The organism is Pseudarthrobacter sp. MOO14 (genome assembly GCF_058267675.1).
In genome coordinates this window covers 114203-171873 of record NZ_CM177849.1, presented here as the reverse complement: position 1 = coordinate 171873, position 57671 = coordinate 114203, and the positions used below count along the sequence as shown (strand labels likewise).

49 protein-coding genes and 1 pseudogene (2 of these 50 running past the window's edge) are annotated in these 57671 nt (G+C 66.8%); 14 read left to right on the top strand and 36 right to left on the bottom strand.

The window, feature by feature from the left end; genetic code table 11:
* The 5 genes in view from tal to pgl are tightly spaced (at most 37 nt apart) and all read left to right on the top strand, a layout consistent with a single transcriptional unit that may run on beyond the window.
* On the top strand, positions 1-606 hold the 3' portion of the coding sequence (tal, locus tag AC4EEV_RS00750; protein WP_491329932.1) for a transaldolase. 510 nt of this gene lie to the left of the window's left edge; 606 of the gene's 1116 nt are visible here — the last part of the coding sequence; its start codon lies beyond the left edge, outside the window; it ends in the stop codon at positions 604-606.
* A 5-nt stretch (positions 607-611) separates the two neighbouring features.
* On the top strand, positions 612-2243 hold the full coding sequence (locus AC4EEV_RS00745; RefSeq protein ID WP_018761265.1) for a phosphoglucose isomerase-related protein: 1632 nt from the start codon (positions 612-614) through the stop codon (positions 2241-2243).
* Positions 2244-2258: 15 nt separating this feature from the next.
* Positions 2259-3818, top strand: coding sequence for a glucose-6-phosphate dehydrogenase (gene zwf / locus AC4EEV_RS00740; protein ID WP_026264452.1), 1560 nt, complete (start codon positions 2259-2261; stop codon positions 3816-3818).
* Entirely contained in the window at positions 3815-4756 is a 942-nt protein-coding gene (locus tag AC4EEV_RS00735) for a glucose-6-phosphate dehydrogenase assembly protein OpcA (RefSeq protein ID WP_491329931.1), read from the top strand. The genes zwf and AC4EEV_RS00735 overlap by 4 nt, the downstream gene beginning before the upstream one ends.
* 37 nt (positions 4757-4793) lie before the next feature.
* The gene (gene pgl, locus AC4EEV_RS00730; RefSeq protein WP_240617700.1) at positions 4794-5564 is read left to right on the top strand and encodes a 6-phosphogluconolactonase; all 771 of its coding nucleotides are present in this window, start codon (positions 4794-4796) and stop codon (positions 5562-5564) included.
* Here the strand turns inward: pgl and AC4EEV_RS00725 are convergent.
* The 17 genes and pseudogenes from AC4EEV_RS00725 to AC4EEV_RS00645 all read right to left on the bottom strand — a co-directional run bounded on the left by AC4EEV_RS00725 (position 5517) and on the right by AC4EEV_RS00645 (position 24864).
* Positions 5517-5913, bottom strand: a pseudogene (locus AC4EEV_RS00725) (RNA polymerase-binding protein RbpA). The gene pgl and the pseudogene AC4EEV_RS00725 sit on opposite strands and share 48 nt — an antisense overlap.
* Positions 5914-6049: 136 nt before the next feature.
* Positions 6050-6307, bottom strand: a complete 258-nt coding sequence (secG, locus tag AC4EEV_RS00720; RefSeq protein WP_018761260.1) for a preprotein translocase subunit SecG — start codon at positions 6305-6307, stop codon at positions 6050-6052.
* Positions 6308-6355: 48 nt separating this feature from the next.
* Positions 6356-7171: a triose-phosphate isomerase gene (tpiA, locus tag AC4EEV_RS00715; protein WP_491329930.1), complete on the bottom strand. Its 816-nt coding sequence runs from the start codon at positions 7169-7171 to the stop codon at positions 6356-6358.
* Between the two features lie 102 nt (positions 7172-7273).
* A complete protein-coding gene (locus tag AC4EEV_RS00710) occupies positions 7274-8500 on the bottom strand; it encodes a phosphoglycerate kinase (RefSeq protein ID WP_491329929.1) in 1227 nt (408 codons plus the stop codon).
* Positions 8501-8510: 10 nt separating this feature from the next.
* Positions 8511-9521, bottom strand: coding sequence for a type I glyceraldehyde-3-phosphate dehydrogenase (gap, locus tag AC4EEV_RS00705; protein ID WP_018761257.1), 1011 nt, complete (start codon positions 9519-9521; stop codon positions 8511-8513).
* Between the two features lie 259 nt (positions 9522-9780).
* Entirely contained in the window at positions 9781-10407 is a 627-nt protein-coding gene (locus AC4EEV_RS00700; protein ID WP_026264449.1) for a superoxide dismutase, read from the bottom strand.
* Between the two features lie 99 nt (positions 10408-10506).
* The gene (gene whiA / locus AC4EEV_RS00695; protein ID WP_015937022.1) at positions 10507-11487 is read right to left on the bottom strand and encodes a DNA-binding protein WhiA; all 981 of its coding nucleotides are present in this window, start codon (positions 11485-11487) and stop codon (positions 10507-10509) included.
* Between the two features lie 9 nt (positions 11488-11496).
* A complete protein-coding gene (locus AC4EEV_RS00690) occupies positions 11497-12513 on the bottom strand; it encodes a gluconeogenesis factor YvcK family protein (protein ID WP_018761255.1) in 1017 nt (338 codons plus the stop codon).
* Entirely contained in the window at positions 12513-13436 is a 924-nt protein-coding gene (gene rapZ, locus AC4EEV_RS00685) for an RNase adapter RapZ (RefSeq protein WP_018761254.1), read from the bottom strand. The genes AC4EEV_RS00690 and rapZ overlap by 1 nt, the downstream gene beginning before the upstream one ends.
* A gap of 67 nt (positions 13437-13503) precedes the next feature.
* Entirely contained in the window at positions 13504-15504 is a 2001-nt protein-coding gene (gene uvrC / locus AC4EEV_RS00680) for an excinuclease ABC subunit UvrC (RefSeq protein WP_491329928.1), read from the bottom strand.
* Between the two features lie 44 nt (positions 15505-15548).
* Positions 15549-16217, bottom strand: a complete 669-nt coding sequence (locus AC4EEV_RS00675) for a lysophospholipid acyltransferase family protein (RefSeq protein WP_491329927.1) — start codon at positions 16215-16217, stop codon at positions 15549-15551.
* Positions 16204-16920, bottom strand: coding sequence for an HAD hydrolase-like protein (locus AC4EEV_RS00670; RefSeq protein WP_491329926.1), 717 nt, complete (start codon positions 16918-16920; stop codon positions 16204-16206). The genes AC4EEV_RS00675 and AC4EEV_RS00670 overlap by 14 nt, the downstream gene beginning before the upstream one ends.
* 82 nt (positions 16921-17002) lie before the next feature.
* Positions 17003-19927 carry an excinuclease ABC subunit UvrA gene (gene uvrA, locus AC4EEV_RS00665; protein WP_491329925.1) on the bottom strand — a complete coding sequence of 975 codons (2925 nt, stop codon included), beginning with the start codon at positions 19925-19927 and terminating at the stop codon, positions 17003-17005.
* Between the two features lie 47 nt (positions 19928-19974).
* Complete coding sequence (locus AC4EEV_RS00660; protein ID WP_018761249.1) at positions 19975-20355, bottom strand: GntR family transcriptional regulator; 381 nt, start codon at positions 20353-20355, stop codon at positions 19975-19977.
* On the bottom strand, positions 20352-22163 hold the full coding sequence (locus AC4EEV_RS00655; protein ID WP_491329924.1) for an ABC transporter ATP-binding protein: 1812 nt from the start codon (positions 22161-22163) through the stop codon (positions 20352-20354). Before AC4EEV_RS00655 ends, AC4EEV_RS00660 begins: the two co-directional genes overlap by 4 nt.
* Positions 22160-23947 (bottom strand): ABC transporter ATP-binding protein, encoded by a 1788-nt coding sequence (locus AC4EEV_RS00650; protein ID WP_491329923.1) that lies wholly within the window; start codon positions 23945-23947, stop codon positions 22160-22162. Before AC4EEV_RS00650 ends, AC4EEV_RS00655 begins: the two co-directional genes overlap by 4 nt.
* A gap of 137 nt (positions 23948-24084) precedes the next feature.
* Positions 24085-24864 carry a trans-aconitate 2-methyltransferase gene (locus AC4EEV_RS00645; protein WP_109044705.1) on the bottom strand — a complete coding sequence of 260 codons (780 nt, stop codon included), beginning with the start codon at positions 24862-24864 and terminating at the stop codon, positions 24085-24087.
* Between the two features lie 96 nt (positions 24865-24960).
* On the opposite strand from AC4EEV_RS00645, the gene AC4EEV_RS00640 reads away from it, so the two are divergent.
* From AC4EEV_RS00640 to AC4EEV_RS00630, 3 genes are all read left to right on the top strand, one after another.
* Complete coding sequence (locus AC4EEV_RS00640) at positions 24961-27504, top strand: DEAD/DEAH box helicase (protein WP_285318145.1); 2544 nt, start codon at positions 24961-24963, stop codon at positions 27502-27504.
* A 26-nt stretch (positions 27505-27530) separates the two neighbouring features.
* A complete protein-coding gene (locus AC4EEV_RS00635) occupies positions 27531-28046 on the top strand; it encodes a GNAT family N-acetyltransferase (RefSeq protein WP_285318147.1) in 516 nt (171 codons plus the stop codon).
* A gap of 61 nt (positions 28047-28107) precedes the next feature.
* Entirely contained in the window at positions 28108-29391 is a 1284-nt protein-coding gene (locus AC4EEV_RS00630; protein ID WP_491330922.1) for an alpha/beta fold hydrolase, read from the top strand.
* Here the strand turns inward: AC4EEV_RS00630 and AC4EEV_RS00625 are convergent.
* A complete protein-coding gene (locus AC4EEV_RS00625; protein WP_491329922.1) occupies positions 29377-30720 on the bottom strand; it encodes an MFS transporter in 1344 nt (447 codons plus the stop codon). The genes AC4EEV_RS00630 and AC4EEV_RS00625 overlap by 15 nt on opposite strands.
* A 97-nt stretch (positions 30721-30817) precedes the next feature.
* Complete coding sequence (locus AC4EEV_RS00620; RefSeq protein WP_109044638.1) at positions 30818-31846, bottom strand: TerC family protein; 1029 nt, start codon at positions 31844-31846, stop codon at positions 30818-30820.
* Between the two features lie 294 nt (positions 31847-32140).
* Here AC4EEV_RS00620 and AC4EEV_RS00615 point away from each other — a divergent pair, with 294 nt between their 5' ends.
* Positions 32141-33460 carry an ABC transporter substrate-binding protein gene (locus tag AC4EEV_RS00615; RefSeq protein ID WP_491329921.1) on the top strand — a complete coding sequence of 440 codons (1320 nt, stop codon included), beginning with the start codon at positions 32141-32143 and terminating at the stop codon, positions 33458-33460.
* Positions 33461-33589: 129 nt separating this feature from the next.
* Here AC4EEV_RS00615 and uvrB read toward each other — a convergent pair whose 3' ends face one another.
* A complete protein-coding gene (gene uvrB / locus AC4EEV_RS00610; RefSeq protein ID WP_491329920.1) occupies positions 33590-35689 on the bottom strand; it encodes an excinuclease ABC subunit UvrB in 2100 nt (699 codons plus the stop codon).
* An 80-nt stretch (positions 35690-35769) separates the two neighbouring features.
* On the bottom strand, positions 35770-36984 hold the full coding sequence (coaE, locus tag AC4EEV_RS00605) for a dephospho-CoA kinase (protein ID WP_491329919.1): 1215 nt from the start codon (positions 36982-36984) through the stop codon (positions 35770-35772).
* 104 nt (positions 36985-37088) lie between these two features.
* Here coaE and AC4EEV_RS00600 point away from each other — a divergent pair, with 104 nt between their 5' ends.
* Together AC4EEV_RS00600 and AC4EEV_RS00595 are read left to right on the top strand one after the other, a co-directional pair.
* Positions 37089-37778, top strand: coding sequence for an IMPACT family protein (locus tag AC4EEV_RS00600; protein ID WP_026264436.1), 690 nt, complete (start codon positions 37089-37091; stop codon positions 37776-37778).
* A complete protein-coding gene (locus AC4EEV_RS00595; protein ID WP_491329918.1) occupies positions 37762-38262 on the top strand; it encodes a GNAT family N-acetyltransferase in 501 nt (166 codons plus the stop codon). The genes AC4EEV_RS00600 and AC4EEV_RS00595 overlap by 17 nt, the downstream gene beginning before the upstream one ends.
* 120 nt (positions 38263-38382) lie before the next feature.
* Here the strand turns inward: AC4EEV_RS00595 and rpsA are convergent, their stop codons facing one another.
* The 3 genes from rpsA to polA form a co-directional block, all read right to left on the bottom strand.
* A complete protein-coding gene (gene rpsA, locus AC4EEV_RS00590) occupies positions 38383-39858 on the bottom strand; it encodes a 30S ribosomal protein S1 (RefSeq protein ID WP_018761235.1) in 1476 nt (491 codons plus the stop codon).
* A gap of 232 nt (positions 39859-40090) precedes the next feature.
* A complete protein-coding gene (locus AC4EEV_RS00585; RefSeq protein WP_018761234.1) occupies positions 40091-41389 on the bottom strand; it encodes a GNAT family N-acetyltransferase in 1299 nt (432 codons plus the stop codon).
* A 76-nt stretch (positions 41390-41465) separates the two neighbouring features.
* The gene (polA, locus tag AC4EEV_RS00580; RefSeq protein ID WP_491330921.1) at positions 41466-44108 is read right to left on the bottom strand and encodes a DNA polymerase I; all 2643 of its coding nucleotides are present in this window, start codon (positions 44106-44108) and stop codon (positions 41466-41468) included.
* 217 nt (positions 44109-44325) lie between these two features.
* Here polA and AC4EEV_RS00575 point away from each other — a divergent pair, with 217 nt between their 5' ends.
* The gene (locus AC4EEV_RS00575; RefSeq protein ID WP_018761232.1) at positions 44326-44790 is read left to right on the top strand and encodes a hotdog fold thioesterase; all 465 of its coding nucleotides are present in this window, start codon (positions 44326-44328) and stop codon (positions 44788-44790) included.
* A 1-nt stretch (position 44791) separates the two neighbouring features.
* Here AC4EEV_RS00575 and AC4EEV_RS00570 read toward each other — a convergent pair whose 3' ends face one another.
* From AC4EEV_RS00570 to AC4EEV_RS00550, 5 genes are all read right to left on the bottom strand, one after another.
* The gene (locus tag AC4EEV_RS00570; protein WP_018761231.1) at positions 44792-45358 is read right to left on the bottom strand and encodes a dihydrofolate reductase family protein; all 567 of its coding nucleotides are present in this window, start codon (positions 45356-45358) and stop codon (positions 44792-44794) included.
* A gap of 61 nt (positions 45359-45419) precedes the next feature.
* Positions 45420-45641, bottom strand: a complete 222-nt coding sequence (locus tag AC4EEV_RS00565) for a hypothetical protein (protein ID WP_018761230.1) — start codon at positions 45639-45641, stop codon at positions 45420-45422.
* Positions 45638-46903, bottom strand: coding sequence for an inorganic phosphate transporter (locus tag AC4EEV_RS00560; RefSeq protein WP_018761229.1), 1266 nt, complete (start codon positions 46901-46903; stop codon positions 45638-45640). Before AC4EEV_RS00560 ends, AC4EEV_RS00565 begins: the two co-directional genes overlap by 4 nt.
* Positions 46904-47159: 256 nt before the next feature.
* Positions 47160-47834, bottom strand: a complete 675-nt coding sequence (locus AC4EEV_RS00555; protein ID WP_018761228.1) for a hypothetical protein — start codon at positions 47832-47834, stop codon at positions 47160-47162.
* Positions 47835-47967: 133 nt separating this feature from the next.
* Positions 47968-48399, bottom strand: coding sequence for a VOC family protein (locus AC4EEV_RS00550; RefSeq protein ID WP_018761227.1), 432 nt, complete (start codon positions 48397-48399; stop codon positions 47968-47970).
* A gap of 174 nt (positions 48400-48573) precedes the next feature.
* Between AC4EEV_RS00550 and AC4EEV_RS00545 the strand changes: the two genes are divergently transcribed.
* Positions 48574-49194 (top strand): L-threonylcarbamoyladenylate synthase, encoded by a 621-nt coding sequence (locus tag AC4EEV_RS00545; RefSeq protein WP_133831507.1) that lies wholly within the window; start codon positions 48574-48576, stop codon positions 49192-49194.
* Positions 49195-49301: 107 nt separating this feature from the next.
* Here AC4EEV_RS00545 and ligD read toward each other — a convergent pair whose 3' ends face one another.
* Positions 49302-50339, bottom strand: a complete 1038-nt coding sequence (gene ligD, locus AC4EEV_RS00540; protein WP_026264433.1) for a non-homologous end-joining DNA ligase — start codon at positions 50337-50339, stop codon at positions 49302-49304.
* 68 nt (positions 50340-50407) lie between these two features.
* On the opposite strand from ligD, the gene AC4EEV_RS00535 reads away from it, so the two are divergent.
* Positions 50408-51085, top strand: a complete 678-nt coding sequence (locus AC4EEV_RS00535; protein WP_491329917.1) for an alpha/beta hydrolase family protein — start codon at positions 50408-50410, stop codon at positions 51083-51085.
* Between the two features lie 77 nt (positions 51086-51162).
* Here the strand turns inward: AC4EEV_RS00535 and hrpB are convergent, their stop codons facing one another.
* The 6 genes from hrpB to ribA form a co-directional block, all read right to left on the bottom strand.
* Complete coding sequence (gene hrpB, locus AC4EEV_RS00530) at positions 51163-53766, bottom strand: ATP-dependent helicase HrpB (RefSeq protein WP_491329916.1); 2604 nt, start codon at positions 53764-53766, stop codon at positions 51163-51165.
* Positions 53767-53809: 43 nt separating this feature from the next.
* Complete coding sequence (locus AC4EEV_RS00525; RefSeq protein ID WP_491329915.1) at positions 53810-54352, bottom strand: hypothetical protein; 543 nt, start codon at positions 54350-54352, stop codon at positions 53810-53812.
* 28 nt (positions 54353-54380) lie between these two features.
* Positions 54381-54683 carry a hypothetical protein gene (locus AC4EEV_RS00520; protein WP_018761221.1) on the bottom strand — a complete coding sequence of 101 codons (303 nt, stop codon included), beginning with the start codon at positions 54681-54683 and terminating at the stop codon, positions 54381-54383.
* Positions 54684-54813: 130 nt separating this feature from the next.
* The gene (locus AC4EEV_RS00515; protein ID WP_109044648.1) at positions 54814-55329 is read right to left on the bottom strand and encodes a flavin reductase family protein; all 516 of its coding nucleotides are present in this window, start codon (positions 55327-55329) and stop codon (positions 54814-54816) included.
* Between the two features lie 210 nt (positions 55330-55539).
* Positions 55540-56478 carry a 5'-3' exonuclease gene (locus AC4EEV_RS00510; RefSeq protein ID WP_208294391.1) on the bottom strand — a complete coding sequence of 313 codons (939 nt, stop codon included), beginning with the start codon at positions 56476-56478 and terminating at the stop codon, positions 55540-55542.
* 60 nt (positions 56479-56538) lie between these two features.
* A protein-coding gene (gene ribA / locus AC4EEV_RS00505; protein WP_491329914.1) for a GTP cyclohydrolase II RibA crosses the window boundary here: on the bottom strand, positions 56539-57671 show its 3' portion. The gene runs 724 nt beyond the window's last position; 1133 of the gene's 1857 nt are visible here — the last part of the coding sequence; its start codon lies off the right edge, out of view; it ends in the stop codon at positions 56539-56541.

Below are 57671 nucleotides of genomic sequence, written 5' to 3'. Positions count from 1 at the left end.
CGTTACCGCGCGGTCATCAACGCCTTCCAGTCCGGCCTGGAGCAGGCCAAGGAGAACGGCCACGACCTCGCGAAGATCCACTCCGTGGCCTCGTTCTTTGTCTCCCGGGTGGACACCGAGATCGACAAGCGCCTGGACAAGATCGGCACCGACGAAGCCAAGGCACTGAAGGGGAAGGCCGGCGTTGCCAACGCCCGCCTTGCCTACCAGGTCTACGAGGAACTCTTCTCGACTGAGCGGTGGGCACTGCTCGCCGGGTCCGGGGCACTCCCCCAGCGTCCGCTGTGGGCCTCCACCGGCGTGAAGGACCCGGCGTACCCCGACACCCTCTACGTCACCGAACTTGTCGCTCCCGGCGTCGTCAACACCATGCCGGAGAAGACCCTGGACGCCACCTTCGACCACGGCGTGGTCACCGGTGATACGGTCACCGGCACGTACGCCGAGGCGAACGCCACCCTCGACGCCCTGGAAAAGCTCGGCATCTCCTACAACGATGTCGTCGCCCTGCTCGAAACCGAAGGCCTGGACAAGTTCGTGGCCAGCTGGAAAGAACTGCTGGCCGACGTCGAAGGTGCCCTCGCCTCTGCACGGAAGGCCTCCTAACACCAATGAGCACACTCAGCTTCGACGCCACCGGCGCTGCCCAGCAAGCCCTGGACCAGCACCTTCCCGCCCTGGTAAATGACCGGATCGCCACCCGGATCTTCGCGAAGGACCACACCCTGTGGGGTCCTGATGCGGAGTCGGAGTCGGCCATCCGCCTCGGCTGGGTGGAGGCGGCCACCGTTTCACAATCCTTGGTCAAGGACATCCTGGAACTCCGCGACGCCCTGCGCGCCGAAGGCGTCACCCGGATCGTGCTTTGCGGCATGGGCGGATCCTCGCTGGCCCCCGAGGTTATCGCAGGCACGGCCGGCGTCGAGCTGACGGTGCTGGACAGCACGGACCCCGACCAGGTCCGTGCTGCCCTTGAAGACCGGCTGGCCGAGACCGCAATCGTGGTCTCGTCCAAGTCCGGTTCCACCCTGGAAACCGACTCACAGCGCCGCATCTTCGAGCAGGCCTTCACCGAGGCCGGGCTGGACGCCAAGAGCCGGATCATCATCGTGACCGATCCCGGTTCCCCGCTGGACAAGTCGTCCCGCGAAACCGGCTACCGCGCGGTGTTCAACGCCGATCCGAACGTCGGCGGACGCTACTCGGCGCTGACGGCGTTCGGACTGGTGCCCTCAGGCCTGGCCGGGGTTGATATCCAGGCCTTCCTGGATGAGGCCGAGGAAGCCGCCGAGGTCCTCAATGACGACGCCCCCGAAAACATCGGCCTCGCCCTGGGCGCCGCCCTCGGCGGTACCAGCCCGCTGCGGAACAAGATCGTCATTGCCGAGGACGGCTCCGGCATCGTTGGCTTCGCCGACTGGGCCGAGCAGCTCATCGCTGAATCGACGGGCAAGCTGGGGACGGGCATCCTGCCTGTCGTGGCGGGTCCCAACGCGCCCGAGGTGACCTCCGGCGCGCCGGACGTCCTGGTGGTGCGGCTGGTAGCCGCGGATGCCGACGTCGAACTCGGAGACAACCAGGTGGCCATCGCAGGAGGCCTCGCCACCCAGATGATGGTGTGGGAGTTCGCCACCGCCGTTGCGGGCCGGCTGCTGGGCATCAACCCCTTCGACCAGCCTGACGTGGAAGCCGCCAAGGTGGCTGCCCGGGGGCTGCTGGATGCCCAGCCGGAGCCGACCCCTGCCGCTTTCGTGGACGGTGCCATCGAGGTCCGGGGCGGCGACTGGCTCGGCGGCGCCACCACCGCCGCCGAAGCCGTCAAAGCACTCCTTGGCACGCTCGCTGCCGACAGCTACCTGAGCGTCCAGGCGTACTTCGACCGCCTGGCCTTTTCAGGCCTTGAAGGAATCCGTGACGAGCTCGCCGCGGCTTCCGGCCGGCCGGTGACGTTCGGCTGGGGCCCGCGCTTCCTGCACTCCACCGGGCAGTTCCACAAGGGCGGCCCCGCGATCGGCGTCTTCCTGCAGGTCACCGCTGCGGCGGCCGAGGACCTCGCGATCCCGGACCGGCCGTTCAGCTTCGGCGAGCTCATTGCCGCCCAGGCTGCAGGCGACGCCCAGGTCCTGGGCCAGCACGGCCGGCCCGTGCTGCGCCTCCACCTCACCGACCGTGCCGCCGGTGTGGCGCAGCTGCAGGACCTTGTCGCAGCGCTGTCCACCCGCGCATCCGCAACCGAGAGCTAAGGCGCAGAAGCAACCATGCCAGAAACTGAATACGGCAGGAAGGGCGCGGGCCGCGGGCGTAATCCGTTGCGCGACCCGCGTGACCGCCGTTTGAACCGGATTGCCGGTCCTTCGTCGCTTGTCCTCTTCGGGGTGACAGGCGACCTTGCCCGGAAGAAGCTCATGCCGGCGGTGTATGACCTCGCCAACCGCGGGTTGTTGCCTCCCAGCTTTGCGCTGGTGGGATTCGCCCGCCGTGAGTGGGACAAGGAGGACTTCGCCGCCGAGGTGAAGGCCTCCGTGCAGGAGCACGCGCGCACACCGTTCGATGAGGCGGTCTGGAACCAGCTGTCCGAGGGCATCCGGTTTGTCCAGGGCGAGTTCGACGACGACGCCGCGTTCGAGCGCCTCGGCGAGACGATCAAGGAGCTCGACGACGTCCGCGGCACCCGCGGGAACCACGCGTTCTATCTGTCGATCCCGCCCAAGGCGTTCGAGCAGGTGTGCCGGCAGCTCTCCAAGCACGGCCTGGCGCAGGCTGACGGGGACAAGTGGCGGCGGGTGGTGATCGAGAAACCGTTCGGCCATGACCTGGAATCGGCGCGGCAGCTTAACGACATTGTCGAGTCCGTCTTCCCGCCGGACGCCGTGTTCCGGATCGATCACTACCTGGGCAAGGAGACGGTCCAGAACATCCTGGCACTGCGTTTCGCGAACCAGCTGTTCGAACCGCTGTGGAACGCCAACTACGTGGACCATGTCCAGATCACCATGGCCGAGGACATCGGCACCGGTGGCCGGGCCGGGTATTACGACGGTGTGGGTGCGGCCCGCGACGTCATCCAGAACCACCTCCTCCAGTTGCTGGCACTGACGGCTATGGAGGAACCGATCTCCTTCAATGCCGATGACCTGCGGGCGGAGAAGGAAAAGGTCCTCGCCGCGGTCAAGCTCCCGGACGATCTCTCCACGCACTCCGCGCGCGGCCAGTTCACCGGTGGATGGCAGGGCGGCGAGCAGGTCCAGGGCTATCTGGAAGAGGAAGGCATCCCCGCCGACTCCACCACGGAGACCTATGCGGCGATCCGGGTGGACATCCACACCCGCCGCTGGTCCGGGGTTCCGTTCTACCTGCGTGCGGGCAAGCGCCTGGGCCGCCGGGTCACCGAGATTGCCGTGGTCTTCAAACGAGCCCCGAATTTGCTCTTCCGCGACCATGGCGAGGACGACTTCGGGCAGAACGCCGTGGTGATCCGGGTCCAGCCCGACGAGGGCGTAACCATCCGGTTCGGTTCCAAGGTCCCCGGCACCCAGATGGAAGTCCGTGACGTGACCATGGACTTCGGCTACGGGCACTCGTTCACCGAATCGAGCCCCGAAGCGTACGAGCGGCTGATCCTGGACGTTCTGCTTGGTGAGCCGCCGTTGTTCCCGCGCCATCAGGAAGTGGAGCTGTCCTGGAAGATCCTGGACCCGTTCGAGGAATACTGGGCCACCCTGGCCGAACAGCCCGAACCCTATGCCCCCGGCTCCTGGGGCCCGGCCAGCGCCGATGAGCTGCTGGCCCGCGACGGACGAACCTGGAGAAGGCCATGATCGTAAACCTGCCCGATACCACCACCTCGAAGGTATCCAAGAAGCTCATGTCCCTGCGCGAGCAGGGCGGGGTGATCGCCCTGGGTCGGGTCCTCACCCTCGTGGTGGTGACCAAGTCCGGGCTTGAGGAAGAAGCCATTGAGGCCGCAAATGACGCCAGCCGGGAACACCCCTGCCGGATCATCGTCCTGGCCGACGCCGGAAAGGACGCCGAGGACCGGCTCGACGCGCAGATCCGCGTGGGCGGGGATGCCGGCGCATCCGAGGTCATCGTGCTCCGCGGCTATGGCCAGCTCGCGCACGAGTCCGAATCCCTGGTGGCCGCCCTGCTGCTCCCGGACGCCCCGATCGTGGCCTGGTGGCCGCACGGGGCACCCGAGAACGCGTGCGAGACCTCCGTCGGCGCGATCGCGCACCGCAGGATCACAGACTCTGCCAACGAACCGGACCCGCAGGCGGCACTGGAACGGATCCACCACACCTACAAAGCCGGTGACACCGACCTCGCATGGACCCGGCTGACCAACTGGCGGATCCAGCTGGCCGCGGCACTGGACGAAGTCGATTCCTCGCCCGTCACCGCGGTCGCGGTCGAAGGCGCCTCGGACTCACCCTCCACCATCCTGCTCGCGGCGTGGCTAACGCTGACCCTGGACGCACCCGTGACCATCGTCGCGGACCCGGCGGGGACAGGGATCCGCCGCGTCCGCCTCAGCCGGCCCGGCGGCGACGTGCAGCTCTTCCGCCCCGGACTCTCGGTCGCCGAACTCACCCAGCCCGGCCAACCCGCCCAACGGATCACCCTCCCCCGACGCAGCCTCCGCGACTGCCTCGCCGAGGAGCTCCGCCGGCTTGACCCGGACGAAGTGTTTGGCGAAGTGATTACTATTGGACTGCCACGTACCAATCTAAGGAGCGTCCGACCCAGTGAGCGTTGACCCCAGAGTAAGCATCCATCCTGATTCGTCCGTCCTCATGGCCGCCATCGCGGCCCGCCTGATCACCAAGCTCGTTGATGTCCAGGACAAGTACGGCGAAGCCACAGTGGTGCTCACCGGGGGGACCGTGGGGATCGGTACGCTGAAGGCAGTGGCCGATTCCCCGGCGGCTCCCGCCGTCGATTGGTCCAAGGTCAACTTCTGGTGGGGTGACGAACGTTTCGTTGGTACCGCGGACCCGGACCGGAACACCAAGCAGGCGTTCGATGCCCTGCTCTCGCACATTCCCGTGGACCCGGAACGGGTCCACTCCCCGGGCTCCGCGGACGACTTCGGTACCGCAGAGGAGGCGGCCGAAGACTATGCGCGGCAACTCCGGGAAGCGGCAGCAGCCGAACATGCAGCGGACATGTCCGATGACCGCCCGGATGAGCCGTCAGCGTTGCCGCGCCTTGACGTGGTACTCCTGGGCGTCGGCCCCGACGCCCACATCGCGTCCTTGTTTCCTGAGCAAGCCGGCATCAGGGAAAAGAACCTCACAGTGGTGGGCGTCCGCAACTCGCCCAAGCCCCCGCCGCTGCGCATTTCACTGACCCTGCCAGCCATTAATACGGCGTCAGAAGTCTGGATGGTGGTGGCCGGAGAGGACAAGGCCGGGGCGGTAGGGCTTGCCCTTGCCGGCGCCAACCCGGTCCAGGTACCTGCCGCCGGACCGCGCGGTACGTCCCGTACCCTGTGGCTGATCGACGAGAACGCCGCCTCACGTGTCCCGCAGCAACTCGTCCGAAAAGACGCCGCGGGCGCGTAGCTTTTCCAGCGCTCCGGCCAGGACGTCTTCCGCGTCCCGGTCGGAGCGCCGCTCTTTAACGTATTCCAGGTGGCTTTTGTATCCGTCGTCGAACGGATCAGCCAAGGCGGCCGCCTGGCTGTCACGGGAGGCGGGACCCCCGCAGCGGCGGCAGTCCCAGGTCACGGGAATCTGGTCCTCGGGGAAGCTTAACGAAGACTGGCTGGGTCTCGTGTCCCTTCGCGCACCAGTAGGACACCCGGATGCGAGGGAGGGGCTGGGCGGAAGAATCGGTGGACTGCAGGCTCGATCCGGACCCTGCCGTCACCCCGGCGCGGGTCCCCCGAAAGCCCGATGCTGGATGGACCATGACATCTCCTGCCTCGAAGCGGATGGCCGGTTTCGGCAGCTTAAACGCAACTGTGGCCGCCGGTAAACCGACAGCCACAGTTTAGATGCCCGATCCGGGCAGCGGGAGGGCCTCTGGACCCTAGTCAGCGGGACCCTTAGGAGTCGCCACCGCCGCTGAACCGCATAATCAGGCCGAGGGCAATGATTACCACGCCCCACGTAACGCCCAAGACGATGGTGAAACGGTTGAGGTTTCGTTCGGCTACCCCGGAGGAGCTAAGGCCCGAGCTCATGCCGCCGCCGAACATATCGGAAAGCCCGCCGCCGCGACCCTTGTGCAAGAGGATCAGCAGCGTCAGCAGGAGGCTGGTGATGCCCAGGAGGATCTGCAGGATGACATGAAGAACGTCCACGACGGCCTTTCGGAAGTTGGGATGGCGGGAGTTTGTACTGGCGCCGGACTAGTCCGTGACCAGGTGGCTCTCGAACCTGACAATATTAGCAAACTCGGCAGGATCAAGGCTGGCACCGCCCACCAGGACCCCGTCCACGTCGCGCTCCTGCAGGATGGCGGCGGCGTTGTTGGCCTTGACCGAACCGCCGTACAGCAGGCGGGTCTTGGCGGCAACGTCCGCACCGAAGAGGTTGCCGAGCTCCGCCCGGATCGCAGCGCACATTTCCTGCGCATCCTCGGGGCCCGCGACCTCGCCGGTGCCAATCGCCCAGACGGGCTCGTAGGCGACCACCAGTTCGGCGGCCTGGTCGTTGGTGAGCCCTGCAACTCCGGCGCGGAGCTGCTGGAGCGTGTGTTCCACATGGGTTCCCGCCTGGCGGATTTCCAGGCCCTCCCCGACGCACAGGACCGGAGTGACCCCATGCTTGAAAGCCGCCTTGACCTTGGCGTTCAGGACGTCGTCGGACTCGTTGTGGATGGTACGGCGTTCGCTGTGGCCCACCAGGACGTAGGTGCAGCCAAGCTTGGCGAGGAATTGGCCGGAGATGTCGCCGGTGTAGGCTCCGGAGTCGAACTGGGAAAGGTCCTGGCCGCCGTAGGCCACCTGCAGGTCATCGCCCTGGACCAGAGTCTGGACGCCGCGGAGGTCCGTGAATGGCGGGAAAACGGCAACCTCGACCCGGCTGTAGTCGTGCTTGGCATCGGAGAGGGTCCAGGCCAGCTTCTGCAGGAGGGTGGTGCCCTGCACGTGGTCCATGTTCATTTTCCAGTTGCCCGCGATGAAGGGCTTGCGGTCGAAGGCGCCGTTCGTTGACGTAGTCACGTGATCTCCATAAAAGTCTTGATATGTGTGCGGCCGGCAGGCTGCCGCGGGCAACCTGCCGGCCGGAGGACTGTTCAGTCCGATACTGCTGTGGCAGTTGTGCTACCGGTCCAGGACGCTGAGGCCGGGAAGCTCCTTGCCTTCAAGGTATTCCAGGCTTGCACCGCCGCCAGTGGAAATATGGCCGAACTGGTCGTCTGCGAATCCCAGCGTACGCACCGCAGCCGCGGAGTCGCCGCCGCCCACGACGGTGAAACCCCCGGTTTCCGTCAGCGCCTGCGCGATGGCGCGGGTGCCGGCGGAGAACGCCTCGAATTCGAAGACGCCCATGGGACCGTTCCAGAAGACCGTGCGGGCTCCCTTGATGCGCTCCGCGAACGCGGCAGCGGTGTTGGGGCCGATATCCAGGCCGATGCCGCTGGCACCGAAGCTGCTGCCTTCGATGGCCTCCGCCGGCACCGTTTCGTGCGCGGCGTCGGCAGCAAACTTCTCTGCCACCACGACGTCCGTGGGCACGACAAACTCGGTACCCGCATCCGCGGCCCGCTTGAGGTAGTCCTGGACCACGGGGATCTGGTCTTCCTCAAGGAGGCTGGAGCCCACCTTGTGACCGGACGCTGCCAGGAAGGTGAACAGCATGCCGCCGCCCACCAGGATGGTGTCGGCTTTGCCAAGCAGGTTGTCGATGACCGCAAGCTTGTCGGAGACCTTGGAACCGCCGAGCACCACGACGTAGGGACGCTGGGTGTCGGTGGTCAGCTTCCGAAGGACTTCCACCTCCGTACGGACCAGGTCGCCCTGGTATGACGGCAACCGGGTGGCGACGTCATAGACGCTGGCGTGCTTGCGATGGACGGCGCCGAAGGCATCGTCCACGTAAGCGCCGTTGTCGCCGGTGAGTGCCACGAGTTCGTCGGCGAAGGCGCCGCGTTCGGCGTCGTCCTTGCTGGTCTCCCGGGAGTCGAAGCGGACGTTCTCCAGGACCAGCACGTCGCCGTCCTGCAGGGCGGCAGCAGCCTCCTTGGCGGCACCACCCACGGTGTCAGCTGCCAGGGTGACCTTGAAGTCCGCCAGCTCGGCGAGGCGGTCCACGGCGGGGCGAAGGGAATACTTGTCCTCCGGGGCGCCCTTGGGGCGTCCGAGGTGGGCTGTTACCAGCACGCGGGCACCGGCGTCCGTGAGCTTTGACAGCACTGGAAGTGAGGCCTTGATGCGGCCGTCGTCAGTGACTGTAGAGCCGTCGAGCGGCACATTCAGGTCACTTCGAACCAGAATGTACCGCCCGCGGACACCTTCAGCGATCAGTTCGTTGAGGGTGTGAGATGTCATGTGTCTAACCCTAGCCCAGCTTGGATGCCACGAGCTCCGTGAGGTCGACGAGGCGGTTGGAGTAGCCCCATTCGTTGTCATACCAGGAAACAACCTTGACCTGGTTGCCGATGACCTTGGTCAGGCCGGCGTCGAAGATGGAAGACGCGGGGTCGCCAACGATGTCGGAGGAGACGATGGGCTCGTCCGTGTAGGTCAGGAAGCCCTGCAGTTCCTCGGACTCCGAGGCGCGCTTGAGGGCGGCGTTGACTTCCTCCACGGTGGTCTCGCGGGAGACGGTGACGGTGAGGTCGGTGGCGGAGCCGGTGGGCACGGGGACGCGGATGGCGTAACCGTCCAGCTTGCCCTTGAGCTCGGGGAGGACAAGGCCGATTGCCTTGGCGGCGCCGGTGGAGGTGGGGACCATGTTGATGGCCGCAGCACGCGCACGGCGCAGGTCCTTGTGCGGGCCGTCCTGCAGGTTCTGGTCCGCGGTATAGGCGTGCACGGTGGTCATGAGTCCACGCTCAATGCCGAATTCGTCGTTGACCACCTTGGCCAGCGGGCCGAGGCAGTTGGTGGTGCAGGAGGCGTTGGAGATGATGTTGTGCGTGGCGTTGTCGTAGAGCTTGTCGTTGACGCCCATCACGATGGTGATGTCCTCGTCCGAGGCCGGAGCTGAGATCAGGACCTTCTTGGCGCCTGCATCGATGTGCTTCTGGGCGTCTGCTGCCTTGGTGAAGAACCCGGTGGATTCGATCACGATGTCCACGCCCAGTTCGCCCCAGGGGAGCTTGGCGGGATCGCGTTCGGCCAGGACCTTGACGACGTTGCCGTTGACGACGATGTTGCCGTCCTTGACCTCGATGGTCTCCTTCAGGCGTCCGCCGACGGAGTCGTACTTGAACAGGTGGGCCAGGGCTTCGGGGCTGGTGAGGTCGTTGACGGCAACGATCTCCAGGTCCGCGCCTTGTGCAAGTGCTGCGCGGAAGTAGTTGCGGCCAATGCGGCCGAAGCCGTTGATACCAATACGGGTCGTCACTTTTACAGTCTCCTTGGTGCTTTGAGAAGCACTACTAGTTGAGCGGGCGTTCAAGCCAACTAACAGATCCCGCACGCCATTGGGCAGAGATGATTAACACGGAGGGCGACCAGCCTCATTGCTGAAGGCTAACCGCCTTCCGTGACCCATCTTACGTTTAACTGGGTCCGCCCCCGCAAGTGCGGGGGCGGACCATCCACATCCCGGCCGGTTTAAGTCAGAATGTGAAGTTTGTTACATCGATGTATAACGCAGCTCACTACGGGAGGGTGATGAGTCCCGTGGCGTTGGCGCGTGCAGCTTCGAAGCGCTGGGCGACGTCGGCCCAGTTGACGATGTTCCAGAATGCCTTGACGTAGTCGGCCTTGACGTTGACGTAGTCCAGGTAGAAGGCGTGCTCCCACATGTCCAGCATCAGCAGCGGCGTGGTGCCCAAGGCAACGTTCCCCTGCTGGTCGTACAGCTGCTCGATGACCAGGTTTCCACCGATGGGTTCGTAGGCCAGGAAGCCCCAGCCCGAGCCCTGCAGGCCCAGTGCCGCGGCGCTGAACTGGGCGCGGAACGCATCGAAGGAACCGAACGCGTCGTCGATGGCAGCTGCCAGCTCGCCTTCGGGCTTGTCGCCGCCGTCCGGGGACAGGTTGTTCCAGAAGACCGAGTGGTTGATGTGGCCGCCGGTGTGGAACGCGAGGTCCTTGGAGAGACGGTTGATGTTGGCGAAGTCGCCCTTTTCCCGTGCTTCGGCAAGCTGGGCCAGTGCGTTGTTGGCGCCGGTGACATAGGCTGCGTGGTGCTTGCTGTGGTGCAGCTCCATGATCCGCGCAGAGATGTGCGGCTCAAGGGCGGCGTAGTCGTACTTGAGTTCGGGCAATACGTACTCAGTCACAAAATCCTCCAATATCGTGGACACGCGGTCCGGTTGGTGACTCTCGGATTGTGCATCCGGGCGTCTGGCGCCCGGAATCTTTTTGATTCTATGGGGCGCTTACTCGTCCAGCATTTCCGGCGTCACATTGGCGTCGGTTCCGGGAATGCCCAGGTCAAGGGCGCGTTTGTCCGCCATGGCCAGGAGCCGGCGGATCCGGCCGGCAATCGCGTCCTTGGTCATCACGGGGTCGGCCAGCCGGCCCAGTTCGTCCAGGCTCGCCTGTTTGTGCGCCACCCGCAGTTCCCCGGCGTATTTCAGGTGGTCCGGAACGTCGTCGCCGAGGATCTCCAGGGCCCGGTCCACCCGGGCGCCTGCGGCCACCGCGGCCTGCGCGGAACGGCGCAGGTTGGCGTCGTCGAAGTTGGCGAGCCGGTTGGCCGTGGCACGGACTTCCTTGCGCATGCGGCGTTCTTCCCAGACCATCAACGCGTCGTGGGCGCCCATCCTGGTCAGCAGCGCCGCGATGGTGTCGCCGTCGCGGATGACCACGCGGTCCACTCCCCTGACCTCACGCGCCTTGGCCTGGATGTCCAGGCGGCGGGCCGCCCCGACCAGGGCGAGGGCCGATTCGGGCCCCGGGCAGGTGACCTCCAGCGAGGACGACCGTCCCGGTTCCGTCAGTGAGCCGTGGGCCAGGAACGCCCCGCGCCATACGGCTTCGGCATCGGCCGCCGAGCCGTTGACGACGGCGGACGGCAGCCCCCGCACCGGGCGGCCCCGGCCGTCCAGCAGGCCGGTCTGCCGGGCCAGTGCTTCGCCGTCGCGGACCACGCGGACCACGTAGCGGCTGGCGCGGCGCAGTCCACCGGCCGAGACCACGATGATTTCGCTCTGGTGTCCGTAGACTTCGGCGATGGCGGCGCGGAGCCGGCGGGCCGTGGACGCCAGGTCCACTTCCGCTTCGATGACGATCCGGCCGGAGATGATGTGCAGTCCCCCGGCGAACCGGAGCATGGCGGAGACTTCCGCCTTGCGCACTGATGACTTCTTGATGTCCAGACGGGACAGTTCTTCTTTGACTGATGCTGTCAGTGCCATGGCACCTTCCTAACTGTTCCCAAAAATGTCCTGGTACGCCGTGGCCAGCCGCAGTGGCTCGTGGACTGGGCGGCGTCCCGACGCCCCTACTTTACCCAAGACCACCTCCGCTCCAATCATGGCGGCGGCCTTCTCGAACTCCTGCCGGTCGGGTACTGAAGCGGGATCGGCGAGGACCACGTCCACGCTGAACTCCGGAGCGTAGCGCCGGAGGACGTGGAGATGGTCGGCGGCGCTCATGCCCGACGTTTCTTTGGTATCGGTGGCAAGGTTCATGGTCAGGCAGCGCTTGGCCGGCGTGCTGCACAGTGCCTGGCGCATCTCGGGCAGCAGCAGGTGCGGCAGGACCGAGGTGTACCAGGACCCCGGGCCCAGGACCACCCAGTCCGCCAGCTCGATCGCCGTCAGGGCCTCCGTGCAGGCCGGCGCCGATTTCGGCAGGAGCCGCACTTCTTCGAGCGACCCGGCGACGGCGCAGCGCGCTTGCCCGTGGATGGTCTCCAGCCCCGTTCCGCCGCCGGGGGTGGTGACGCGGACGTCGCCTTCGATCGTGAGCGGGACGGTGGACATGGGCAGCACCTGGCCACGGGCGCCCAGCAGCGCACCGGCCCACTTGAGTCCGGCGACGGCGTCGCCCAGCAGTTCCCACAGGGTGACGATCAGCAGGTTGCCCATGGCGTGTTCATCGAGGGAACCGCCCGGGCCTTTGCCGGCGCGGAACCGGTGTTGCATGACGTCGCGCCAGGTGCGGCCCCAGTCGGTATCGTCGCACAGGGCGGACAGGGCCATGCGGAGGTCGCCGGGCGGGAGCACGCCGTACTCCTCGCGCAGGCGCCCGGACGAGCCGCCGTCGTCCGCCACGGTGACAATTGCGGTGAGCTCGGAGGTGAGCAGGCGCAGGGCCGACAAGGAGGCCGCGAGGCCGTGTCCGCCGCCCAGTGCTACAACGTTGGGGCCCTTGTCCTGGCCGGGCGACGTACCGCCGGCCGGTGGCACCAGGGGCAGGGCGCCGGTGAAAAGGGCCATTATTCGCGGCCCAGATCCCGGTGCGCGGTGGTCACGGTGACGCGCGGGTACTGGGCGAGCTTCTTGGAAAGTTCGACGGCGACCGCGACGGAGCGGTGCTTGCCGCCGGTGCAGCCAACGGCGATCGTGGCGTAGTGCTTGTTTTCCCGCCGATATCCCTCCAACACGGGCTCCAGCGCGAGGACGTAGCGGTCCACGAAGTTCTTGACCCCTTCTGCCTCAAGCACGTAGTCACTGACGTCCTTGTCCAGGCCGGTCAGGGGGCGCAGCTGGGGCACCCAGTGCGGGTTGGGAATGAACCGCACGTCGGCCACGTAGTTGGCGTCCACCGGGAGGCCGTACTTGAAGCCGAAGCTCATGACGTTCAGGCGCAGGGCCACGGGACCGGTTTCGCTGAACAGCTCCGTAATGGCCGTGGCGAGTCCGTGGACGTTGTAATTGGAGGTATCGAGCACGACGTCCGAGCTGTCGCGCAGCTCCTGCAGCAGCTCGCGTTCCGCGGCTATGCCGTCAAGGATGCGGCCCCCGCCCTGGAGCGGGTGGGGGCGGCGGCCCTGTTCGAAGCGCCGGACCAGGACGTTGTCGCTGGCGTCCAGGAACAGCACCCGGAAGGTGACCCCGCTGGCGGCGAGTGCGCCCAGAGCGGACCGGATGTCGGCGAAGAGTCCCTTGCTGCGGACATCGATGACCACCGCGAGCCGGGGAATGGACTGGGGAGCGTGCGAGACGAGTTCGGCCAGGGTGCCGAGCATCTGCGGCGGCAGGTTCTCCACGACATACCAGCCGTGGTCCTCCAACGCGTCGGCGGCGGTGCTCCGCCCGGCGCCGGACATTCCGGTGACCACCAGCAGCTCCGCTTCGAGCGGCTTGACTGTCTCCAGCCCGTCCTGCCCGTCCTCGGATCCCGCCGTCGTGTCTGCCATGAAGTCCGCCCCGTTTCGTTGTTGTGCCAGGGCCGCCGCAGTGGCGCCGCCCCGTCACTTACCCTAGCTAAGTTTCAATGATTTCGCCGGTGGACATGTTAATTGCCGGGACGGACACGGCGTCGTCCGTACCGGTGGCAAAGTGGTTCACGATGGCGCCGGCCAGGGCGGGTCCGATCCCCTTGGCTTCGGAGAGCTCTTCCACGGTGGCGGCCTTGACGCCCTTGACCGAACCGAAATGCGCCAGCAGGGCCTTCCGTTTGGACGCGCCCAGGCCCGGGACGGCGTCAAGCGCGGAGACGGTCATGGCCTTGCCGCGCTTTTGCCGGTGAAAGGTAATGGCAAAGCGGTGGGCCTCGTCACGGATCCGCTGCAGCAGGTACAGGCCTTGGGAAGTTCGGGGCAGGATCACCGGAAAATCGCTGTCCGGCAGCCATACTTCCTCCAGCCGCTTGGCCAGGCCCACCACGTAGACGTCATCGATGCCCAGCTCGGCCAGGGCGCGTGCTGCCGCGTTTACCTGCGGTTGGCCGCCGTCCACCACCACGAGGTTCGGCGGGTAGGCGAATTTGGCCTTGGGCGCCGGCGTGGTGGTGTCCAGCACTGCGTCCCCGGCCACAGGGTCTTTCCCATCCGCGGCAAGGAGGGATTCATCCACCTGTGCGGACTTGTCCTGCAGGTAATGTCGGAAACGCCGGGTCAGGACGTCATGCATGGCCGCCGTGTCGTCGGAGGCGGCAGGCCCGGTGATGGAGAACTTGCGGTAATCGGACTTCTTGGGCAGGCCGTCCTCCACCACCACCATGGAGGCCACCACGTTGGTCCCCTGGACGTGCGAAACGTCGAAGCATTCGATCCGGAGCAGCGGAACGGGCAGGTCAAGGGCTTCCTGCAGTTCCTGGAGTGCCTGCGACCTGACGGTGATGTCACCGGCACGCCGGGTTTTGTGGAGCTTGAGCGCGTGCTCGGCATTTTCTCGCACAGTGGACATCAGCGCCGCCTTGTCTCCGCGCTGCGGGACGCGGATGTCCACTTTGGCCCCGCGGATGCCGCCAAGCCAGGTGGCGAGGTCCTCCGCGTTGCTGGGTGCGACAGGGACCAGGACCTCGCGCGGCAGCCTGCCGTGGGTCTCGCCGTCCTCGCCGTAGACCTGCTGGAGCAGGTGCTCCACGAGGTCCGGGGTGGTGAAGTCCTCCACCTTTTCCACCACCCAGCCACGTTGCCCGCGGATCCGGCCGCCCCGGACGTGGAACACCTGGACTGCGGCTTCGAGCTCGTCCTCGTGCAGGGCGAAGACGTCGGCGTCGGTGTCTTCGGACAGCACCACGGCGTTGCGTTCGAAGACTTTGCGCAGGGCGGCGATGTCGTCGCGCAGCCGCGCGGCGTGTTCGTAGTCCAGTTTCGCCACGGCGTCGGCCATCTGCTTTTCCAACTTGTTGATGAACCGTTTGGCTTCGCCGCCCATGAAGGCGCAGAAGTCGTCGGCCAGCGCCCTGTGGTCGTCCGGCGAGATCCGGCCCACGCAAGGTGCGGAACATTTGTCGATGTAGCCCAGCAGGCACGGCCGGCCGCTGGCTTCGGCCCGTTTGAAGACGCCGGCACTGCAGCTGCGCACAGGGAAGACGCGCAGCAGGGTGTCCATGGTTTCGCGGATGGCACCGGCGGTGTAGGGGCCGAAGTAGCGGGTACCCTTCCGCTTGTCCCCGCGCATGACCTGGACCCTGGGGTATTTTTCGCCCATGGTGACGGCGAGGTAGGGGTAGGTCTTGTCGTCCCGGAACACGACATTGAACCGGGGCTTGAATTCCTTGATCCAGGTGTACTCAAGCTGCAGCGATTCCAGTTCGCTGCCCACCACGGTCCACTCGACGCTGCTGGCCGCGTGGACCATGGCGTAGGTTTTCGGCAACAGGCCCGCCGGGTTGGCAAAGTATGAGTTCAGGCGGGACCGGAGGCTCTTCGCCTTTCCCACGTAAATCACCCGCCCATGCGGGTCACGGAACCGGTAGACGCCCGGGTTGGTGGGGATTTCACCGGTTTTGGGCCGGTAACTTGCTGGATTTGCCACCTATCAAGTCTACTAAGGCGCGCCGGGCATCTGCGCCAGCACGGCTACTCGGCGGACTTGCTCTGGTTGTAGCTGGTGGAGCGCTCCTGGCCGGTCAGGGCAGCGATCGCGTCCATGATCCGGTCCGTGACCTCACGGCGCGCGGGCAGCGAGTGGTCCGGGCCGGTCTTATCGAAGTACAGCGGCTCCCCCACCTTCATGGTGAAATGCTGTGGCCTGACACCCTTTTCGCCGGCCCGCTGGAGTTTTTCGGTCCCGATCAGGCCCACCGGAATGACCGGTGCCCCGGTGGTCAGCGCGAGCCAGCCGACGCCGGTGCGTCCGCGGTACAGGATGCCGTCGCGGGACCGGGTGCCCTCAGGGTAGATGCCGATGCCGCGGCCGGACTCAAGGATGTCCAGGAGTGTCTTGAGCGCCTGGACGCTGGCTGCCTGTTCGCCGCGCTCCACGGGGATGGAACCCACTGATTCGAAGAAGGCCTTCATGACCTTGCCTTTGAGGCCTCCGGTGGTGAAGTACTCGGCCTTGGCGAAGAACGCGACCGGGCGGGGCATCAGCGCCTGCACGATCACACTGTCAAAGAAGGACAGGTGGTTGGGGGCCACGATGAAAGGGCCGTCGGAGGGGACATTGTCCAGGCCGACGACGGTGGGGCGGCAGGTGCCGGAGATGAGGTTCCGCGTCGTCCAGCGGACGGCATCAAACATTTCCATTGTTGCGCACCCCGCTCATGGCCGCGGTGTGGACGGCTTGCAGCCGTTCGATGACTGTGACCAGTTCCTCACCAGTGCTGACGACGGCGACCGACCCGGCCTCTTCAAGTTCGCCGTCTGGCGCGAATCCCCAGGCCACGCCAATACAGTCCAGGCCGTTGGCAATCGCTCCCGAAACGTCCTGTGCCCGGTCCCCCACCATGATGGCGTGTTCGGTATCCAGGTCCCGCAGGGCTGCGGCAATGATCTGGGTCTTGCCCAGCGGAACGCCGTCCACGGCAGCTTCGTCGTCGGCGGACCCGTGGATGCCGTGGAAGAAGCCGTCGATGCCGTGGTGTGCCAGTACGGTGTGGGCAAGGCGCTGCGGCTTCTGGGTGGCCACGGCAACGGGCCGTCCGGCCGCTGCGAAGGATTCGAGGATTTCCTGGATTCCGGGGTACAGCCTGCTCTGGGCGATTCCGGCGGAGACGTAGTGTTCCCGGTAGCGGCGGACCACCTCTTCAAGGCGGTCCGCCGGCACCTTCGCTACGTTGAGCAGTGAGTCGCTCAATTTGGGGCCGATCATCGCATCCAGCAGGTCCTGGGCGGGAACCGGCAGCCCCAGCCCGCGGAGGGCCGATGCAATGCCTTCTGTTATTCCACCGGCCGGGTCGACAAGAGTGCCGTCCAGGTCAAAGATCACGGGCACTGTTGTTGAAGTCACCGGGTTAGTTTCTCACGACAGCGCGAGTGCCTGAAACTCGCATTCCCGTACAGGAATATTTCCGGACAGATTCCTCTGCTGGTCAGCCCAGTATTTCTGCCAGGAACTTCCCCGTATGGCTGGTGCTGGACTTGGCGACCTGCTCTGGCGTTCCCGCCGCGACGATGTGGCCGCCACCCGAACCGCCGTCGGGCCCGAGGTCCACGAGCCAGTCCGCACTCTTGATGACGTCCAGGTTGTGCTCGATGGTGATCACCGTGTTGCCCTTGTCCACCAGCCCTTGGAGGACCATGAGGAGCTTGCGGATGTCCTCAAAGTGCAGCCCCGTGGTGGGCTCGTCCAGGACGTAGATGCTGCGCCCGTTGGACCGCTTCTGCAGCTCGGCCGCGAGTTTGACGCGCTGCGCTTCACCGCCGGACAACGTGGTGGCGGGCTGGCCCAGCCGCACATAGCCCAGTCCGACATCCACCAGGGTGTTCAGGTGGCGGGCGATGGGCGAGAATGCCGCGAAGAACTCGGCGCCCTCCTCGATGGGCATGTTGAGGACGTCAGCGATGGTCTTGCCCTTGTAGTGGACTTCCAGCGTTTCCCGGTTGTAACGGGCACCGTGGCAGACCTCGCAGGGGACGTACACGTCAGGCAGGAAGTTCATTTCGATTTTCAGCGTGCCGTCACCGGAGCATGCTTCGCAGCGGCCGCCCTTGACGTTGAAGGAGAACCGGCCCGGCAGGTAGCCGCGAACCTTGGCTTCGGTGGTCTCCGCGAAGAGCTTGCGGATGTTGTCGAACACTCCCGTGTACGTGGCCGGGTTGGATCGGGGGGTGCGGCCGATGGGGCTCTGGTCCACGTGGACCACTTTGTCCAGGTGCTCGAGGCCCTGGACGGTCTTGTGCCGGCCAGCCACCTGCTTGGCGCCGTTGAGCTTGTTGGCGAGCACCTTGTAGAGGATTTCGTTTACGAGCGTGGACTTACCGGAACCGCTCACGCCGGTCACCGCAGTAAAGAGTCCCAGCGGGAAGGCGGCGTCGACGTTGACGAGATTGTTCTCCCGGGCGCCCACCACTTTGATTTCGCGCTTTTTGTCGTACTTCCGGCGCTTTTTGGGCACGGCGATGGCCTTGCGGCCGGACAGGTAGTCGCCGGTCAGCGATTGCTTGTTTTCCAGCAGCTCCTTGTAGGTTCCGGAGTGCACCACCTGGCCGCCGTGTTCTCCTGCGCCCGGTCCGATGTCCACGATCCAGTCAGCCACGTGGATGGTGTCCTCGTCATGCTCAACCACGATGAGGGTGTTGCCCATGTCGCGGAGCCGGGTGAGGGTTTCGATGAGCCGGCGGTTGTCGCGCTGGTGCAGGCCGATGGAGGGCTCGTCCAGGACGTACAGCACGCCCACCAGGCCGGACCCGATCTGGGTGGCGAGCCTGATGCGCTGTGCTTCGCCGCCGGAGAGGGTGGCTGAGGGGCGCTCGAGGTTAAGGTATTCGAGGCCCACATCCAGCAGGAAGGTAAGCCGCGCCTGGATCTCCTTGAGGACCTGGTGCGCGATCTGCGCTTCACGTCCGGTCAGGACCAGGGTGTTCAGGAACTCCGCACAGTCCCGCATGGGCAGTGCCGCTACTTCGGCGATGGACTTGCCGTTGATGAGGACCGAGAGCGAGGCCGGGTTGAGCCGGGCACCGTTGCAGGAAGGGCATGGGACCTGGCGCATGTATTCTTCGTAGCGGTCGCGGGCCCAGTCGGAATCGGTCTCGCCATGCTTGCGGTGGACGTACTGGATGGCACCCTCGAAGCCGGTGCTGTATTTGCGTTCCCGGCCGAACCGGTTCCGGTACTGCACCACCACCTTGTGGTCCTTGCCGTGCAGGATGGTCTGGCGGACGTCCTTGCCGAGCTTCTCCCACGGCGTGGCCATGGAGAAGCCCACTTCCTTGGCGAGGCCTTCCAGGAGACGGTTCCAGTATTCGGTGGTGGCGGTTCCCAGGGACCATGGCGCGATGGCGCCTTCGGAGAGCGAGAGTTCCGGGTTGGGAACGATCAGTTCCTCGTCCACCTCCAGCCGGGTACCGATGCCGCTGCAGGCCGCGCAGGCACCGAAGGGGTTGTTGAAGGAGAACGAGCGGGGCTCGATCTCGTCGATGGCCAGCGGGTGTTCGTTGGGGCAGGCGAGGTTCTCGGAGAAAGCCCGGATCCGTCCGGGATCGTCGGCGTCAAGATCCACGAACTCGGCCAGGACGCGGCCTTCCGCCAGCCCCAGGGCCGTCTCGATGGAGTCGGTGAGCCGCTGGCTGATGCCTTCCTTGACCACGAGGCGGTCCACCACTACCTCGATGGTGTGCTTGAACTGCTTGCCCAGCTTGGGCGGATCGCTCAACTGGACCAGGTTGCCGTCCACCCGCGCACGGGAGTAGCCCTTGGCGCTGAGCTCTTTGAAAAGGTCAACGAACTCGCCCTTGCGGCCGCGCACCACCGGCGCCAGGACCTGGAATCGGGTTCCGTCTGCGAGTTCCAGGAGCTGGTCCACAATCTGCTGCGGCGTCTGCTTGGATACCGGCTCACCGCACACGGGGCAGTGCGGCCTGCCGACACGTGCCCACAACAGGCGCATGTAGTCGTAGATTTCGGTGATGGTGCCCACGGTGGACCGCGGGTTCTTGCTGGTGGACTTCTGGTCGATGGAGACCGCGGGAGACAGCCCTTCGATGAAGTCGACATCGGGTTTGTCCACCTGGCCCAGGAACTGGCGCGCGTAGGCGGAGAGCGATTCGACGTAGCGGCGCTGGCCTTCGGCAAAGATGGTGTCGAACGCCAGGGACGACTTTCCGGATCCGGAGAGGCCTGTGAAGACAATCATGGCGTCACGGGGCAGGTCCAGGTCCACGTTGCGCAGGTTGTGCTCCCGCGCGCCCTTCACGACGAGCCTGGAGAGGTCCGGCCGCTGCGGGACGGCAGCGGGGGCGACGGTGAAGGAGGAGGCGGGGGCAGAGGTTTCTTCAGCTACGGCTTTAGGCACCCCATAATGCTAATCGAAAACTTCTTCGAACATGCGCGGTTCCGCCCTCAGGGAACATCGTAGGCGGCCGCCAGCAGCTTGACGGCCTCCGCGAAGCTGGCCCCCTGCGCCTTGGCCACGTCCGCGTACGCCGCCGCGGCGGCGGCCAACCCGCCGAGCCTCTCATCCCGCGCCGAAACCACCGTGCCGTTCCGCCCGCGGGTGGCTACAATCCCCGCGGCTTCGAGCTCCTTGTAAGCCCTGGCCACGGTGTGCGGGGCGACGTCGAGCTTTTCCGCCAGGGCACGCACGGCCGGGAGCCTGGTGCCCGGGGCAAGCGCGCCGTTGTCAGCAAGGTGGATGACCTGCAGCCGCAGTTGCTCGAACAGCGCCACGGTGCTGGCGGGATTCGGCCGCCAGGCGCCGGGGAAGTCCGCGGGGGCGCTCACAGGCCACCCTCCAGGACACCGGCGCGGCCGTCACGGGCGGCGAACTGTGCGTTGTAGAGCGCGGCGTAGTAGCTGTTGGCGGCCAGGAGGCTCTCGTGCGTTCCCTGCTCAACGATGCGTCCATGGTCCATGACCAGAATTAGATCAGCGTTCCGTACCGTGGACAAACGGTGGGCGATGATGAAACTGGTCCGGCCGTTCCGGAGCCGTTGCATCGCCTGGCGGATCAGGAGCTCGGTCCTGGAATCCACCGAGCTGGTGGCCTCGTCCAGGACCAGCACCGAGCGTCCGGCCAGCTGCGCCCTGGCTATCGTGATGAGCTGCCGCTGTCCTTGGCTGAGGGGCTCGCCGCCGTTTTCCAGTACGGTGCCGTAGCCGTGGGGCAGGGAACGGATGAAACGGTCGGCATGGGTGGCCTCCGCGGCGGCGACGACGGCGTGGTCCGAAGCCTCCGGAAGGCCATAGGCGATATTTTCCCGGATGGTCCCGGCGAACAGCCAGGCATCCTGCGGAACCACGCCGAACCGGGAGCGCAGCTGGTCGCGCGGAACGGAGGAGATGTCCTGCCCGCCAATGGAGATCCGGCCCGAGGAAGGCTCGAGGAAACGCATCAGCAGGTTCACCACGGTGCTCTTGCCGGCACCGGTGTGTCCCACGATGGCCACCGCCTGCCCCGGATCAACCGTGAAGGTGAGGTCGCGGACCGCGGGGACCGAACCCGGGTAGCGGTACGTGACACCATCGAAAACGATGCGGCCGGCAACCGGCCCGGCCGGTGCCGTGCCGGCCGGTTCCGGGGGGTCCTCCACCGCGTCCAGGAGTGCGAAGACTCGTCCAGCCGACGCCGCACAGGACTGCATGACGCTGAGCAGGCCGCCAATCTGCCCCACAGGCTGGGTGAACAGCCGGCTGAACTGGATGAACGCCTGGACCCCGCCAATGGTCATGGACCCGGACAGGATCTGCAGGGCTCCCACGACCGCCACCGCAATGTAGTTGAGGTTGGACATCAGGACCATCAGCGGCTGGACCACGCCCGCGGAAAACTGGGCTTTGCGGCCGGCCCGGGCCAGCCGTGCGTTGCTCTGGCCGAACACTCCCGCAGCCTGCTCCTGCCAGCCAAAGGCCTTGACCACCTCGTGGCCGCTGATGAATTCCTCCACGTGCGCGTTGAGCTCGCCGGTCTCCTTCCATTGGCTGGCGAAATGCTCCTGCGAGCGGCGCGCCACCAGCACGGTGATCCACGTCGAGACCGGGACGGTGGCAACGGCAATGGCGGCGAGCAGCGGCGAGATCCACAGCATCATGGCCAGCGAGCCGCACAGCAAGAGGACGGAGACGATCAGTTGCGTCAAGACCTGGTTCAGGGCCTGGGCAATGTTGTCGATGTCGTTCGTGGCGCGGCTGAGGACGTCGCCCCGGGACCGCTCCCGGAAGTAGGTGGACGGCAGGCGGTGCAGCTTGTCCTCCACCGAGGCGCGGAGCCTGAACATGAGGCCCTGGACGGCACGGGCCGTCAGCGCCCCCTGGATCCAGTTGAACAGTGAGGCGAGCACGTACATGCCGGCTACAACCGCGAGCAGGGTGCCGAGGCGCTGGTCCAGGCTGCCTTGGGCGACGCCGTCCACCACCAGGTCCGTGGCGTCACCAAGATACTTGGGAGCGGCAACGTTGAGGCCGGCGAAGGCGCACGTGGCGCCGACGGCGCCCAGGACCCGCAGCCGGAAAGGGCGGAGGAGGCCAAGGAGCCTCGCCGCGGTGGGCCGGAAGGACTGGGCAGCAGCCACGGCTTCGCCGGCCGCCGTCACAGGGGGCCGTCCAGCGCGAGCTGGGACTCGGCGATTTCCCGGTAGGTGGCCGAGTCCTGCAACAGCTCCGTATGCGTTCCCTGGGCGGCGAGCCGGCCGTCGTCGAGCACCAGGATGAGGTCCGCGTCCTCGACGGCGGACAGGCGTTCAGCAACCACGACCACCGTGGCGGCCGCCAAAACCTGGTCCAGCGCCAGCCTCAGCCTGGTGTCGGTGCGGTAGTCGAGGGCGGAGAAGCTGTCGTCGAAAAGGTAGAGGGGCGCCTGGCGCAACAGTGCCCGGGCAATGCACAGCCTCTGGCGCTGCCCGCCCGACAGGCTTGCGCCGCCCTGCCCCACCGGCGTGGCAAGACCCAACGGGAGGTCGCGCATGAACCGCATGGTCTGCGCCGTCTCCAGGGCCGCCCACAGTTCCTCGTCGGTGGCCTCCGGCGCACCCAGCCGCAGGTTATCCGCAATGGTTCCGGTGAAGAGGTGGGAGTGCTGCGGCACGATCCCCATGGCTCCGCGCAAAAGGTCCAGGGGCATGTCCCGGACGTCGCGGCCGCCCACGGTGATGTGGCCTTCCGTGGGGTCGAGGAACCGCGGAATCAGGTTCAGCAGCGTCGACTTCCCGCTTCCCGTTGAGCCGACGATCGCCAAGGTGGTACCCGGTGCTGCGGTAAAGCTGATGTCCGCGAGCACCGGCGCTTCAGCTCCCGGGTAGCAGAAGCCAACCCCATGGAACTGGAGGAGACCCGGCCCGGGTGCCGGTGCGCCCGCGTCCGTACTCCGGCCGCCCGGCCTGGCTGGTCCATTACCGGCGCCGGTAATCCGGGCCGCCGCGTCGCGGACCGACGGCTCGGTGTCCAGGACAGCCTGGATGCGTTCGGCGCAGGCAGCCGCGCGCGGCGCCGTCATGAGGACGTACATGGCCATCATGATGGCCAGCAGGATCTGCATGATGTAGGCGATGAAGGCGGTGAGGGCGCCGAGGTTCATCAGGCCGTCCTGGATGCGGTGCCCGCCGAACCAGACCACGGCGACCGAACTGATGTTGACCACCAGCATGATCATCGGCAGCATCCCCGCCACCAGCAGCGCAGACTGCAGGTTGTTCGCGGTCAGTCCGGCGTTGGCCCGGGCAAACCGCCGTGCTTCGTAATCCTGGCGGACGAAGGCGCGGATAACATCCACGCCGATGATTTGTTCGCGCAGGATTCCGCCCGAGCGGTCCAGCAGGTCCTGGCCCTCCCGGTAGAGCGGAATCAGGCGGCGCACGATCAGGTACATGATCAGCAGGAGCAGCGGAACGATGACGATCACCACCACGGACAGCGCCACGTCCTGCTGCACGGCAAGGACGATTCCCCCGACGCCCATGGCGGGTCCGGCAAAGAGCATGGTGAAAACCAGGACGGCGAATGCCTGGATTTGCTGGGTGTCGTTGGTGGCACGCGTGGTCAGGCTTTGGGTTCCGAACAGAGCCACGTCCTGTGACGACAACGACTGGATCCGGGCAAAGACTTCCGCCCGCAGCCGGCGCCCGATCCGCATGGCCACCACTGCTCCCAGGTAGCCTGCCCCGATGGCGGACGCCGCCTGTACCACGGCGATGACGGCCATCGCCGCGCCCAGCCTGGATATGGCGGCCGTATCCCCGGCCACAATGCCATCGTCAATGATCGCCGCGTTCACTGTTGGCAAAAGCAGGTTGGCCGCTGCCTGGACCAACTGGAGCAGCACGATGGCCCACACCTGGGCTTGCTGTCCAGCGAGTTGCCGCCTGATGAGACCGACCAGCAAAATACCCCCCGTAGATGCACCCGGTCGAAGCGGGCCGGCGACTCGACCCTAAACCACAGACCACATTGTAAGCCAGATCACTTTTCGCCGCTGTCACGCCTTGTGACCAATGCATCAAACAAGAGTCGTCGCCCGTTTCAGCCGTCCCTGCGCCCGACGGCGAAGATCCTGCGGAACGGGAAGACGGTGCCGTGGGGTCCCCGCGGATAGGCGTCACGCAGTGCTGCGGCGTATTCGGCTTCGAAGCGCTTGGCGTCATCCTCCGCCAACGCGGCCAGGACGGGACGCAGCCCCGTGCCCCGAACCCACTCAAGGACCGGGTCCGGCCCGGGAAGGACCTGCTGGTAGCTGGTTTCCCACACGTCCGCGGCGTACCCGGCGTCGAGCATGATCCCAAGGTAGTCCCCCGGCTCCCCCACGGACTCCCCGCCACGCAACACCCCGCCAAGCTTGTCGGCCCACGGGGCTGAGGACGCCAGTTCCCGCATCAGTGCGTGCGAGGGAGCGTCGAAATTTCCGGGAACCTGCAGGGCGAACCACGCACCCGGGCCGAGCGCCGCGAGCCATCCCCGCAGCATGTCCTGATGGCCGGGGACCCACTGCAGGGCGGCGTTGCTGACCACGACGTCCGTGTCCGGCGAGGGCGTCCAGTCGGCGATGTCGGCCTGTTCGAACCGCAACGACGGGTGCTCCTGCGCGAGGCGTGCAGCCTTGGCCAGCATTTCCGCGGAGGAGTCCACGCCCACCACGTCGGCCCCGGGCCAGCGGTCGCTGAGCGTCGCCGTCAGGTTGCCCGGCCCGCAGCCCAGGTCAACCACCTTGGCAGGGTGTCCGGCAAGGATCCGGGCGGTGAGGTCGAAGAAGGGCCGGTTCCGGTAATCGCCGAATTGGACGTACTTGACGGGGTCCCATTTCATGAGGTTCTCCAGGTTCTGCTGCGCACACGGCCAGGCCGAGCCTAACCCGGCCATGGGCGGGAGCACGGACATGACGTGGCACTAAGGTGGAAGTCAATGAAACTCCTTGACCAGCTGACCGATCTGTCCGTCCCCAACCAGGCCTCCGCCGTCGACCCGGACGCCCTCTACACCCTGTTCGTGGAGTGGACGGAAAGCCGGGGGCTCGCGCTCTACCCGGCGCAGGATGAGGCAATCATGGAGCTGGCCACCGGGGCGAACGTCATCCTGGCCACGCCCACCGGATCCGGCAAGTCCCTGGTAGCCATCGCAGCGCACTTCCAGGCGATGGCCCAGGGCAGGCGCAGCTATTACACGGCGCCCATCAAGGCCCTCGTATCGGAAAAGTTCTTTGCGCTCTGCGACATCTTCGGCGCGGAGAACGTGGGGATGATTACCGGCGACTCCGGCGTGAACCAGGACGCCCCCATCATTTGCTGCACGGCCGAGATCCTCGCCAACATCGCCCTGCGCGAGGGCTCCGCGGCAGAACTGGGCGCCGTGATCATGGATGAATTCCACTTCTACTCGGACCCGCAGCGCGGCTGGGCCTGGCAGGTGCCGCTGCTGGAGCTTCCGCAGGCACAGTTCCTGCTGATGTCAGCAACGCTGGGGGACGTGACCCGCTTCGAGGAAGGCCTGACGTCCTTGACGGGCCGGCCCACCACCACCGTGAGCTCTGCGGAGCGGCCCATCCCGCTGCACTACTACTACCACCAGAGCCCGGTCCACGAAACGCTGGAAGAGTTGCTTTCCACCAAACAGGCGCCGGTCTATGTGGTGCACTTCAGCCAGCTCGAAGCGATCGACCGCGCCCAGAACCTGATGAGCATCAACGTGTGCACCCGGGAGGAAAAGGACAAGATCGCCGAGCTGATTGCCAACTTCCGGTTCGCCGCCGGGTTCGGGAAGACACTGAACAGGCTGGTGCGCCACGGAATCGGCGTGCACCACGCCGGCATGCTGCCCAAGTACCGCCGGCTGGTGGAGCAGCTGGCTCAAGCCGGTCTGCTGAAGGTAATCTGCGGCACGGACACCCTGGGCGTCGGCATCAACGTCCCCATCAGGACAGTGCTCCTCACCGCCCTTAGCAAGTACGACGGCGTCCGGACCCGGCTGCTCAACTCACGCGAGTTCCACCAGATTGCCGGCCGCGCCGGACGGGCAGGGTACGACACCGCCGGGACCGTCGTGGTGCAGGCACCCGAGCACGTCATCGAGAACGTGAAGGCGATGGCGAAGGCCACCGCCAAGTTCGGCGATGACCAGAAGAAGCTGCGCCAGGTGGTGAAGAAGAAGCCGCCTGAAGGTTTCGTCTCGTGGGGCGAGCCGACGTTCAAACGGCTGGTGGAATCCGTGCCGGACCCGCTGACGTCGAGTTTCACCGTCACGCACGCCATGCTGATGAACCTGATGGAGCGGCCCGGGGACCCGTTTGCCGCTGCCAGGAGGCTGCTGACCGAAAACCACGAGCCACGGTCGTCCCAGCTGCGGCTGATGAAGAAGGCGCTGGGGATTTACCGGGAACTCCTGGCCGCCGAGGTGGTGGAACGCATCCCGCCGGAAGAACAGGGACCTGACGGCCGCACCGTGCGGCTGACCGTCCACCTGCAGCCGAACTTCGCCTTGAACCAGCCGCTCTCCCCGTTCGCCCTCGCGGCGCTGGACCTCCTCGACCCGGAGTCGCCGTCGTACGCCCTGGACGCTGTGTCCGTGATTGAGGCGACCTTGGAGAAACCGCGGCAGATCCTCTCCGCGCAGCAGAAGAAGGCCCGCGGCGAAGCGGTGGCCGCCATGAAGGCGGACGGTATCGACTACGACCAGCGGATGGCCATGCTGGACGAGGTCACCTACCCGCAACCTCTCGCGGAGATCCTGGGCGAGGCCTTCGAGGTGTACCGGAAGGCTGCACCGTGGGTGGGCGACTTCGAGCTCGCGCCGAAGTCGGTGGTCCGCGATATGTACGAGCGCGCCATGAATTTCGGCGAATTCGTGCAGTTCTACGGTCTGGCCCGTTCCGAAGGGATCGTGCTGCGCTACCTGGCCGATGCCTTCAAAGCGCTCCGCCAGACCGTGCCCCAGGACATGCTGCGGGAAGACCTTGAGGACCTGACCGCCTGGCTCGGCGAGCTGGTGCGGCAGGTGGATTCCAGCCTCCTGGACGAGTGGGAGGAACTGGCCTCCGGCGCGGCGCCCACGCCGCACGACGCGCCACCGCCTGCCCCGCCGTCGTTGACCTCCAACATCCGCGCGTTCCGGGTGATGGTGCGCAACGAGATGTTCCGCCGCGTGGAACTGTTCGCCGACGAGGACGCCGCCGCGCTGGGTGAACTCGACGCCGGATCCGGGTGGGGTGCCGAGCGCTGGGAAGACGCGCTGGACGACTACTTCGACGAACACGACGACATCGGTACGGGCCCGGACGCCCGCGGGCCGGGCCTGCTCATCATCACCGAGGAGCGCGGCACGTGGAAAGTCCGCCAGATCTTCGACGACCCGGCAGGCAACCACGACTGGGGGATCTCGGCCGAGGTGGACTTGGCCGAGTCGGACGACACCGGGACCGCCGTGGTCAGGGTGACGGACGTGAACCGGCTCTGACGCGGGACCGGCGGTAAGCTCGAGCAATGAGTGTTATCCGCCCCGCCACCCCGCACGACGTTCCCGCCATTCTCCGGATGATCCACGAACTGGCCGATTACGAGAAGGAACCGGACGCCGTCCGGAACACTCCCGAACTGCTGGAGCGGGCCTTGTTCGGCGGCAACCCAAGCGTGTTCGCGGCCATGGCTGAGAACACGGCCGGTGAAGTGCAGGGTTTCGCCCTTTGGTTCCTGAACTATTCCACCTGGGAGGGCGTGCACGGGATCTACCTGGAAGACCTCTACGTCAGCCCCGGAGCGCGGGGCGAAGGACACGGCAAGGCGCTGCTGCAGCACTTGGCCGGGATTGCCGTCGAGAACGGCTACGCGCGGGTGGAATGGAGCGTGCTGGACTGGAACGAGCCGTCCATCAACTTCTACCGCCGCGTCGGCGCCGTCCCCATGGACGGATGGTCAACCTTCCGGCTCACCGGCCAGGCACTGGACCGGTTCGGCCGGGCGCAGTCCGGCACCTCCGTCCCCGCAGCCGCGCGTGGCTGAGCGGCACAGCGCGGCACTTGCCGCCAGGCATCGCGTTGGCGCCAGCCACGCCTTCCGGGGTATGCGGACCGTCGAACACTGGTTCACCGTCCCCCTGGACCACTTCGCTCCAGATGATCCTTCCGCCCCGGCGGCTGAGACCATCACCGTTTTCGCCCGCGAGTACGTCTCCGCCGCGTACAGCGAGGAGGCGGCGGCCGCGCTGCCCTGGCTCCTCTTCCTTCAGGGCGGTCCTGGCGGCCGCGGCAACAGGTGGGCTTCCCTGGGCGGCTGGGGGAAGGCTGCGGCGGCAGAGTTCCGCATCCTGATGCTGGACCAGCGGGGTACGGGCCTGTCCACCCCCATCGACAGGCATACGCTGCCGGCGCGGGGGGATGCGGCCGCACAGGCTGCCTACCTGGAGCACTTCCGGGCCGATTCGATCGTGGCGGACGCGGAACTGATCCGTGCCGCCCTCGAATCAGCGCCCTGGACCATCTACGGCCAAAGCTACGGCGGCTTTTGCGCCCTGACCTATCTCTCCTTCGCGCCGGAAGGACTCCGCGAAGCACTCATCACCGGTGGCCTGGCGCCGCTCGCCGGCAGCGCCGACGACGTCTACCGTGCCACGTTCCAGCGCGTCGCCGCCCGGAACGGGGAATACTTCGGCTGGTACCCCGAGGACCGGGAGACGGTGGAACGGATCGCCCGGCACCTGCGGTCCACGACCGAGATCATGCCCGACGGCGCGCCCCTCACCGTGGAGCGGTTCCAGATGGCCGGGTCATTCCTGGGCGGCAACACGCGGGTGGACAGCCTCCACTATCTCCTGGAAGATGCCTTCGTCGCCGCTCCCGGTGGACCCCGCCTGTCCGATGCCTTCCTGGAACAGCTCCAGGCCGTCGTCTCCCGCCGCTCCAACCCGCTGTATGCGCTCATGCACGAATCCATCTTTGGCCAGGGGCAGGCGACCAACTGGTCCGCGTGGCGGATGCTGGGTGAAAACCCCTGGTTCAGGCCCGACGCCGAGCCGCTGCTCCTGACCGGCGAGATGGTGTACCCGTGGTACTTCGAGCAGGATCCCGCCTTGCAGCCGCTCCGGGACGTGGCCGAACTGCTGGCAGCCAAGCGGGACTGGAAGCCGCTGTACGACTCGCGGGCGCTGGCTGCCAATACCGTTCCCGTGGCAGCGGCCGTCTACACCGACGACATCTACGTTGCCCGGGACCTCTCCCTTCGGACGGCGGCAGCGGTCCGCGGACTGCAGGTGTGGGAGACCGCCGATTTCCATCACGATGGAATCGCCGACGACGGCGAGCGGATCTTTGCCCGCCTGCTGGGGATGGCGCGTTCAGGCGGCCGCTGACCGGCGGCGTGAGGCGCGGGCGAGAATGGCCGCCGCCAGCACCGCGGCACCGATGGCGGCACCGATGAGGTTCAGGCCGAGGTAGCCGGCGGCGCCCAGGACGAGCCCCGACACCGCACCGCCTGCCGCTCCGGCAGCGCCCATCAGCATGTCCGAGACGCCCTGCACCGCGACCCGGGCGTCGCGTCCCACGCTTTCGGCCAGCAGCGTGGACCCGGAGATGGTCGCAGCCGACCAGCCAACGCCCAACAGGACAAGGCCTGCCGCAACAGCGGGGGTGGAAGACTGTCCAAGGCCTGCGACCACCACCGCCGCGACCAACACTGCGAAACCGATCACGATGGTCTCGATCCGGCCGGCCCTGTCCGTCAGCCAGCCCATGACCGGCGACAGGGCGAACATCCCGGCGATGTGCAGCGAGATGGTGAAGCCAATGATCACCAGCACGTCCCCCTCGGCGACGTGCCCTGGGTGGAACGCAGGCCCTTCCACCAGGTGCTGCAGATGCAGCGGCGTCATGGACATCACGCCCACCATCACTGCGTGGGCGGCGACGACGGCTGTCACCGCCAGGACCGCCGTCCGGGAGTCCCTGATGGCATGGAGCCCGCGGATGAGTGAACCGCCGGCACGCCCGGCCGCCACACCGTCCGGGCGTGCCGGGTCATGGTCTTGGGCGGTGTTGGCTCCCGCAGCCGCGAGCTGGCGTGCCAGCAACAGCGGGTCGGGGCGAAGCCCGGCGAACATCAGCACGGAGGCAATCAGCAATCCCGCCGCGGCGATGACGAATGGTCCGGCCACCGGCGGCAGGCCCAGTGCCGTGCCCACCACCGTGCCGGGCTGGATGAGGTTTGGCCCCGTCACGGCGCCGACGGTCACGGCCCAGACCACCGTCGACAGCGCCCTCCCCCGGTGTTCGGGGGCTGCAAGGTCCACGGCCGCGAACCGTGCCTGAAGGGTGGCCGCAGTGCCGACGCCGATGCCTGCGGCACCCAGGACCAGGAGGATAAAGAGCCCGGACACGACGGCCAGGACCATAAGAAGCGCACCTGCCAAGGCCGCTGAAAGACCCGCCACCTGGCCCGCCCTGCGCCCTCGGTGGTCGGCCAACGACGCCAGCGGAAGTGCGGCTGCCGCGGCCCCCAGCGTCATGACCGTTGCCACGGCCCCTGCCCACGCGCTGGAACCGGACAATTCCACGGCCAGGATGGAACCGATCGACACGGTTGCCCCGGTGCCGATGCCGCCGAAGACCTGGGCTGTCCCCAGGAGCACAACGGTGCGCCGCTGCACCTGGCGCACGCGCTGGTCCGCTGCTGTGCTGGCCATGATCCGAGCATAGTCCTGCGCTGCCGCCTGATGCAGGGGCTTAAACAGGTAATCCCGGCGGGGCCGGGATTACCTGTTGCAGAGGTGCAGCGGACGCCTAGTCGACGTCGCTGTGGCTCTTCCGGGCGTCTTCCTCGAGCCGCGGATCGATCGCCGCCGCCTTGGCCTTGGAGCTCAGCAGGCTGGCCACCACGGCAACGATGATGGTGCCCACGATGACTGCCAACGACACGAAGGTCGGAATCTCGGGTGCCCACTCGATGTGGCGTCCGCCGTTGATGAAGGGCAGTTCGTTGACGTGCATGGCGTGCAGGACGAGCTTGACGCCGATGAACGCCAGGATGAAGGAGAGTGCGTGCTTGAGGTAGATCAGCCGGTTCATCAGGCCGCCGAGGAGGAAGTACAGCTGACGCAACCCCATCAGGGCGAACAGGTTGGCGGTGAAGACGATGAAGGGGCTCTGGGTGAGGCCGAAGATCGCCGGAATGGAGTCCACGGCGAACAGGAGGTCCGTGAGGCCGATGGTGATGAAGACGATCACCATCGGGGTGAACACCTTCTTGCCGTTCACCGTGGTCCGCAGCTTGCCGCCGTCGAACTTCTCCGACATGGGGATGACTTTGCGGATCCTGGCGATCAGGGGGTTCTCGCGGTCTTCTTCCTCTTCGCCTTCGTCCTGGGCCTGCTTCCAGGCCGTCCACAGCAGGAATGCGCCGAAGATGTAGAACACCCAGCTGAACTGTTCAATGACAATGGCGCCGAGCAGGATGAAGATGCCGCGCAGGATGAGCGCGATGATGATCCCCACCATCAGCACTTCCTGCTGGTATTTCCGCGGTACGGAGAACCTGGCCATGATGATGATGAAGACGAACAGGTTGTCGATGCTGAGGCTGTATTCCGTGACCCAGCCCGCGACGAACTGGCTGCCGAACTCGGGGCCGGTAAAGGCGAACATCGCTCCGGCGAAGGCCATGGCCAGTGCGACATAGAAGGCAACCCACAGGCCGGCTTCCTTCATGGAGGGTTCATGGGGCCGGCGGACCACCAGGAGGAGGTCGGTCAGGAGGATCAGGCCAAGGATGACAAATGAGCCAACCTCGAACCATACGGGCAAGTCGAGCACAGGGACAGCCTTTCGCAGGGTACACAAAATGGTGTAAGTCTCTCCGGCCTGCCAGTGCACTTGGTGCTGAAGCGGCGGCCCGCTACGCCCGGCGGGGCAACCATGCCCTGCGTGTTGACGATCGTAGCGCTTTGGGATACTCCCCTACGTGCCTTCAACTCTACCCCAGCAACGCCGTTGGATAACGGTTTCCCGGAACCATTGACCCCCGGCAGACGCTGCTGTCATAATCACATCCAGTGAGAAAGCGGTTTCTCGCCCCATCTGTTAGACCCCTCCAGAAAGTCACGGTCAATGAAGACTTCGCTTCGCACCAGCACGATGGTCAAGTCGCTCGCAGCTGCGGCCACCCTCGCCTTGCTTGCCACCGGCTGTTCTCCCTCCTCGGCCGGCGACGGCGGCGGGAACGTCACGGTCCGCTTCACGTGGTGGGGCAACGACCTCCGCAACAAAGAAACCCAACAGGTGATCGACGCGTTCCAGGCCTCCCACCCCAACATCAAGATCCAGGCCGAGCCCGGAGTGTGGAGCAGCTACTGGGACAAACTGGCCACAACCACCGCCGCCAATGATTCCCCCGACGTGATCCAGATGGACCAGGCCTATATCGCTGAGTATGGCGGCCGGGGCGCCCTCCTGGACCTGTCCAAGCAAAGCAATATCGACACCTCCAAGATCGACCAGGACGCCCTTGACTCGGGCCAGGTCAGCGGTAAGCAGTTTGGCCTCAGCACCGGGCAGAACGCCAAGGCCGTCATGATCAACGCCAAGATGTTCCAGGACTACGGTGTGCCCATCCCGGACGACAAGACCTGGACGTGGGCTGACTACACCAAGACCGCCGCCCAGATCGCAAAGGCCGCTGCCAAGGCGGGCCAAACCAACTACGGCAGCTCCTACTCGCTGACGGACTCCGACCTGAACACGTGGGCGATGCAGCACGGCGAATCGCTCTACTCGGCGGACGGCGGCCTCGGCTTCAAGGAAAGCACCGCCACGTCCTTCTTCCAGAACCTCGTGGACCTGCGCAACGCCGGAGCTGCCCCGCCGGCCAACATTGCCACCGAGGACATCAGCGCCCCGGTGGAACAGACCCTCTTCGCCACCGGCAAGACTGCGATGTCGTGGTGGTGGACCAACCAGGTCAATGCGCTTCAGTCGGCGCTGAAGACCGACGTCAAGATCCTGCGCGCGCCCAGTTCCACAGGCAGCGCGAAGGACAACGGAATGTCCTACAAACCATCCATGTTCTGGTCCGTGTCTTCGCGCAGCAAGCATCCCAAGGAAGCTGCTGAGGTGGTCAACTACATGCTCAACAACCTGGACTCAGCCAAGACCATCCTGACCGAGCGCGGCTTCCCCACGAACTCAGAAGTCCAGGCGGCAATCGACCCGCTGCTGACCCCGGCGGACAAGTCCGCGGCGGCATTCCTGAAGGACATCAAGCCTGACCTGCAGAGCGGCCCGCCGGTGCCCCCAACCGGCTCCTCCGGGGTTCAGGCGCTGATCCAGCGGTACTGCACGGACGTCTTGTTCGACCGGAAGTCCCCCGCTGACGCAGCCAAGGGCCTGATGGACGAAGCAAAGGGAATGATCGACTCGGCCAGGAAGTGAAACCCCGGCACCACATGCGTTAACGACGGCGGGCACCTCCCCACGGAGGTGCCCGCCGTTCCATGGGCAGCCCATCCCGTCCTCCGGGCAGCCCATCCCGTCCTCCGGGCAGGCCTGGAACGAGACCGCCTAGGCGTGGCCGGCGGCCTGCATCTGGCGCAGTTCTTTCTTCAGATCGCTGACCTCGTCGCGGATCCGCGCCGCCACTTCGAACTGCAGTTCGGCGGCGGCTCCGTGCATCTGTTCGGTAAGCTGCTCGATCAGTCCCACCAGGTCCTCGGCCGGAGCTGCCGCCAAACCATCCGCACGGACCTGGGCCGCACCCTTGGCTCCGGACTTGGCCCGCTTGGCGCCCTTGGCGAGCCGGTTGTTCTTGAGCAGTTCCTCGGTGTCGGCATCTTCCTTGGCCAACTGGTCCGTGATGTCGGCGATCTTCTTGCGCAACGGCTGGGGATCGACGCCATGGTCTTTGTTGTAGGCGACCTGGATGGCGCGGCGGCGGTTGGTTTCGTCGATGGCGAGGGCCATGGAGTCGGTGATCCGGTCCGCGTACATGTGCACCTGGCCCGAGACATTGCGGGCTGCACGGCCGATGGTCTGGATCAGCGACGTGGACGAACGCAGGAACCCTTCCTTGTCCGCATCCAGGATGCTGACCAGCGACACCTCTGGCAGGTCAAGGCCCTCACGGAGGAGGTTGATGCCCACCAGGACATCGAAGGAGCCCATCCGCAGCTCGCGCAGGAGTTCCACTCGGCGCAGGGTATCGACATCCGAGTGCAGGTACTCCACTTTCACGCCGTGACCCAGCAGGTAGTCTGTGAGGTCCTCCGCCATACGTTTGGTCAGCGTGGTCACCAGGACGCGTTCGTCCTTCTCCACCCGGGTCTTGATCTCACCGAGGAGGTCATCGATCTGTCCCTTGGTGGGCTTGACCACCACTTCGGGATCCACCAGCCCGGTGGGACGGATGATCTGCTGGACGAATCCGTCCGCCTTGCCAAGTTCGTACTTGCCCGGGGTGGCCGAAAGGTAGACGGTCTGGCCCACCCGCTGGAGGAACTCGTCCCATTTCAGCGGCCGGTTGTCCATGGCGGACGGAAGGCGGAAGCCAAAGTCCACGAGGTTCCGCTTACGGGACATGTCGCCCTCGTACATGGCGCCGATCTGCGGAATGGTTACATGGGACTCGTCCACCACCAGCAGGAAGTCGTCCGGGAAGTAGTCCAGGAGGCAGTGCGGGGCGGTGCCCGGTTCCCGGCCGTCGATATGGGCGGAGTAGTTTTCGATGCCGTTGCAGAAGCCCATCTGCTGCATCATTTCGAGGTCGTAGGTGGTCCGCATCCGCAGCCGCTGGGCTTCGACGAGCTTGTTTTGGCTTTCCAGCACCTTCAGCCGGTCCGCGAGTTCATCCTCGATCCGCTTGATGGCCCGCGCCATCCGCTCCGGTCCAGCCACATAGTGCGATGCCGGGAAGACGTACATCTCTTCCTCGTCGCGGATGACCTCACCGGTCAGCGGGTGGAGGGTGTGGATGTTCTCGATTTCGTCGCCGAAGAACTCGATCCGGATGGCCAGTTCCTCATACATCGGAATGATTTCCACGGTGTCCCCGCGGACCCGGAAGGTGCCGCGGTGGAAGTCGACGTCGTTGCGCGCGTACTGCATGGAAACAAACTTGCGCAGGAGGTCGTCCCGGTTCATTTCTGCACCCTTGCGCAGGGTGACCATGCCGGAGATGTATTCCTCCGGGGTTCCCAGGCCGTAGATGCAGGACACGGTGGCCACCACGATCACGTCCCGGCGGGTCAGCAGCGCGTTGGTGGCGGAGTGCCGGAGCCGTTCCACTTCCTCGTTAATGGAGGAATCCTTCTCGATGAAGGTGTCCGTCTGCGCCACGTAGGCTTCGGGCTGGTAGTAGTCGTAGTAGGAGACGAAGTACTCCACCGCGTTGTTGGGCAGCAGTTCGCGGAATTCGTTGGCGAGCTGGGCGGCAAGGGTCTTGTTCTGGACCATCACCAGGGTTGGCCGCTGGACCTGCTCAATGAGCCACGCGGTGGTGGCGCTTTTGCCGGTACCGGTGGCGCCGAGGAGCACCACGTCCTTCTCCCCGTTGTTGATGCGTTCGGTCAGCTCCGCGATGGCGGCCGGCTGGTCACCCGCGGGCTTGAATTCGCTGATGACTTCAAAGGGCGCTACAACACGGTTGATCTCCTGCGCAAGGCTCATGGATCTAATTTACAGCCGGGCACCGACAGTGAAGCGTCCAATCCGTTACGGGCGAACAAGCGCCGGGACGGGGCGGCCGTTCACGACGCGTACGACGGCGGCGCCCACCCGGCTGTCCGGGCCCATGCGGACATCGCCGGCCAGGCAACGTCGGTGAACCACGGTTCCTTCGCCTCAGCGTAGGATCCGGTTCCGGCGGAGTCGGAAAAGCGGCGGGCGAGGTCCGCCTTGTGCGCCTGGTAGAGCGCAAGCGCGGAAGGATCGTTCCGCAGCCAGTCCCGGAACATCAGCGCATATCGCCATCCGGCCGAGCCGGCCGGCCGCACATGCACGTTCACCGCCCGGCCTGGATCCGCGTTGGCGTGGAATCGCTTGAGCCATGACGCGGGATCCGGCGTACCGGGTTTCGGCGTGTCCGATTCGATCCCCCGCACCGCCGGGTATCCGGCAGCGGCCAGGAGCGGTGCGATCGCAGCTGCCGCCGCCAGGTCGGGCACGGCCACCTGGAGGTCGATGACGTCCTTGGCAGCCAGGCCGGGGACGGCGGTGGAGCCTATGTGGTCCACCGCCAGGATGGCGTCAGGGGCGGCCGCCCTCAGCCGCGCCGCGATCAGCGCGGCCTGCCGGGACCAGTCCCGGCTGTGCGGGGCAAGGACCGGCCCGCCGGTACGCGGGGCCCGGGTCCCGGCGGCGAGGTTGCGGGCGTAAGGCTGCAACCGCTGTTCCCAGAGCCGGTCCACCTGGTCCAGGAGCTGCTCCACGGTGCCGGAGTTGTCCAGCACGACGTCGGCGGCTGCCAGGCGTTGCTCGCGGGTGGCCTGGGCGGCCATCCGTGAACGCGCCGCTTCCGGGGTCATCCCCCGCAGCGCCTGCATGCGCTGCAGCCGAACGTCATCGGGAGCGTCCACCACCACGACAAGGTGGAAGCTGCTCCCCTGCCCGGTCTCGACCAGCAGGGGAATGTCCTGGACCACGACGGCGTCATCCGGTGCCGCTGCCGTCAGCTCGGCCGCGCGGGCCCGCACCAGGGGGTGGACGATGGCGTTCAGGGCCGCCAGGCGCTCCGGCTGGCCGAACACCGCTTCGCCGAGGCGCGCGCGGTCAAGCCGCCCGTCGCCGTCGAGCATGTCCGCGCCGAACTCGGCAGCGATCTGTTCCAGGCCTTGGGTCCCGGGCTCCACCACCTCCCGGGCCAGTGCATCCGCATCCACCAGGATCGCGCCGCGCTCCTTCAGCCGGGCCGCCACCAGCGATTTCCCTGAGGCGATTCCGCCCGTCAAGCCGATTTTCAACACCCTCCCACCCTACTGAACCCGGTGCGAAGCCGGCGTCCGTGGCGTCATGGAGTGTCCACCGAACCCCGAAAGCGCCGGTTCCCGCCGCCGCTAGACTGGGCCGGGTGCAAGCGCAAGACAGCAGGACCACTACTTACACCACGTTGGCGGCCGGCCATGACGTCCGGCACGAGCTGGAGATCAAGCGGTCCAGGTTCATCACCGTCCTCCGCAGGGCCGGAACGGAGGAGGACGCCCGGGAACTGGCTGCCGGGCTTCGCCGCGAGTTCCACGATGCCCGGCACCACTGCTCCGCGTTCGTCATCGGCCCGGACCGCAGCATCCAGCGCTCCAGCGACGACGGCGAGCCCGCGGGCACCGCAGGGATCCCCATGCTCGAAGCGCTGGTGAAAAGGGAAACGGCACCCGGGGTGGCCGACCTCAGCGACGTCAGTGCCGTCGTCGTGCGCTATTTCGGCGGAGTGCTGCTGGGCGCGGGCGGCCTGGTCCGCGCCTACTCGGAATCTGTCTCCGCGGCACTGGAACAGGCACCCCTGATCCGGCGCAGCAGGCTGCGGATCTGCTGGACGGCGGTGCCGCACGCCGGGGCCGGCCGGCTGGAGAACGACCTGCGCGCCGCCGGCCTGGTAATGGCGGAAACGTCCTACCAGGACCGCCTCACGGTCCTGCGCATCGCCGTACCCGACCATGCCGATGCCATTGCGGCAGCAACTGAACGGATCCAGCAGCTCACCGCAGGCTCCGCTGCGCTGACTCCCGAAGGAACGGAGTGGGTTGATGAACGCCTTGCCTGAGGTCACCATCGTGGATGTGGACCGGGCTGTCGCGGACCAGCTGCTCGAACTGGCCAAACGTGATGCCTCCCCTGACGAAGTGGCTCCCCCGCTCGGCGGCCCCGGCTGGAACCTTGAGCGCACCGCCTGGTTCTTCAGCTACCACCACGCGGCAGCCGCCGGCCTTGACGGCCCCGCGGCGGAGAAATCCTGGGCCGTGTTCAGTGTCGGTGACATAGCCGGTTCCGTCCGGCTCAAACGGGAAGCCCACACCGATGTGCTTTCGGCCGAAACCGGCATCTGGCTGGGACGGAGCTTTCGCTCCCGCGGGGTCGCCCGCGCCGCCCTGGGGCTGGTCCTTGAGGAGGCCCGCATGGCGGGCCTGCACCGCGTCACTGCCCGCACTTTGGCCGGTAACCTCAAAGCCCAGCGGCTCCTCGAGGCGGCCGGCGCCGTTCTGACGCCCGACGACGATGGAACGGTCCACGCCGTCGTCCACCTGTGAGGGCGGGAGGCGCTGTCGCCGCAGCAGCGCCCGGGACCCGCAGCAACGAGAACAGGCCCCCTGCCAGAGGCAGGGGGCCTGTTCGCGTTGGTGCCGGGATGAACCCGGCACCGGTGGCAACTAGTTGCCGGTCAGCTTCTCGCGGAGAGCAGCAAGTGCCTCGTCCGAGGCCAGGGTGCCGGCACCGGTGTCGGTGGCAGCAGGCTCGGAGGAGTAGCTGGTAGCGCCGGAATCGCTGTCACCGGACGTTGCAGCTGCAGCGTCGTCGGCAGCGTGCTGGGCAACCTGCTTCTTGTGTGCTTCCCAGCGGGTCTGGGCGTCAGCGTACTGCTGTTCCCAGGCGGCGCGCTGGTTCTCGTAGCCCTCGAGCCATTCGTTGGACTCGGGGTCGAAGCCCTCGGGGTACTTGTAGTTGCCCTCTTCGTCGTACTCTGCGGCCATGCCGTACAGGGCGGGATCGAATTCGGTGCTGTCGGCGTCGACGCCCTCATTGGCCTGCTTGAGGGACAGCGAGATGCGGCGGCGCTCGAGGTCGATGTCGATGACCTTGACGAACAGTTCGTCGCCAACGGAGACAACCTGCTCGGCCAGCTCAACGTGGCGCACGGCGAGCTCGGAGATGTGGACCAGGCCTTCGATGCCGTCTTCGACGCGGACGAACGCACCGAACGGAACCAGCTTGGTGACCTTACCCGGGACAACCTGGCCCAGGGCGTGGGTACGGGCGAAGGTCTGCCACGGATCTTCCTGCGTAGCCTTGAGCGACAGGGAGACACGCTCGCGGTCCAGGTCCACCTCGAGGACCTCGACGGTGACTTCCTGGCCAACCTCGACAACCTCGGACGGGTGGTCGATGTGCTTCCAGGACAGCTCGGAAACGTGAACCAGGCCGTCGACGCCGCCCAGGTCCACGAAGGCACCGAAGTTGACGATGGAGGACACGACGCCGGGACGGACCTGGCCCTTTTCGAGCTTGTTGAGGAAGGTGGAGCGGACCTCGGACTGGGTCTGCTCGAGCCATGCACGGCGGGACAGCACAACGTTGTTGCGGTTCTTGTCCAGCTCGATGATCTTGGCTTCGATCTGCTGACCGATGTACGGAGCCAGGTCGCGCACGCGGCGCATTTCGACCAGGGATGCGGGCAGGAAGCCGCGCAGGCCGATGTCGAGGATAAGACCACCCTTGACGACCTCGATGACGGTACCGGTGACGACGCCGTCTTCTTCCTTGACCTTCTCGATGTCGCCCCAGGCACGCTCGTACTGAGCGCGCTTCTTGGAGAGGATCAGGCGGCCTTCTTTGTCTTCCTTGGTGAGCACCAGGGCTTCGACCTGATCGCCGACGGAGACGACGTCTCCGGGATCAACGTCGTGCTTGATGGACAGCTCGCGGGAGGGGATGACACCTTCGGTCTTGTAACCGATGTCGAGCAGGACTTCATCGCGGTCGACCTTGACGACGGTACCTTCGACGAGGTCTCCGTCGTTGAAGTACTTGATGGTGGCGTCGACTGCTGCGAGGAAGTCCTCAGCGGTACCGATGTCGTTAATTGCGACTACGGGGGTACCGGGCTTCTCGGTGGAGGTGATGGTCATGTAGTAGGGGCTCCGTTGTGGATAGTTAGTCGGTCAGGCAAACCGGCGCGCCCGCGTTATGGAACGCAGGCGCGATTCACGGTGAATCCGACGGATCCTCCGGGTCATCCTGATTTTGTGGATTACTTTCAATGCGGCCTGGGACCGCAAGGACGTGCACGTGGTACACGCCCGTTTATTCTAGTCGGTGCCGGCAACGCGGGTCAAAGCGGCCGGGACCGGGGACGGGGACTCAGAAGTGGGTCAGGCAGTGCGTCGCCCGTTCCACCGCAAACATCTGCCGGGCCTCGAGGGCGGCGCCCGGCCGTGGCTCGCCGATGGCGCCGGCAGCCTTCAGGGTCACCGGGCACACAGCACCGAGGAAGATCGAGGACAGCGCGGAGACGCCCAGTTCGAGGTCGGCGGCGGTGCCTTCGGGCAGGCGTTCGACGCCGGCCTGGCCGCCCTCCACGGTCAGCGCAAAAATCCCCGGCGTGAGGCCGAGCGGATCATCGACTTTGAGGACCAGCCGGCCATCGGCCGGGTAGTGGCGCGCAGCGAGGGCTTGTGGAACGTCGAGGATCCTGAGCCAGAGCATGTCGCGGCTGTCCGAGGCGTCGATGCAGCGCGGGTCAGCCAGGGCCCAGGCAAGGGGATCATCCACCGGCGCCTCGTTCCAGGTGACCCGCTCCACGAGGTCGATGGCGGCCAGGTACTGCCAGAGTTCGAGGTAGGCATGGTCGGTGGCGGCGACAAGGTCCACCACTTCCACCGTGTAGGGGGTGGTGTCCCAGCCAAGGAACTTGTAGGAGACATAGCCGTCGATGGTTGCGTCCGGGCCGTAGTGCAGCGCCACCTTGATGGCGGGATCTTCCTTGCCGTCGCGTCCCAGCGACCCGGAGGCCAGGTGCCGGTACCATTCCTGCCGGCCGAGGGACCCTGGCGTGTGCCGGTGGACGCGTTCGAACACGGCGGGGGCCACGTCCAACAGGGTTTTGGGGTCCGCCACTTCCACGGCGCCCGTGGCCGTGTGCCGCAGGGCAAACCGGGCCGTGGTGTCCACTTTCACGGTGCGCTCAAGGCTTGCCACGCCGTAGCCGAACCTGCCGTAGATACTGCCCTCCGAGGCCGTCAGCGCTGCCATGGCGATGCCGTCGTCCTTGGCGGCTTGGAGGTCTTCGGTCATCATGCGGCGCAGGAGGCCGCGCCGGCGGTGCGATGTACGGACGGTCACGGCCGTAACCATCTGCGTTTCCAGCATGCGGCCGAAGCCAATGTTCAGGGTTTTGCGGAAGGTCCCGAAGGTGGCAACGGGTACCTCGGCAGGCAGCGAGGAGGGGGCCACGGGACCGGTCTGGTAAACCCCGGTGAAGATCCGGCCGTCGACCTCATAGGTGGCAAGGGACCGCTCCCGGTGCTCGGGGGTGCGGGTGGAGTCGTGGAAACCGAACCCGACGGCCTTGGCCCAGGTTTCGGCCTCCGCGTACCCTTCGTTGCCTTTGGACACGGCGGGAAAGCGCCGGATTTCATAGTTTCCGCTCAGATCACCCATTTACCCGAGCCTAGCCAATGAATCCGGCGCTTGACCAGCACAAACACGCCGGCCGTCTGCTGGACCGGCAGGAAGCCTAGTGGCCGGCGTCGTACCAGCTGGGGCCGACGCCGATCTGCACTTCCAGGGGCACGCTGAGGTCGGCGGCGGCTGCCATCTGCTCGGTGACCAGCTTTTCCACGGCGGCCCGCTCCCCCGCCGCCACCTCGAGGACAAGTTCGTCATGGACCTGGAGCAGCATCCTGGACTTCAGCCCCTGGGCCTTGAGCTCGTCATGAACACCGAGCATGGCGCGCTTGATGATGTCCGCGGCGGAGCCTTGGATGGGGCTGTTCAGGGCAATGCGTTCGGCGTTTTCGCGCAGCTGGCGGTCCGTGCTGGTGAGATCGGGGAGGTAGCGGCGGCGGCCTTCGATGGTGGCCGTGTAACCATCCACCCGGGCCTGGTCCACCACGCCCCGCAGGTAGTCGCGGACGGCGCCGAAGCGGTCGAAGTAGTCCTTCATCAGGGTACGGGCCTCGTCGACGGAGATCTCCAGCTGCTTGGACAGGCCGAAGGAGGTCAGCCCGTAGGCCAGCCCGTAGGACATGGCCTTGACCTTGGAGCGCATGGCGCTGGTGACCTGGTCCGTGGGCACGTGGAAGATGTTCGAGCCGACGAAGCGGTGCAGGTCCTCGCCGTCCTTGTAGGCCTGGATCAGCCCTTCGTCGCCGGACAGGTGCGCCATGATGCGCATTTCGATCTGCGAGTAGTCCGCGGAAAGCAGGCATTCGTAGCCGTCGCTGACCACGAAGATGCCGCGCACGCGGCGGCCTTCCTCGCTGCGGATGGGGATGTTCTGCAGGTTGGGGTTGTTCGAGGAGATGCGGCCGGTTGCCGCGACGTTCTGGGCGTAGGTGGTGTGGATGCGGCCGTCCTCTGCCACCGATTTCTTCAGCGACTCGAGCATTTGGCGCAGCTTGGCGGCCTCGCGGTGGGCCATGAGCTGGACCAGGAACTCGTGCCCGGTTTTTTCCAGGAGGTTCTTCAGCGATGCCGCGTCCGTGGTGTAACCGGACTTGATCTTCTTGGTTTTGGGCAGCTGCAGTTCGTCGAACAGTACCGTCTGGAGTTGCTTGGGCGAGCCCAGGTTGACCTCGTGCCCGATGGCGGCAAACGCCTGTTCCTGGGCCTGGTCGATCACCCGCGCCAAATCGGCGAGCTGTTCGTCCATTTTGTCCATGTCGATCGCGATGCCGGCGAGTTCCATGTCCGCGAGGACGCGGCCCACCGGCAGCTCAAGGGTGGACAGCAGGTCTTCGGCCTTGCGCTCCTTGAGTTCATCCTCGAAGAAGCGGCTGAGGGCGAGGACGACGGCGCCGGCCTGGACCAGGGCATCGGCGGCGGCGGTGTCCTCGCCGTCGAACGACAGCTCCAATTGCCCGGCCTTGGCCGTGGCAGCGGGGATTCCCACGTTGAGGTGGTGCTGGGCCAGTTCGGCGAGCTCGTAGGTGCGCCGGTCCGGCTCGATCAGGTAGCCGGAAATGGAGGTGTCGTCCACCACGCCCTCCAGCTTGAGGCCACGGGCGGAGAGTGCCTTCAGCGCGGCTTTGAAGCCGTGTATCACCTTGGCCGCCTCCGGGTCCCGGAGCCACCCGGCCAGGACATTCTCTGTCTCCGCGTCCTGGCCGGCGAGGTCGATGTAGACGGCGGCGTCACCACGGACGATCGCCAGCGCCGCGGCGTCCTCGCCGATCCGTCCGGGCACGAGGTCGACGGCGAGGGCCGAGCGGTGGCCCGCTCCCGCAGCCAGGAAGGCGGCAAGTTCAGAGGCATCCGCGGGAGTGCTGTACTCCGGGGTGTCGATACTGTCCCGTTCCGCTGCCGGGGTGTCGGCGTCGCCGTAGAGGGCGAAGAGGCGGCCGCGGATGGCCTTGAATTCGAGCTGGTCGAAAAGGTCCTCAAGGACGGCCTGGTCGGGCCGCGGCTGGTAGAGGTCGTCGAGCGTGACCGGCAGGTCGAGGTCGGTGTGGAGCTGGTTCAGCCTGCGGTTGCGCTTGACGGCGTCCACATTCCCGCGCAGGGCGTCACCTACCTTGCCGCCGATGGAGTCGATGTTTTCCAGCACCCCTTCGAGGCCGCCGTAGAGGTTGATCCACTTGGCTGCCGTCTTGGGCCCGACACCGGGCACGCCGGGCAGGTTATCCGCCGTCTCGCCCACCAGGGCGGCGAGGTCGGAGTACCGGGACGGGCTCACGAAGTACTTGGCCTCGATGGCCGCGGCGTCCATCCGGGGAATGTCGCTGACGCCCTTCTTGGGATAGAGGACGAAGACGTTGTCCGTGATCAGCTGGAAGGCGTCCCGGTCGCCGGAAACGAGGAGGACCTCGAAGCCGGCCTTTTCGCCCATGGCGGCAAGGGTCGCGAGGATGTCGTCGGCCTCGTAACCGGGCATCTTGATGGTCTTGATCCCCCAGGCTTCCATCACCTGCCCGATGAGGTCGATCTGCCCGCTCATCTCGCGGGGCGTCTCGTTGCGGCCGCCCTTGTACTCGCTGTACTCGGCCTTGCGGTGCGTGGATTCGTCCGAGACGTCGAAAGCGACGGCGATGTGCGTGGGCTGCTGTTCCTTGATCAGGTTGATCAGCATGGACGTAAACCCGTGGATGGCGTTGGTGTGCTGGCCGTTGGCGGTGGAGAACTTGTCCGCAGGAAGGGCGAAGAACGCCCGGAAAGCCATGGAGTGCCCGTCAAGCACCAGGAGGCGCGGCTGGCCGGTGATGGGGACAACGGGGGCAACGGTAGCGGAAACCGACCCGCCGGCAGCAGGGGAAGCGTCACTGGCTCCCGGGTCCTGGGGGGTGGAAGCAGGCTGCGCCGAGGGCTCTTCCTCCAGGACCTGGGACGGGAAAGGGGCCGGTTTGGTTGTTTCACTCACAGGTGCCAGCCTAGTTGCCATGACAGACAATTTCACGCCGGGCCCCTTCGCCGAAGAGCTGGCAGCGGCCGGAATCCCCGACCATATGCACGGCTGGCTGGGCGCGTTTGGCGTCGGCGCACTGGTGGTCAAAATGGGGATCCATTTCCTGGAGATGAGCCCGGAACGGACAGTCGCCACCATGCCGGTGGAGGGCAACACGCAGGTCGCGGGAATCCTCCACGGCGGCGCCCACGTGGTGCTGGCGGAAACCCTCGGTTCGTTCGCCGCCGGAATGCACGCGGGTCCGGGAAGGCACGCCGTCGGCATCGAGGTCAACGCCACCCATCACCGTTCGATTGCGCAGGGGCTGGTTACGGGTACGTGCACCGCGATCCATTTGGGCCGCACGCTCACCACCCATGAGGTGGTCATGACCGACGCCCGGGGGCGGCGGCTGTCATCTGCCCGGATCACGAACATGCTCCGGGACAACGCCGGCTGAATCAGGCAGCGCCGGGCGGTGTTGTTTGCGCGGCCAGCAGGTAGCGCAATTCAACGATCCCCCTGCCGAGGGTGCGGGAGGCGGCCAGTTCGAGCGGGGCCGTCGGCCCCTTCAGCGGCAGCAGCCGCTTTCCCTCCCCCAGCACCACGGGAATCAGGGAGAGGATGATCTCATCCAGCAGCCCGGCGTCGGCAAACTGGGCGGCCAGGTTGCCGCCGCCCACCACCCAGATGTTCCGGCCCTGCGCGGATTTCCGGAAGTCAGTTATGAATTCGGCTACGTCGCCGCGGACGAAGGTGACGTCGGCCCCTTCGGCGACCGCGTACTCATGGTGCGTGAAGACGTACGTCGGAGTGCCCGCGTAGGGCCACGTGCCGGCGTCGTGCTCCTGCAGCCAGGCGTACGTCTCCCCGCCCATGACGATGCACCCCACCCCGGCCATGAACGCGTCGTAGCTTTCCGCCCCGCCCTCGAATCCGTCGAACTGCAGGAGCCAGCCGAGGTCGTCCGTTGAGGTGGCGATGAATCCGTCCAGGGAGGCGGCTACGAAGTACTGGATGCGCGGCATGGGCCCAGCCTAGCCAACCCCGGCCGTGCTGCCCATGGTCGGGTCCAGTTGGAGGAACCCGCTACTTAGTGAAGTAGGGGATGATCAGGTACAGCCCGAAGAGCACGGCCACGCCACACAGGGAGAAGCACAGATAGGCCACCGAGCGCTTGATCCCCGGGGAGGGTTGCTGGGCGTCGGCGGCGATTGCCGTAAACCTGACGCCGAGCGAGTAGAGCGTAACCACCAGTGCGGCGGAAATGAGCGTGGTGCCTGCGACGGTCAGGAGTTCCAACCACTTCATCGCTGATTCTCCTTCGGGGTGTTGGCAGCAGCGCCATTGTCAGCTTTGGCCTGTTCCTTGGCCTGTTCCTTCGCTTTGGCCCGGGCGCGGGCCATGGCCTTTTTCTTGGCGAAGCGGACCGCCTGGCCGGCTTCCTCGACCTCGACCGCATTTTGGTGGCCCACGGAAGACTTGCGCGAGTAGAAGAACATGAACAGCACCGCGCCGCTGCCGGCCACGGCAGCAATCAGCACGCCCACCGCGCCGGTCTTGACCAGCAGGGCAGTCAGGGCACCGACAATTCCCGCTGCCGGCAAGGTGAAGAGCCAGCCGAGTGCGATCTTGCCCACCATGTTCCAGCGGACGGTGGTACCGCGGCGTCCCATTCCGGAGCCGATGACCGAGCCGGACGCCACCTGGGTGGTGGAGAGGGCGAAGCCAAGATGGGAGGAGGCGAGGATCGCGGAGGCGGTGCTGGTCTCGGCCGCGAAGCCCTGCGCGGGCTTGACCTCCGTCAGGCCGGAGCCCATGGTGCGGATAATGCGCCAGCCGCCGGCGTAGGTACCGATCGCAATGGCCAGGGCGCAAGCTGTGATCACCCAGAGTTGCGGGCCCGAACCGGGAGCCTGGCTGCCCGCGGCGATCAACACCAGGGTGATGATGCCCATGGTTTTCTGGGCATCATTGGTGCCGTGGGCGAGGGCTACCAGGCTGGAGGTGAAAATCTGGCCGGTGCGGAAACCGCCGCGCTTCTGGGTGAGCTTGCTGCCGGTCTCGGGATCGTGGCGGGCGGTGAGCGCATAAGCAAGCCGGGTGCAGACGTAGGCCGCGAGCCCGGCGATAACCGGGGCGAAGACAGCGGGAAGGATGACCTTCTGGAGCAGGCTCTCGAAGTTGACGGAACTGAACCCTGCACCGACAACGGCGGCACCAATCAGGCCGCCGAAGAGTGCGTGCGATGAGCTGGAGGGCAGCCCCTTGAGCCAGGTGACCATGTTCCACAGGACGGCCCCCATCAGGCCGGCGAAGATAATCTCCGGGGTAATCTGCACGCCACCGGATCCTTCGCGGATGATTCCACCCGACACCGTCTTGGCCACTTCGGTGGACAGGAAAGCGCCCACAAGGTTCAGGACGGCCGCCAGGGCCACCGCTGTCCGTGGCTTGATGGCGCCCGTTGCGATGGGTGTGGCCATGGCGTTCGCGGTGTCGTGGAACCCGTTCGTGAAGTCGAAAAATAGTGCCAGTGCGATGACCAGCGCCACCATGAAGGTGATATCCACCTGTTGCCCAATCTGCAGAGTCGACGTTCAGCAGTTTCTCCTACCAGGCTGCCTTGCACAGCATAGTTCACCAGCTGTTTGCGTGGAATGACTTGCGGTGGGGGCCGGGACCGGCGGGAAACCTTATCGATCGTACGCGTCCCCGGCATGAGGACAAAACAGTGGCGGGCGCCGCCAACGGGTGTCCGCCGGCGTTGGTCCGCCTCGTTTCCACGCCATCGCGGCGGGGACCGGGGCTGTCTCCTGTCGCGCGGCTTCAGCCCTGGTGGAACTGCGCGGAACGGGGCGGCGCATCCAGTTCCGGCGCGATCTTCTCTTCGATCGCGGCGACGGTTACATCGGGCAGGACAATCAGGCCGTCCAGTTCGCGGCGGGCCCGTTTGTAAGCGGCCTGGCGTTCAGCGGGCGTGGCGGCCTGGTTTTCCGCGATCATCAGAAGTTTCCGTGCCGTGGCAAGCCGTTCGCGCTCGGGACCGCTGAACCTGCTGTCCCTGATCCGCTTTGCTTCTCGTTCCGCGACGTCGAGCGCCACCGCAAAGTTGTTGACTGCCTGCCGGTACGACTCAAGTCCGGTCACGGAAGTCAGGTCCGCGGCAGATGCCGGCCGCTTGCCGTCTGCTTCCCGTTTGGCTCGCAGGAAGGCGACCGTGAGCGGCTCACGGACGTCGGTCATCAGCGGAAAGTCGATGAGCTTGCCGACATCGAGTTCGTACTCGAGCCACCGTTTGTTGGTGGTGTCATGGGCATCCATCAGCGCCTGCACCTCTGCCAGGGAGGCGCTCTCGACTTCACGTGCCTGGTTCTTCAGGTTGTACAGTTCAACCCGGCGCCGGTGGCGCCGTTCGGCGGCACGCCGCCAGCCGCCGGCCCAGCGGCCGGCGAAAGCCATCAGCGGGAAAACCAGCCACCATTTGTCGGAAAGAAATTCCATGAGGGGACTCACCCCTCCATCCTCGCAGCACGGCGGGCCCGCCTCAAGGAGTGGGCAGGGTGGATTCGTCCGGGTCGCGGCAGGAACTGCAGTGGCCGGCCGTCCCCGCCACGTAGGCCCGGGCAGGTTGCGGTCAGGGAGCCTGCGTGGCTTGCGCGCCGTTGACGTTGACCAGCCAGGACACTCCGAAACGGTCCACGCACATGCCGAAAACGTCGCCCCACGGCGCTTTTTCCATGGGGACCGTGACCGCGCCGCCCTCACCGCTGAGCTTCTCGAAGTAGCCCCGGAGCTCCCCTTCGTCGTCCCCGCTCAGGGACACCGAGATCGATGAACCCGGGTGGTATTCCATACTGTTCGGGGTGTCGGCACCCATGAGCACCAGGCCTTGGGTGGTGGTGAGCATGCCGTGCATGATCTTCTCGGCTTCGGCAGGATCGTCGCTGGCCTGGAAGTCGGCGAACGTGCTCAGTGTCAGTTCGCCGCCAAAGACAGACTGGTAGAAGTTCATTGCCTCACGGGCGTTGTCCCGGAAGCTCAGGTAGGGGTTGAGGATGGTGGGCATAGCGGGGTCTCCTTAACATGGCCGGAACGGGTGCAGAAACCATCCTGCCCGATCCGGCGCCGGCCCGGTAGGGGATGCCTCCTCTGTTCATCCCGTGTTTGAGCGGTCGAAAAGGCAGCCTCAACGTGCCCCGGGTGATGGTGCGGTGCGGCCCAGGGAACGTAGGCTCGGGTGATGGCCAGATTCTTTGATGTTCATCCGCACGACCCCCAGCCGCGCGCCATTGCGCAGGCAGTCAAAATCATTCGCGACGGCGGACTGATCGCCTACCCCACGGACTCCTGCTATGCCTTGGGAGCCCAGATGGGCAACAAGGATGCCTTGGACCGGATCCGAAGCATCCGCCACCTGGATGACAAGCACCATTTCACCCTCGTGTGCCGGGATTTCGCCCAGCTGGGCCAGTTCGTGAACATTGGGAACGATGTCTTCCGCAGCATCAAGGCCGTCACTCCGGGCAGCTACACGTTCATCCTTCCTGCCACCAAGGAGGTTCCGAAGCGGCTGCTCCACCCGAAGAAGAAAACGGTGGGGGTGCGCATTCCGGACAACCGGGTGGTCCAGGCATTGCTCGCCGAACTTGGTGAGCCCCTGCTCTCGAGCACGCTCCTGCTGCCGGATGAGGACGAACCGCTGACCGTCGGCTGGGAAATCAAGGAGCGGCTGGACCACCAGGTGGATGCGGTGATCGACGCCGGAGACTGCGGCGCCGAGCCCACCACTGTGGTCGACTTCTCCAGCGGGGTGGCCGAGGTGGTCCGGCGCGGCATGGGCGACCCGTCCCGCTTCGAATAGCCTCGCCGCACCTGCGTTGGCGTGGCACTGTGGCGGCGCCGTCGTCGTACTGTCCGACGACGACGGCGGCGCCACAGGGCCAACGTGCCCGTCGTGTCGGGCCCGGGTCAGTCGTTGTTGGCGTCGGCCGGCTTTCTTGCCCGGCTGGGCTGCACCCTGGGCGGTTCGCCCGGCATCTTGGGGTAGTCCGGCGGGAAGGGCATCTCCCCGAGTCCGTCCTTGCAGTCCCGGTCCCACCATTCCAGGAGCGTGTCGATGGTGCCGGGCTTGGCGCTGAAGTCAGCCCAGGGATCTCCCACCGTCTTCAAGCGTTCCGGCACCGTCAGGATGGTGAAGTTCTTTGGATCCGCTTTTTCCAGTTCCGCCCAGGTGAGGGGGCAGGACACGGGGGCGTGCGGGAGGGCCCGCGGGCTGTAGGCGCCGGCGATGGTACGGTCCCGGTTGGCCTGGTTGTAGTCGAGGAACACCCGGCGGCCGCGTTCTTCCTTCCACCAGGCCGTGGTCACCTTGTCCGGGATCCGGCGCTCCACCTCCCGGGCGGCGGCGATGACGGCGTGCCGGACATCAAGGAACTCGCGGTTTGGCTCGATGGGAGCGTAGACGTGCAGGCCGCGGTTTCCGGAGGTCTTGACGAAGCCGGTGAGCCCTGCCTCCGCAAGGACGTCCTTGAGCACCAGGGCAGCGGGGACGGCGTCGCCGAAATCTGTCCCGGGCTGCGGGTCGAGGTCGATGCGGAGTTGGTCCGGATTGTCGGTGTTTTCCGCCCGGGACGGCCAGGGGTGGAAGACCACGGTGTTCATCTGGACGGCCCAGACGGCAGCTGCCGGTTCGTCAAGGACCAGTTGGGGATGGGACCTGGCGCTGGGGTACACCACCTTGACGGACCTGACGAAGTCCGGCGTGCCCTTTGGCGGGTTCTTTGAGAAGAACATCTCGCCTTCGATGTTGTCCGAGTACCGCTGGAGGGACACGGGCCGGTCCCCGTTGGCGGCAATGAAGGCCTCCCCCACGTCGCAGATATACCTGGCGAGGTCCAACTTGGTCAGGCCCAGGTCCGGCCAGAGGACGCGGCTGGGGCTGGAGATGCGCATTTCGCGCTCGCCGTTGGGACCTTGGACGGTGATGGTGGTCTGTTCGCTCGCCATGGGGACAACGTACACCCGGCCGCCGGCAGACACCGGCATATGCGGCCGCCCTCGGGCATGATGGATCCATGCCCCACCCCGACCATCAGCTCGTCATCGCTGCAGGTGACGCCACGTTTTCGGCCATCTACGCGCGCCCGCACCAACCCACCGCAACAGTGGTGGTGGCGCACGGCGCAGGAGCCGGGATGGACCACCCGTTCCTGCGCGGATTCACGGACGCCCTTAACGGCCTGGGCCTGGCCACCCTGCGCTTCAATTTTCCGTACCGGGAGGCAGGGCGGAAGTTCCCCGACCGCCCTCCGGCTGCCATCGCCGCCTGGCGGGCCGCTATGGACACAGCCCGCGCCCAGGCGAAGGCCAACGGCGACAGCGGCCCCGTCTGGGCGGCGGGCAAGTCATTCGGCGGCAGGATGGCATCCATGGCCGTTGCCGACGGCATGGCCGCCCAGGGCCTGGTGTACCTGGGCTACCCGCTGCATGCCCCCGGCAAACCGGAGAAACTCCGGGACGGGCACCTGTACGGGATCACGGTGCCGATGCTGTTCCTGCAGGGAACGCGCGACACGTTTGCCACGCCCCACATTTTGACAGACGTCGTGGCCCGGATCGGCTCCAATGCGGTCCTGGAGTGGGTGGAGGGCGGTGACCACTCCTTTGCCGTGGCGGGAAACAAGCGCCCCGCCGATGAGGTGGGTGCGTCGCTGGCGCTTCCAGTGGCCCGGTTCATCGCCGCGCACGCTTAGGGCGCCTGGCAGCGTCGCCCGTTCATCTGATACCTCACGGGCAGGCCGCGGGTGCTGCCCGCCGCCCCCTAACGGCCCTATGTGCGTGGCTTGGCGCGTGCGCTCGCCGGGGCTGACCACGGATCCTCCGGCCAGGGGTGCTTGGGGTAGCGGCCGCGCATTTCGGTACGCACCTGGGCATACGGGCCGGACCAGAAAGAGGTCAGGTCGTCCGTGACGGCCAGGGGGCGGCGTGCCGGGGACAGCAGGTGGAAGAGCACCGGCACCCGTCCGCCGGCAAGCCGGGGTGATTCAGCCAGCCCGAAGCATTCCTGGAGTTTCACCGCCACCACGGGCGCCGCGCCGTCGTCGCCAGGCTCCGGGTACTCGATCCGGACCCGCGAACCGCTGGGCACTTCAAGCCATTCCGGAGCGAGCTCGTCGAGCCTGGCGGCCTCGGGCCACGGGAGCAGCCCGCGCAGCGCCCCGGCCAGGTCGAGGGAATCCAGCGGCGCCCCCGCGGCGAGGGCTTCCAACCCGGTTCCCAGCCACTCTTCCAGCCGGGCCAGCAGGGCCGTATCCGAGACATCGGGCCACGGCTCCCCTGCCTGGCGGTGCAGGAAGGCGAGCCGGCTCCGGAAGGAGGCCGCCGCCGCCGGCCAGGAAAGGGCTGCCAGCCCGCCCGCCTGGAAAGCGGCTGCCACCGCGGCCCTGCCTTGGGCGGCCGTGGGACGCACCGGTGTCGAGGCAAGTACGACCGCCCCCAGCCGCTTGGTCCTGCGGGCCGTCAGCCGCCCTCCGCTGAAGCGCGTGTCCACGGTTTCAGCCAGCAGGTGCGCGGCCGCAGTTTCGGCCATGGTGGCGGACAAGGGTGCCGCGGCGCGGATCACGGCACCGGTTCCGGCCGCGTCCCGGCCACCGGCCCGCGAAACGTCGGCCACGGCCAGCCATTCGTTGCCTGAGAGGGTACTGCCGCCGGGGAGGCCCGCCCGGGTGCCCGACGTGAACAGGTACTGCCCCGACCCCTCGCTGCCGGGGACGCGGCGTGCCACGCGGTCGGGATAGGCGAGGGCGACGACGGCGCCCACAGCTTCGCCCCGGCCCGGGGGCAACGCCGCGGGAACCGGGGCATGGCGGTCCGGCTGCCGGCGGGCCAGGGACGCAAGGCGTTTGGCTTCCTCGGCCCAACGCCGGCCGGCAGGCCCGGGATCTGCCCGCAGCTGGGCCAGGAGCCGGGGCAGGTCCGCCCCGGGCGCGCGGTGGTCCCCGGAGAGCGCAGCCACCACCTCGGCGGCCAGCCGGGTCCCGGCGGATGCGGCACCTTCAAGCAACGCCCGGGCGAGCCGGGGGTCGGCGGGTACGGCCGCGAGCAGCCGGCCTTCGGCCGTCACGTGGCCGTCGTCGGTTACGGCGCCGAGCTCCCGCAGGACCTCGACGGCGTCATCCATGGCCTGGCGGGGTGGCGCGTCCGGCAGGGGCAAGCCCTCCCCGCCGGGCGAGCCCCAGCGGGCCAGGGTCAACGCCGCGCTGGTCAGGTCCGCCACGTTGATCTCCGGCGTGACGTGCGCCGGCGCGGCACCGTAGGCCTGCTGGCTGTAACAGCGGACCACGGTGCCCGGGCCTTGCCGGGCCGCGCGTCCTGCGCGTTGCTCAGCGGATGCCCGGGAACAGGAAACGGTGACAAGCCCGCTCATTCCGCGGCCCGCATCGCGCCTGGGCTCCCGGGCCAGGCCGGAATCGATGACCAACCGCACGCCGGGCACGGTCAGGGACGACTCGGCAAGGTCCGTGGAGACGACGATCCGTGGGCCGTCCCCGGGGTGCCGGCCGGACACGGCCCTGTCCTGTTCGGCCGCACCAATCCGGCCGTGCAGTTCCAGGACATCCACGCTGCTGCCCAGCCTGCCGCGCAGGGCCGCGGCCACGTGCGAGACCTCCCGGGCTCCCGGAACGAAGACCAGGGCGTCCACGGAGCTGTCTGCCGCGGCGTGGGCCTCCGCAGCCGTGGCGGCCACTTCGTCAAGGAAAGCGCGCGTCACTCCCCCGGCGTCAAGGCGCGGCGCTTGTGCTGGGAGCCACTGCACCTCGAGCGGGTAATGCACCGCCGGGCAGTCCACCACGGGGACCGGGCGGCCGGATGTGCCCAGCAGCGCAGCGAACCTGGGTGCGTCGAGGGTGGCTGACATGGCGACGACGGCAAGGTCACCGCGCAGCTCGCGGACCTCGGCGAGCATCCCGACCAGGAGGTCGGTTTCGAGGCCGCGTTCGTGCACCTCGTCCAGGACGACGGCGGCCGTCCCGTCCAGGCCCGGGTCCGCCAGGAGCCGGCGCAGGAGGATGCCGGGGGTGACGAACTCAATCCGGGTGTCCGGGCCTGCCCGGCGTTCGCCGCGGACCGTGTAGCCCACACGCCCGGCAGCCGGGCTGCCAACAAGTTCCGAGAGCCGCCGGGCTGCTGCGCGGGCTGCGACGCGCCGCGGCTGGGTGACGACGACGCGGCCCGAGGTGCCCACAAGGTTGGCCAGCAGGGGCGGGACAAGGGTGGTCTTTCCGGTTCCCGGCGGGGCCTGCACCACGGCGGCGGCCCCGGGGCCGGTTTCCAGTGCCTGCCGCAGCCGGGGAACGGAGGCTGCGAAGGCAAGGCCGGCGCCAATGGCGCGGAGGTCAAAGCCGTCGTCGGCTTGGCCTGCAGCAGGAATCATCCATCTATTCTCCCCTGACCGGGACGAGTTCTTTGGCGCCCGGTCAGGGCTTGCCTTGGCCTTTGGCCTTGCCCTTGGCTTCCTTCGCCGCATTCGAACGCCCCGCGCCCGGCGGATCGGCGGCGGGCGCCGGTTCAGGCGCCACGGCCGCCACGGCCGGTTCGGCCGGTTCGGCCGGAACGCTTCCAGCCTCACCCGGTGCTGCGGACAGCTCGCCGCCGGCCGGAGCAGCCTGTGGTGCCTCGGGGGGCGCAACTGCCGCGACCTTTGCTGCGATGTCGGCCCGGACGGAGGCCAGTGCGCTGTGGATGCCGTTGTACCGCTCGGGTGAAAGCCGCCCGTCCGCCGCCGCCTCGCCGAGGTCTTTCTCCAGTGCCTCAAGGGCTGACAAAGCGCCGTCCATCCTGTTTTCGGCCGCCGCCTGGCTGATGCCCAGCACCCGGACCTGGAAGCCCCGCAGCACGCCCTGGTCGGTGCGCCCGGGACCGATGCCCGCAGCGCCGGCAACCAGTATGGCCGCGACGGCAACGCACACGAGGATCAGGGCACGCGTTCCGCGGCGCCGCCGGCTGCCGGGCTCTGTCACGCGGTCATTGTCCGTGTCGCGTCCGGCTTCAGGCCGCATGCCGGCCACGGAGCGGGACGACGGAGGGTGCGCGCTGGGGCAGGGCGGTAACGGTGGCGGGGTCCGCGTGCTCCTGGGCTGCCGGCGTCCTCCGCGAGCCGAAAGTCGACCGCGCCAGGAAGTGGCGGACCGCGGTGCGGATCCAGGTGGTGAGGAACAAGCCGATCCCCATCCCGAGGAGCACGTGTCCGGCAACGTAATGTTGCCCGGCTCCCGGGCCCCCTTCGGCTGCCATCGCCACGCCGCCGGCGGTCAACATCACTGACAGGGCCGTTCCTGAGATAACGCCCATGGCTCCTGCTCCATCCCATTTAGTCAGCACGCTTACTGGTATTGCTCAGCAAGCTTACTACTTGGCGGGGCTGATTCAAGAGCCGGGGGTTGACGCCGGGAAGGTGGGCCGGCCGACAAACCGGCCCCGGTCAGCCTGCAGCTTCGAGCAGGCGTTCGACCGGCGAGATCCCTGCATAGCGTCCCTTGAAAAACAACAGCGGCTCAGCGTCCACCCGGGCATCCAGGTGCCGTACCGCGGCCACCACGATGGTGTGGTCACCGCCGTCGTATTCCGCGTGCAGTTCGCAGTCGAGCCAAGCCAGGGCGTCATCCAGGACGGGATTGCCCAAGGGCGACGACGTGTGGCTGACTCCGGCGAACTTGTCCGACCCGGAGCGGGCGAACTGACCTGCGAGGTGCTGGTGTTCAGCCGGGAGGATGTTGATGGCGAAGGTGCCCGCACTGCGGAGCACAGGCCAGGTGGTGGACGTACGCGCCGGGCTGAACGTGACGAGCGCCGGGTCAAGGGACAGGGACGCGAACGACTGGCACGTAAAGCCTGCCGGGCCTTGTGGCGTGGAGCTTGTGATTACCGTCAATCCGCTGGCAAAAGTTCCAAAGATATCCCGAAGCCGGCGTGGAGCGAGATCTGATGTGGCGGTCATAATGTGGCCTCTCGTTTGGATCGTTACCTCACCAAACCATCAGCGGATTGCACGTTCAAACCGCCTGAAATGAGCCGACGCCCGCCGCAACGAAACGTCACGGCCGTACACCCGGCGTCATCCAAACCTCGCTCCGGGACGTCCAGCATGTCCCGGTTTTACGCAATAAACAGTCATCCCGGACCCGGCCGGCAGCACCGGCGTCGTCCGTCAGGCTTGCTGGTCCAGTGCGGCGAGCAGCCGGCGGACCGAGCCTCCGAGGTTCCAGTCCCCGGCCGCCTGCTCAAGCTCGGCGCGCCGACTGCCGGTCACGGGCCGGAGCCGGGCCCCCGCCTCGTCCAGGGTGGGCAGCTCCAGGTTGCGGACCAGGCGCACGACGGCGGGGGCGGCTTCCAGGTATTCGGCGGCGGCGTCCAGCCTGGCCCGGACCGGGCCGGATACCCCGCCGCCGGGCTCATCGGCTGCTGCCAGCAATCGTTCCAGGGTGCCGTACTTCAGGAGCAGTGACGACGCTGTCTTCTCACCGATCCCGGCAACGCCCGGCAGTCCGTCCGAGGCGTCCCCGCGCAGGGTGGCGTAATCGGCATACTGCTGCGGCAGGACCTTGTATTTGGCCACCACGGTTTCCTCCGTGACCACCTCCAGGTTCTTCATGCCGCGCGCGGTGTAGATCACCCGGACGCCGCGTTCGTCGTCGCAAACCTGGAACAAGTCCCGATCTCCTGTGACTACGTCCACCGGGAAGGCGGCGTGGCTGGCATAGGTGCCCACGACGTCGTCGGCCTCATGGTCTGCGGCCCCCACGATGGCAATGCCGGCGAGCTCAAGGGTCCGGCGGATCATGGGCAATTGGGCCTCAAGGCCCTCGGGGACCACCTCGATGTCGGTCCCGCCCGGTACCGCCTTCGCCACCCGGTGTGCCTTGTACGTGGGGATCAGGTCAACCCGCCACTGGGGCCGCCAGTCGTTGTCCCAGCACGCCACCAGATGGGTGGCCTGGTAGTCGGTGGTGAGCCGCGCGATCATGTCCAGCAGGCCGCGGACAGCGTTTACCGGCGTACCGTCCGGCCGCCGGATGCTGTCCGGAAGGCCGTAGAAGGCACGAAAGTACAGGGAAGCAGTGTCAAGCAGCATCAGGCGCTGGGGCATACCTGATCCTGACACGGATTTCCCGCCTGCGGCTGCACCGGGCAACCGACGCCGCGCTGCCTAGAAGGACGGCATGGTGAATTCCATGCCCAGCAGGCCGCGGCCCGCCTGCTCCAGGATGGGGTCGAGGCCCAGGGTGGGGTGGCTCAGGAGCACGCCGACGTCGCGCTGGATCCGCTGCAGCGGATGGGACAGGCGGTGGGCACTGGCGCCCGATCCGGCGACGGCTAGCCGGACCGCCTTCTGGGCGGCTTCCGCGCTTAGGGCCAGCGACAGCCGGAACGAGGCCCGCTCCCGCGCGGCAGGCCCACTGGGCGCCGACCCGTCCCCCGGCAGCAGGGACAGTGCCGCCTGCCAGTGCAGTTGGGCGGTGGCCACCAGCCCGGACGCCTTGGCGTAGCGGGTTTGCGCCGGGACATAGTCTGCCTGCCGGGTGATGGTGCCGTTCTTTTCCTTCCGGCGCAGCAGCTGGTCCCGGAACAGCTCCAGGGCATACTCTGCGGAGCCAAGTGCCGCCGCCGGGGCCACCAGGTTGAGCAAGGTTGACATCGGCGCAGAGATCAGTGGTTCGGAGTGGAGCTCTGCGCCGGGATTGTCGGGGCCGCTGAGCACGGCCCAGTCCATGACCCGGTCCGCCGGAACGAAGAGCGAGTCCGCGCGGAGGTCGTTGCTGCCGGTTCCCCTGAGCCCGTCCGTATGCCACGCGTCCACCAGTTCCAGGTCGGTGAGCGGAACCAGCGCCTGCAACCGGATGCCGTCGTGCTGCACCGCCAACAGGACCCATTGCGAGTGCATGATGCCCGAAGCGAAGCTCCAGTGGCCCGAAACCGCATATCCGCCCGGTACCTTCCGCGCCGAACCAACCGGGGCACTGGTTGCGGCGGCGAGCGGCATCACGCCGCCGGAAAAAACGTCGTCCTGCACCTTCCGGGGCCAGCGTGCCAGCATCCAGGCGTGCTCCGCCAGGTGCCCGGCGGTCCAGGCCGTGGAGGCGCAACCCCGTGCGAGGCCCCTGATGGCTTCCCCGTACGTCTGTGCGCCCAGGCCATACCCGCCGACACCCGCGGGCGCCAGGAGACGGAAGATGCCGGCGGCCCCCAGGTCCCGCATCGTCCCCTCCGGGAGCCGGCGCAGCTGCTCGGCCTCCTCCGCCCTGGCGCGCAGGGCGGGGATCAGGGCTTCCACGCGGCCCA

Excerpts from the sequence above, each read along its gene's own strand:
- AC4EEV_RS00625 (WP_491329922.1), bottom strand. The coding sequence starts at position 30,720 with ATGGCCAGCACAGCAGCGGACCAGCGCGTGCGCCAGGTGCAGCGGCGC.
- AC4EEV_RS00630 (WP_491330922.1), top strand. The coding sequence starts at position 28,108 with ATGCGGACCGTCGAACACTGGTTCACCGTCCCCCTGGACCACTTCGCT.
- zwf (WP_026264452.1), top strand. The coding sequence starts at position 2,259 with ATGCCAGAAACTGAATACGGCAGGAAGGGCGCGGGCCGCGGGCGTAAT.
- AC4EEV_RS00550 (WP_018761227.1), bottom strand. The coding sequence starts at position 48,399 with ATGCCCACCATCCTCAACCCCTACCTGAGCTTCCGGGACAACGCCCGT.
- AC4EEV_RS00555 (WP_018761228.1), bottom strand. The coding sequence starts at position 47,834 with ATGGAATTTCTTTCCGACAAATGGTGGCTGGTTTTCCCGCTGATGGCT.
- AC4EEV_RS00690 (WP_018761255.1), bottom strand. The coding sequence starts at position 12,513 with ATGGCCCTTTTCACCGGCGCCCTGCCCCTGGTGCCACCGGCCGGCGGT.
- AC4EEV_RS00575 (WP_018761232.1), top strand. The coding sequence starts at position 44,326 with ATGACAGACAATTTCACGCCGGGCCCCTTCGCCGAAGAGCTGGCAGCG.
- polA (WP_491330921.1), bottom strand. The coding sequence starts at position 44,108 with ATGGCTTTCCGGGCGTTCTTCGCCCTTCCTGCGGACAAGTTCTCCACC.
- AC4EEV_RS00710 (WP_491329929.1), bottom strand. The coding sequence starts at position 8,500 with ATGACATCTCACACCCTCAACGAACTGATCGCTGAAGGTGTCCGCGGG.
- AC4EEV_RS00675 (WP_491329927.1), bottom strand. The coding sequence starts at position 16,217 with ATGGAAATGTTTGATGCCGTCCGCTGGACGACGCGGAACCTCATCTCC.
- AC4EEV_RS00565 (WP_018761230.1), bottom strand. The coding sequence starts at position 45,641 with ATGAAGTGGTTGGAACTCCTGACCGTCGCAGGCACCACGCTCATTTCC.
- ligD (WP_026264433.1), bottom strand. The coding sequence starts at position 50,339 with ATGGCGAGCGAACAGACCACCATCACCGTCCAAGGTCCCAACGGCGAG.
- rpsA (WP_018761235.1), bottom strand. The coding sequence starts at position 39,858 with ATGACCATCACCTCCACCGAGAAGCCCGGTACCCCCGTAGTCGCAATT.
- AC4EEV_RS00615 (WP_491329921.1), top strand. The coding sequence starts at position 32,141 with ATGAAGACTTCGCTTCGCACCAGCACGATGGTCAAGTCGCTCGCAGCT.
- AC4EEV_RS00595 (WP_491329918.1), top strand. The coding sequence starts at position 37,762 with ATGAACGCCTTGCCTGAGGTCACCATCGTGGATGTGGACCGGGCTGTC.
- AC4EEV_RS00515 (WP_109044648.1), bottom strand. The coding sequence starts at position 55,329 with ATGACCGCCACATCAGATCTCGCTCCACGCCGGCTTCGGGATATCTTT.
- AC4EEV_RS00545 (WP_133831507.1), top strand. The coding sequence starts at position 48,574 with ATGGCCAGATTCTTTGATGTTCATCCGCACGACCCCCAGCCGCGCGCC.
- AC4EEV_RS00510 (WP_208294391.1), bottom strand. The coding sequence starts at position 56,478 with ATGCCCCAGCGCCTGATGCTGCTTGACACTGCTTCCCTGTACTTTCGT.
- AC4EEV_RS00745 (WP_018761265.1), top strand. The coding sequence starts at position 612 with ATGAGCACACTCAGCTTCGACGCCACCGGCGCTGCCCAGCAAGCCCTG.
- rapZ (WP_018761254.1), bottom strand. The coding sequence starts at position 13,436 with ATGGCAGACACGACGGCGGGATCCGAGGACGGGCAGGACGGGCTGGAG.
- AC4EEV_RS00645 (WP_109044705.1), bottom strand. The coding sequence starts at position 24,864 with ATGAAATGGGACCCCGTCAAGTACGTCCAATTCGGCGATTACCGGAAC.
- whiA (WP_015937022.1), bottom strand. The coding sequence starts at position 11,487 with ATGGCACTGACAGCATCAGTCAAAGAAGAACTGTCCCGTCTGGACATC.
- AC4EEV_RS00640 (WP_285318145.1), top strand. The coding sequence starts at position 24,961 with ATGAAACTCCTTGACCAGCTGACCGATCTGTCCGTCCCCAACCAGGCC.
- AC4EEV_RS00570 (WP_018761231.1), bottom strand. The coding sequence starts at position 45,358 with ATGCCGCGCATCCAGTACTTCGTAGCCGCCTCCCTGGACGGATTCATC.
- AC4EEV_RS00585 (WP_018761234.1), bottom strand. The coding sequence starts at position 41,389 with ATGGGTGATCTGAGCGGAAACTATGAAATCCGGCGCTTTCCCGCCGTG.
- AC4EEV_RS00520 (WP_018761221.1), bottom strand. The coding sequence starts at position 54,683 with ATGGGCGTTATCTCAGGAACGGCCCTGTCAGTGATGTTGACCGCCGGC.
- AC4EEV_RS00635 (WP_285318147.1), top strand. The coding sequence starts at position 27,531 with ATGAGTGTTATCCGCCCCGCCACCCCGCACGACGTTCCCGCCATTCTC.
- pgl (WP_240617700.1), top strand. The coding sequence starts at position 4,794 with ATGGCCGCCATCGCGGCCCGCCTGATCACCAAGCTCGTTGATGTCCAG.
- uvrB (WP_491329920.1), bottom strand. The coding sequence starts at position 35,689 with ATGAGCCTTGCGCAGGAGATCAACCGTGTTGTAGCGCCCTTTGAAGTC.
- AC4EEV_RS00535 (WP_491329917.1), top strand. The coding sequence starts at position 50,408 with ATGCCCCACCCCGACCATCAGCTCGTCATCGCTGCAGGTGACGCCACG.
- AC4EEV_RS00735 (WP_491329931.1), top strand. The coding sequence starts at position 3,815 with ATGATCGTAAACCTGCCCGATACCACCACCTCGAAGGTATCCAAGAAG.
- hrpB (WP_491329916.1), bottom strand. The coding sequence starts at position 53,766 with ATGATTCCTGCTGCAGGCCAAGCCGACGACGGCTTTGACCTCCGCGCC.